Source organism: Bradyrhizobium sp. USDA3516 (genome assembly GCF_057651995.1).
In genome coordinates this window covers 338,453-393,967 of record NZ_JBYGYN010000008.1, presented here as the reverse complement: position 1 = coordinate 393,967, position 55,515 = coordinate 338,453, and the positions used below count along the sequence as shown (strand labels likewise).

The window sequence follows — 55,515 nt, the reverse complement described above, 5'->3', positions numbered from 1 at the left end:
GGCCGTGACAGCCTGATGACCTATCACGGCACCTGCCAGATCGATGGAGATCGCTTCACCGCCATCGTATTGACGAAGCGTCACACCGACGGTCGCGCCACCGTGTTCGGCAACGATGATGAGCTGACGTTGACGATCGAAGGAAGCTGTCCTGGCAAGATCGCGACCTACACCGCGACGGCACCTCAGGCGCCGGGCATGATCCTGCACGGAACGCTCATCCTGACGGAAAAGCAGCCGCCGCCGCGCGAGCGGACCGAACAGATGGCGGCGTTCAATCCGGACAAGCTGCCGAAATTGCCGAGGCGCTCGCGCTGAACGCACCGCGACATGTCCCAGAGACCAAGCTAGCCCAGCAATCCGTCGAGATCGGAATAGATGACGTCGGCCGTACGCTGATAGTGCTGCTGAAGCAGATGCACGGCCCGTTCACTGTCCCTGCCGAGAACCGCCTGAAGGATATCGCTGTGCTCGGCACCGACCTTGCGTGCTGGATAGGCCTTCGCAATCGACATCATGCGATACCGATAGAGCCGGTCGGCGAGTTGCTCGCAGAAACCGAGCAGCGGCCGTGAGCCGCAAAGACCGATTAGCGTCGTGTGGAAGGCACGGTGCACCTTCTCCCAATCCGGATTGTCCTCGAATGTATCGTGCTTGAGCGAGCGCGGCGTACGATCAAGCCTGTGATGCGCAACCAGCAGAGCCTCTTCCCAGGTCTGGGTTGCATTCTGCATGGACTCGCGGAGCGCCAGGCCTTCCACCCAGCATCGGGTCTTGGTCAGCTCCTGCAACTCCTCCTTGCTGACCTCCTTCACATAGAAGCCGCGTTGCTCCATGCCGACGACGAACTCTTCGCTGGTCAGGCGGTTGAGCGCTTCGCGCAGCGGGGTCTGCCCCACATTGTACTGCTCCATCAGGAAGCGCGACTGGAGCTTGCGACCGGGCTCAAGCCGCGTCGTCAGGATGTCAGCCTTGAGGCGCGCGTAGATCGTGGTGGCCAGGGTGGCCGGTTGATCGTCAGTGCTCATGGGCATCCCATCCGAATCTCCAGCGCTTGTATACATTAGCACGCCTCAAGCCAGTTATTTATAAATTTGTGCTTTACGGCTTACTTTATACATATTATGAGGGAGGGCGCTCGCGTTCTCTTCTAAGGAAGCCCAAATGCCCGACTTTCCGGTAACGGCCCTGCGCAGTGTCGAGCTCACGACGCCGCGGCTTGCCGGCTCGGTCGAGTTCTACAGCAAGGTCTGGGGCCTCGACGTCGCCGCGGAAGCGGGCGGCACGGTGTACCTTGCCGCGACGGGCAGCGACTTCCACGTCCTCGAGCTCACGCCGGGCGAGGCGACATCGCTCCGCAAGATCAGCTTCCGCACTCGCTCGCACGACGATCTGCACCACCTGTTCGGGCGTGCGCGGCAGGCCGGCTGTGAGGTGATCAGCTCGCCCGCGCCGTCGCTTGCGCCGTCAGGCGGGACGAGTTTCCTGGTCCGCGAGGCGCAGGGATGCGCGATCGAGTTCGTGCATGGCGATCGCACCAAACAGGCGCGCGTAATCGCCGACCGGCCCGAGCGGCTGGCGCACGTCAACATCAACAGCGCCAACATCGAAAAGCTCTCCGCCTTCTACCAGGAGACCTTGGGATTCCGGCTGTCGGATCGATCCAAGCTGATGGCGTTCCTGTGCTGCAACAGCGATCACCACGCGATCGTGCTTGCGGAGGCTCCTCGCAACGGCCTCAATCATGTGGCTTTCCTCATGCCCGATCTCGAGTCCGTCATGCGTGGCTCCGGCCGCATGATTGATCATGGCTATCCGATCGGCTGGGGCGTGGGCCGCCACGGTCCGGGCGACAACGTGTTCGCCTATTTCGTCGATCCGACAGGTGCCGTGGTCGAATACACAGCCGAAGTCTTGCAGATCGACGACAGCTACGTCGCGAAGGGCCCGAGCGATTGGGTCTGGCCTCCGGGACGGAGCGATCAATGGGGCATAGCCCCGCCGAAATCGGAAGCCTGTAAAGCGGCCCAGCTCGCCGTTCCCTTCGCAATGGCTCGCGCATGACGGATACGGCCGGCGGCCTCGATTGCGACGTGCTCGTCGTCGGCTTCGGGCCGACCGGCGCCGTTGCTGCAGGCCTGCTCGGCCGCCTCGGTCATCGCATCCTCGTCATCGACAGGCTGACCGACGTGTACGACAAGCCGCGCGCGATCGCGCTCGATCACGAGATCTTCCGTCACTTCGACAATATGGGCCTTGCAGGTGCAATCTCGCCCTATATCGAGCCCTTCACCGCATCGGAGCATTTCGGCGTCGACGGCCAGTTGATCCGCCGCATCGACATGGTCGCAAAGCCCTATCCGCTTGGCTACACGCCGAGCATGGTGTTCAGCCAGCCCGCGGTCGAGGCCGAACTGCGCCGCCACGCGACCGGTTTTTCCAATGTGCGTGCCGAGCTTGGCGTCGAGCTCCTGGGTCTCGTGCAAACGCCCGATCGCGTCGAGGCGCGTCTGAAGGAAAGCGATGGTCGGCACCGTTCCGTGACCGCGCGCTACGTGCTCGGCTGCGACGGCGCATCGAGCACCGTGCGTCAGATCGCAGGTCTCGCGCTCGAGGACCTCATCTTCGATGAACCCTGGCTGGTGGTCGACGTCCGCGTGAACGAAGACGCGCTTGCGCGCCTGCCGCAATGCTCCGCGCAATTCTGCAATCCGGCGCGCCCCGTAAGCTTCCTGATCTGTCCTGGGAATCATCGCCGCTGGGAGATCATGCTCCTGCCGGGAGAAGACGCGCGGCTGATGGAGCGGCCCGAGAACGTCTGGAAGCTGCTCGCGCCCTGGCTCACGCCACAGGACGGGGAATTGTGGCGGGCCGCCTCCTATCGCTTCCATGCCCTCGTCGCCGCCGAGTGGCGCAGCGGCAGGATGCTGATCGCCGGCGATGCCGCGCACCAGCAGCCTCCCTTCATCGGCCAGGGCATGTGCCAGGGCCTGCGCGACGCCACGAACCTGGTCTGGAAGTTGGATCATGTGCTCAAGGGCGTCTCCTCCGACAGCCTGCTCGACAGCTACACGGTCGAACGCAGGCAGCACGTCATCGAGCTGACCGGCAAGATCAAGGCGATCGGTCAGTCCATCTGCGAACGCGATCCGGCAGCGGCCCGGCGGCGCGATGCGCAAATCCTGGCTGAGGGCGGCGGCAAGCCGCTGCTGCTGACGCGGCAGGAAATCATTCCGCCGCTCCGCGCAGGATGCCTGTCACAGCACGAGATGCCCGCACGTGGCACGCTGTTTCCGCAGCCGCGCATCGCGAGCGGCCGTACTGATCGCTTGCTGGACGATGTGACCGGGACCGGCTGGCGCGTGGTGATCGACGGCCGCAGCGATGATGCCGCTTCCATGCTCTCGCTCTGTGCCGCGCGCCTCGACGTATCGGCGGCGGCAGTCGCGCCTGCCGGCGCGGGTCTGCCAAATGCGCTTGAGGAGACCGATGGCGTGCTCGCGAGCTGGTTCGACCGCCACGGTGTCGTCGCTGCGATCGTGCGACCAGACCATTACGTTTTCGGAACCGTGCGCAACGCCTCCGAGCTCGGCGATCTCTTGGCCGAGGCCGAGCTGCGTCGTCGCGACGTCCGAGCAACACAAGATCCCCGATCTGACATGGAGAGAATACCGTGAAGCTTGCCACCGTGGCGATCGACGGCCGCACCACCTGGGGCATTGTCGAAGACGAAACCTTTTTCGATCTCGGCACCGCACTCAAAGCGCGCTATGCCGATCTCAAGGCCGCCATCGGCGCCGGCTTCGCCGGCGTTGCGGATGCAAAGACCTCCGTCGCCGGTGTTCCGATCTCAACGGTCACCTGGCTCCCGGTCATCCCGAACCCGGACAAGATCCTGTGCGTGGGCCTGAACTACGAGACCCACCGCAAGGAGACCGGCCGCGCCGAGGTCGATCATCCCACCATTTTCTCGCGCTATGCCAACAGCCAGACCGGACATCTGCAGCCGATCGTGCGGCCGCGCGTCTCGACCCACCTCGACTTCGAAGGCGAGCTCGCGGTCGTCATCGGCAAGGCGGGACGTTACATCTCCCGCACGGATGCCATGGATCATGTCGCGGGATACGCCTGCTACAATGACGGCAGCATTCGCGATTTCCAGCGTCACACCCATCAATTCACACCGGGCAAGAATTTTCCGGATACCGGCGCGTTCGGACCCTGGATGATGACGCCGGACGAGCTCGGCCCGCTCGGCGAGCTCAAGCTCCAGACCCGCCTCAATGGACAGGTCGTGCAGGAAGCGCTGATCAAGCAGATGATCTTCGATATCCCGCGCCAGATCGAATACTGCTCCACGTTCACGCGGCTCGAGCCCGGGGACGTCATCGTCAGCGGAACGCCGGGAGGCGTCGGTGCGCGGCGCGAGCCGCCGCTCTGGATGAAGCCTGGCGATGTCGTCGAGGTCGAGGTCGAACGCCTCGGCGTGCTCACGAACGTCATCAAAGACGAAGCCTGATCTGGCGACTGCTGCCGGCGCCGGCAGCGGCGCGCGAACGACCAATAATGGCCCGCAAAGCGGGATCTCCAGGGAGGAACACCCATGTCCGGATTGTCCCGTCGTCTGCTCCTCGCCGGCGTCGCGCTATGCTGCTCTCTACCGGCCTTCGCGCAGTCCTGGCCGCAGCGGCCCGTGACCGTCGTGGTGCCTCAGCCGGCGGGCAACAGCCCCGACGTGATGTGTCGCCTCATCACCGAAAAACTCTCGCGAACCTTCGGGCAGCAGTTCGTCGTCGAGAACCGACCGGGCGCCGCAAACCTTGTCGGCACGCAGGCGGTCGCCCGTGCGGCTCCGGACGGCTACACATTGCTGTTCGCCACGTCGGCGGCGCTCGTCACCAATCCCTACACGTTCAAGAAGCTCCCCTACGATCCCGTGAAGGACTTCGTGCCGGTCGCGATGGTGGCCAAGAGCAACCACGTCCTTCTCGTCAATCCCGAGGTGAAGGCCAAGACTCTGCCGGAATTGATCAAGCTCGAAAAATCGGCGCCGGGTTCGTTGAGCCTCGCCGTTGACGGTGCGCGCAATCTCTCGGGCCTGATCGCCCAAGCGATCAACAAGAGCGCCGGAACCGGCTTCGTTCTCATCCCCTACAACACGACCACCAATGCGGTGCAGGACGCCATCTCAGGCCGCATCCAGGTGACGATCCAATCGGCCTCGATCGCCGAGGCCTTCATCAAGGTGGGTACGCTGCGACCGGTTGCGGTGGCAGGTTCCAAACGGATCGACTCCCTGCCGGACGTTCCCGCGATTGCGGAGATGCTGCAAAGCGTCGATCTCCAGGGCTGGTTCATGTTCATGGCCCCGGCCGGTACGCCTGCCGACATCGTCGAAAAACTGAGCGCCGAGATTGCACGCGCCCTGGAATCGTCCGATGTGCGCGAGCGCGCGCCAACCCTCGGCTTCGATGTGCGTGTCGGCGATGCCGTGACGACGGCCGGCGCCAAGCGCTTCCTCGATGACCAGCTCGCCTCGTCCGGCAGGATCATCCAGGGGCTCGGCATCGAGCCTGAATAGGCGCTTCCGGAGCTGGCGTCACGGTACGGCTACAACAACCATCGCGGGGGCCGCATCCCATGTCGGACAAGATCTCGCGTTAGCTCCGAACTCATCTGCAGCGCTTCGTCATTCTTCCTCCGGCCAGCCCCGGGCGAGTATCGCCGCCTGTTTCAAGGTGATGCTTCGGACCAGCGGATCCGCATGACGGTGCACGAGTTGCCAATCCGTGCCGTTCTTGCGGTAGACTTCGGTCACGCGCAGCGACCAGTCTTGAGCCGGCAACCCGCCCACTTCGGCGCGCTGGCGCTCGACCATGACGAGAGCGACGAGCGCGTCCGATGCATAAGTTTGCAACACCTCGAGTTCGGTTTCGCCTTCCCTGAAGTATCGCGATAGGGCAGCCAGACGCTGGGGGCTAGCGTCGAATCCCCGACTTGTAGGCCCGCCAAAGGGCTGCATCAGCGTGAAATCGGGCGCGATGCGGACAAGCTGGGACCAGCGATCCATATCGCCACGCATGAAGGCGGCATTCTTCTCGCGGGCGCGTTCGACGAGGCCTGCTATCGCGTCGCTCCCCGCGGCCGCGTCGGCCGAAAGCTGACCGGACAGGGTAATTGCTGCGGTAGCGCCCATCATCGAGCGCCGCGATATCTTTCCCTGCTCGCATGGCCACCTGTTCAGCCCGGACGGTTTCTTGGTCATTTGTAAGCTCCTGATCGAACGACGAGCCCAATGCATGAAGCCTTGATCTCAATGAATCCAGCGATATGATTTCAGCAACATGCTGAACCAAATTGATCTATCCAGGATTGATCTGAATCTCCTCGTGCTCTTCCGCGTGGTCCTGGAAGAGCGCCATGTCGCGCGTGCAGCCGCTCGGCTGAGCCTGACGCCGTCGGCTGTCAGCCATGCGCTTGGCCGGCTCCGTCTTCTGCTGAACGATCCGCTGTTTTTGCGAACCCCGAAGGGCGTCGTTCCGACGGCGCGCGCCCTGGAGCTTGGTGAGCCGGTGGCCGAGATCATCGCGCGCGTCGAACAGCTGATCGGCTCGGCTGCGCCGTTCGACCCGGAGCAAAGCGGCCGTCGGTTCACGATTGGGGCTCCCGATGCCGTACTGGTCTCCGAAATCGGTCCGCTCCTGCGATCGATCGCGACCGCAGCGCCTCACATCGACATCGGGCTCATCCACCTGATGCCTGCGCCGCGCGGTGGCGCGATCGGAGAGCCTTGGCAGCAAAGCCTCGACATGCTCGAACGACGCGAGCTCGATATCGCAATGTTGCCGCTGCCGGCGGTATCACCGCGTTTCGAGGCGCGCAGGCTTTACGAGGAGGAGTTCGTGCTGGCCATGCGCAAGGCACATCCCTTCGCAAAAGCGCTAACCCATGCTGCGTTCGCGCAATCACAGCACCTGCTGGTCTCTCTCAGTGGGGAACCGCGTGGTTTCGTCGATGAGATGTTGGCAAAACGCGGCCTCGAACGCCGCATCGCTTTGACTGTCCCGAATTTCATGATGGCGCTGGCCCAGCTGTCCGGGTCTGATCTGATCGCCGCATTGCCGCGCCGACTGGTGGAGCAGCACGCCGGCCGTTTCGGCCTGGTGTTTGTCGAACTGCCTTTCGCGCGCAAACCGGATACGATCCGGGCCATCGCGACCAAGGCGGCTATGAGAGACGCAGGCATCGCGTGGCTGATGCAGATTGTGGTCGGTTCAATCGGAGCAGGCCGACGCTAGAATGCACCCGCTTCTCAAATCGCCCGGAACTGTTCATTGTGCCGGCCCGAAACGAAAAGAAGTGGAGCAGCATCAATGACGGACGGGGTCTCGCGCCGCCGGTTTGCCAAGCTGGCGGGATTGTCCGCAGCCGGGATTGCGAGTCCCCTTGTCGTCGAAGCCAAGCCGGCTCGGCCGCCGCGCAATGCAGGCGGCTTTCCCGCGGGCTTTCTCTGGGGCACGGCGACCTCGTCGTATCAGGTCGAGGGCGCGGTGAACGAGGACGGGCGAGGGGCCTCGATCTGGGACAAGTTCGTCCGCATCCCCGGCAAGATCGAGGACGGCACCACCGGCGACCGCGCCAACGAGCACTATCACCGCTACAAGGAGGACATCGCCCTCATCAAGGAGCTCGGCTGCAAGGCCTATCGCTTCTCGGTGGCCTGGCCGCGGCTGTTTCCGGACGGCGACGGCAAGCCCAATCCGAAGGGGCTCGACTTCTACAATCGTCTGGTCGACGAGCTCTTGCGGAACGGCATCGAGCCGTGGTTGACCCTCTATCATTGGGATCTGCCACAATCGCTCGAGGATCGCTTCGGCGGCTGGCGTTCGACCGAGACCTGCAAGATCTTCGGCGACTATGCGGCCTATGTCGCAAAGCACCTCACCGACCGCGTCAGGAACGTGTTCACGCTGAACGAGAGCGGGCGCTTCGTCCATTTCGGTTACGGCGTCGGCATCGACGCGCCGGGCTTGAAGCTGCCGCAAGCCGATGTCAACCAGATCAGGCACAACAGCGCGCTGGCGCACGGGCTCGCAGTGCAGGCGGTGCGCGCCCACGGTCGGCGCGGCACCAGGGTGGGGCCGGCGGAGAACATCGATGCCTGCGCGCCTGCGTTCGATACGCCGGAAAACGTGCGCGCCGCGGAGATCGCGCTGCGCGAGATGAATGCCGGCTATCTCAACGTCATCATGACGGGCCGCTATACCGACGCCTTCCTGAAATACGCCGGGCCCAACGCGCCGAAATACACCGATGCGGAGCTCAAGATCATCTCCTCGCCGGTCGATTTTCTCGGTCTCAACATCTACGCGCCGCAGAACTATGTAGTGCCGTCCGACCAGGGCGCGGGCTTCAAGCCGCTGCCGATCCCGAAATCCTTCCCGCACATGAACTCGGACTGGCTGCGCGTCGGACCCGAGACGATCTATTGGGTGCCGAAACTGGCGGCGAAGATCTGGAAGACGGATGCGATCTATATCAGCGAGAACGGCACCTCCGGCGACGATGTGGTGTCGCCCGACGGCAAGATCTACGACACCGACCGCATCATGTATCTGCGCAACTATCTCGCCCAGCTTCAGCGCGCCACCGACGAAGGCGTGCCGGTGCGCGGCTATTTCCTCTGGAGCCTGATGGACAATTTCGAGTGGGTGTATGGCCTCAACAAGCGTTTCGGGCTGTACCACGTCAATTTCGACACCCAGGTCCGCACCGCAAAGCTCAGCGCCAGCTTCTACCGCAACGTGATCGCGAAAAACGCGGCGGGGGCGTAGCGGCTTTCTTCATGTCGAGCCATCTGAGAGATCCTGACAGCTCGTCATGCCCGGGCTTGTCCCGGGCATCCACGTTCTTCCCGCCTGGAGCAAGGCGTGGATGGCCGGGACAAGCCCGGCCATGACGTCGCTGAGGCTTTCGTGTAGCGGAAAATCCGGGAGAGGGGCGGGAGAAACCGTGTAGCGCCGTGCATTGACTCTCTTCTCCCCCTTATTCAAAACCGTCCTCAACACTCATAAAAGAGGACGACGCCAATGCCTGACGCGCTGATCATTGATGCCTGCCGCACGCCGCGGGGTATCGGCAAGGCCGGCAAGGGAGCCCTGTCGGGCATTCATCCGCAGCAGCTCGGGGCGATCGTGCTGCGCGCACTCGCCGACCGCACCGGCATCGACACCGCCGACGTCGACGACATCGTCTGGGGCTGCAGCGCGCAAGTGGCGACGCAGAGCGGCGATCTCGGCCGCATGTCGGCGCTCGATGCCGGCTACGACGTGCGTGCCAGCGCGGTGACGCTGGATCGTTTTTGCGGTTCCGGCATCACCAGCGTCAACATGGCGGCATCTTCGATCATGGCCGGTGCCGAGGATCTCGTCATCGCCGGCGGCTGCGAGATGATGTCGATGGAGGGACGCCGCGGCGGCGGTCCGATGATGATGGACGGCGGCAATCTGCGCCTGCGGGCACGGCATCCGCAGTCGCATCAGGGCGTCTGCGCCGATGCGATCGCGACGCTGGAGGGCATCACCCGAAGCGACGTCGACGCGCTCGGGCTGGAGAGCCAGAAGCGCGCCGCGCACGCGATCGCGAACGGCCACTTCAAGAAGAGTCTCGTGCCTGTGCACCGCGAGGACGGCAGCCTGGCGCTGGATCACGAAGAATACCCGCGGCCGCAGACCACGATGGAAGGCCTCAGCAGCCTGAAGCCGGCGTTTCCGGCAATCGCGGACTACGCGCTGGACGACAAGGGCACGACCTATCGCGGCCTGATCCTGCAAAAATACCCTGATCTGAAGATCGACTTCGTGCATCACGCCGGCAACTCCTCCGGCGTCGTCGACGGCGCTGCCGCGATCCTTTTGGCCTCGCCCGCTTACGCCAAGGCCCATGGCCTCAAAGCCCGGGCGCGCGTCGTCGCGATGGCCAACATGGGGGACTCGCCGACCCTGATGCTGAACGCGCCGGTGCCGGCAACGCGCAAGGTGCTGGCCAGGGCGGGCCTCACCATCGACGACATCGACCTGTTCGAGATCAACGAGGCCTTCGCCGTGGTGGCAGAAAAATATATCCGCGACCTCAAGCTCGACCGGGCCAAGGTCAACGTCAACGGCGGCTCGATCGCGCTCGGCCATCCCATCGGCGCCACCGGCTCGATCCTGATCGGCACGGTGCTGGACGAGCTCGAACGGCGCGACCTCAAGCGCGGTCTCGTCACAATGTGCGCCGCCGGCGGCATGGCGCCCGCCATCATCATCGAGCGCGTCTGACCACTCGCCCACTCACTTTCTCCCCATTTTTACGGGGAGGGAGACCGCCGACTTGCGATCCGACCCTTATTTTTCAGGGTGAAACACGACCGGTCCTTCACAAAGAGGCCGGTCGTCGCTTGTCGAAAGCGGCGAATCAGTTCTAGCAAGATGTCGTGCGGGCCTTTGAAACAAGGCAAAAACCGCTGCCCAAGGCTTCCTCCGCGCCGGAAGTAGCTAAAAAGCAGGGTTTTTTGTCACAGCAGGCCAGAAAAGCCCGTAATTCCGCGACAAAACTGTGCAGAAGGCTATAGGCCTTCAACGGTTGGTCTAATATGCAACCGGCAACGAATCAGAGGAGACACGATGCCAACCCAGATGTCCAAATCGCAATTGATCGAAAAGATTGCGACCGCCACCGAGCTTTCCAAGCGTGACGTCAAGAACGTCATGGAGACGCTGACCGACGTCGGCCACAAGGAGCTCAAGAAGAACGGCCTGTTCCTGGTGCCGGGCTTCGCCAAGTTCGTGGTCATCAAGAAGCCCGCGACCAAGGCGCGCAAGGGCACCAACCCGTTCACGGGTGAAGAGATGATGTTCAAGGCCAAGCCGGCCCGCAAGATCGTCCGCGCCCGCCCGGTCAAGGCCGCCAAGGACGCCGTGGGCTAACAACGCAAAGGCCCCCTCGAACGAGGGGGCCTTTTGTCTGGGGCAGCCGCGAGGGCCTGAGACGGAGGGCTCAACCCTTGCGGCGCTTCACCCGGACCGGGACTGGCTGAAGCCGCGGCTCGGGTCCTGCGAGCGTATCGCGAATCCGGTCGATCGCCCGATCCAGCAACTGGCGCAGCCGCTGCGTCTTCCGCGATCGCTTCGCTCTTTCCAGCAGTTTCTTCATCGCTTACTCCGCCGCTTGCTTGGCTTCGGCCGGCTCGAGCGCCGCGGCGATGGCTTCGTCGACGCGCTCCAGCCAGATGAATTCGAGGTTGTCCCGCGCGCTCTTCGGGATGTCGTCGTAATCCCGTTTGTTGCGCGCCGGCAGCATCACCCGCTTCAGGCCGGCCGCAGCCGCAGCCACCACCTTCTCCTTGATGCCGCCGACCGGGAGCACCAGGCCGCGCAGCGAGATCTCGCCGGTCATCGCGGTGTCGCTGCGCACCGTGCGGTTAGTGAGCAGTGACGTCAGCGCCGTGAACATCGCAACGCCCGCGCTCGGCCCGTCCTTCGGGGTTGCGCCCGCGGGGACGTGAACGTGGATGTCGCTCTTCTCGAACGCTTGCGGATCGATGCCGAGCTGAGCGGCTTTGCTCTTCACCAGCGTCAGCGCAGCCTGCACGCTCTCGCGCATGACGTCGCCGAGCTGGCCGGTCAGGATCAGCCCGCCCTTGCCGGGCACGCGCGTGGCTTCGATGAACAGGATGTCACCGCCGACCGGCGTCCAGGCGAGGCCGGTGGCCACGCCCGGAACGCTGGTGCGCAGTGCGATCTCGCCCTCGAAGCGCGGCTGGCCGAGCACGGTGGCGATGTCCTTCGCCGTCACCACCACCTTCGCGGCCGTGCCTTCGGCGACCTGCACCGCAGCATGGCGGAACACCTTGCCGATCTCACGCTCGAGGTTACGCACCCCGGCCTCGCGGGTGTAGCCCTTGACGATCAGCTTCAAGGCCTCCGGCTCGATCTCGGACTGCTCGGCCGAGAGGCCGTTGGCCTCCAGCTGCCGCCGCACCAGATAGCGCCGCGCGATCTCCAGCTTCTCGTCCTCGGTGTAGCCGGCGAGGCTGATCAGCTCCATGCGGTCCAGCAGCGGACCCGGGATCTGGTCCAGCATGTTGGCGGTCGCGATGAACACGACGCGCGACAGGTCGAAGGGCACGCCCAGGTAATTGTCCCGGAACGTTCCGTTCTGCTCGGGGTCGAGCACCTCCAGCATGGCGGCGGAGGGATCGCCCTGCACGCCGCGGCCCATCTTGTCGATCTCGTCCAGCATCATGACGCAGTTCCGCGCGCCCGCCTTCTTGATGCCCTGGATGATGTTGCCGGGCAGCGCGCCGATATAGGTGCGGCGGTGACCGCGGATCTCGGCCTCGTCATGCACGCCCCCTAAGCTGACGCGCACGAAGGGGCGATCCATCGCGCGTGCGATGGACTGGCCGAGCGAGGTCTTGCCGACGCCGGGCGGGCCGACGAAGCACAGGATCGGGGCCTTGCCCTGCGGGGCGAGCTTGCGGACCGCCAGATATTCGATGATCCGGCTCTTGATCTTCTCCAGGCCGAAATGGTCGGCATCCAGGATGGCTCGCGCTTCCTTGATGTCGATCGGCTTCTCCTCGGGCAGCGCCCAGGGCAGCTCGATCAGCCAGTCCAGATAGGTGCGGACCATGCCGGCCTCGCCGGCAGCTTCCGGCATGCGCTCGTAGCGGCGCAGCTCCTTCTTGGCATGCGCCTCCGCCTCCGGCGGCATGTTGGCCCTGGCGATCGCTGCCGTCAGCTCGGTGACCTCGGCCTGCTTGCCGTCGCCTTCGCCGAGCTGGCGCTGGATGGTCGCCATCTGCTCGCGCAGGATCGCCTCGCGCTGCCGCTCGTCGAAGGAGGCTTTGGTCTGCTGGCCGATCTCCTTGGAGATGCGCAGGACCTCCAGCCGCTCAGCCAGGTGCTTCGACACCTTCTCCACGCGAAGAGCGAGGTCGATGGTCTCCAGAACCTCCTGCTTGTCCTGCGGCTTGATGTCCATGAACGAGGTCGCCAGATCCGCCAGCGCGCCGGGAGCGCTGGTGCCCTGGAACATCGCGGCGAGCTCGGGCGGCGCCTGCGGCAGCAGCTCGATCGCCTCGATGGCCTGGCGCTGCAGGTTCAGCGCCCGGGCCTCGATCTCGGGCGAGGTCGTGGCCGGCTCGGGAATCTGCTGGAAGCGCGCGGCCGGGAACGGCGTTCCCGGCAGGAAGTCGAGGATGCGCGCGCGCTGCACGCCCTGGCAGACGATGTGATGGGTGCCGTCGGGCGCGGTGATGTAGCGCACGATGTTGGCGATGGTTGCGACCCGATAGAGATCGTCCGGCCCGGGGTCATTGGTCTCGGGGCTGCGCTGCAGGACGATGCCGATCGGCCGCTGCTCGCGCAGTGCCTGCTGCGCGGCGGCAATCGACTTCGCCCGGCCGATCGTGATCGGCGCGATGGCGCCGGGAAACAGCACCATCTCGCGCACGGGGACGATGATCAGCGCGTCGTCGGGGATCTTCACGTCGTTGTTGGCTTGTTCGTTGTTCATCGGTTCGGTGGCCATGATCGACCTCAGGATTTCGCGAGGCGCAGAGCGACGCAGCCGTCCATCACGAAACGGCTGATGGCGTAGCGGCCCAGGGGAAGCGCAATGCGCCGCTCGAAGCGGCCTTGCGGCAGCTCGAGCCGATGGATGCGGGCGTTGCGCAGCTCCGGCGGCAGGGTGCGCTGACCCGAGATGACGAGCACGCCGTCGTGGATGACGGTCTCGACATTGTCCGGATTGACGCCGGGAAGCGCGACGAGGATGAGGAGCTCACGCTCGGTCTCGAGCACGTCGATCGGCGGCTCCCAGCAGGCTTCCTGGCGGCCGAACTGCTGGCGCAGCCGATCGGCGCGGGTCAGCGAGTCCAGGGCTTCGGACAGCATCCAGTCGAGGGGATTTTTGGGTTGCATGATGCAGGCTCGGGGCTGGCAAAGCCTGCATATGGGGCTGGTTCCAAGGAATTCCAGTGCGATGGCGCTGATGTGCCATGCGCCGTCGTGTGATCAAGCCAAGCGAACGCCGCGGCATGTCGCCGCGACGTTCCGTTCATTGGCGCGGGTCAGGCCGCCGCGCGGTACTCTTCTTCCGCTTCGAGGTTGATCACGGAGGTGGCGAGCTGGGTCAGCGTCTGATCGGTCGCCTCTTCCTCGTCCAGCGTCTCCTGGAGCAGCCTTGCTGCGTCCTGCATGCCGAGCTCCTCGGCCCAGGTCCGCAACGTGCCGTAGCGGGATATCTCGTAATGCTCGACCGCCTGCGCTGCCGCGAGCAGTCCGGCATCGAGCGCCGGCGCGCCCTTGAACTCCTTCATGATCTCGGCGCCCTCGTCGGTGATGCCGTTGATGGCCTCGCAGGGCTTGCCGCGGGCCGGCTTGCCCAGCATCCTGAAGATCTGGTCGAGCCGTTTGACCTGGCCCTGGGTCTCGCGCAAATGCTTGTTGAAGGCGGCCGCAAGCTCCTTGGAATTCGCGGCCTTGGCCATCTTGGGCAGGGTCTTGATGATCTTGTTCTCGGCGAAATAGATGTCCTTCAGCGTCTCCAGAAACAGGTCGCTGAGCATCTTCGGCGCCTGACGCGGCCGGCGCGCCGCGGTCTTCTTCGTCGTGCGTTTCTTCGCTCTCTTAGCCATACGTCCTCCTCATGAGGCGACACGGGAAGGCCTCGCCTTCCTCAATCCTCGGGCGATCAAAGCCGTCGGAGAACGAAAGTTCCAAACTGCAACCTCGCTCAGGTCGACCGCTTGTAAGGGTCCTCCTGGCGCTGCCGTGCCTCGGTGTTGCGATCGAGCTGCGCCCGCTCGCTGCGGCGCAGGTTGCCGGCCTTCATCACCCCGTAAACCAGGGCTCCGCCGAGCACGAACGCGCCGATGAACCAGAGCCAAAGCATCTGGGCCGAGGCGTGGCCCAGGAGCATGCTAATTCCGCTGTCGCTCATGATTGGTCTCCACAATTGTCCATTGCTGCCACGCTGAGCTAAGTCGGCGACCGAAACCTCGTTCCATGCGGCCGCAGCCTGTGGCGCCGGTCCCGGGTAGCCGCACCGGAACGGCGAGCAGGTCCAGGTCGAGGTGCCCGAGCCCGGTTTGCGCGTCGAGATGGGACCCGGCGTGATCATCATCGCCGTCGTCCGCGTCCTCGGCGCTGCTCGCCGCCTATTCCGTGCTGTTGTCATCAACGAGGGCGCGGCGGTTCGGACCAGCTTGTCTTGGCGCTGCGACAATCTGTTAACCTGTCGCTATCCCGTTCGGCCGGAGTGTCACGGGATCCGGGACGCTTTCGCTTGCACTGTCATGTTGCTTTGACGTAACTCGTCCAACAAGCCCTCGACAGGAAAGCGAGATGTCGATGACAGCGGACGAGCTCGCCAAGAGACAGGCCATCATCGACGCCTGCCGGCGCATGAACGCGCTCGGCATCAACCAGGGCACATCGGGCAATATCAGCGTCCGGCATGTGGACGGGCTCCTGGTCACGCCGACCAGCGTGCCCTATGAGGCCATGAGTCCGGACCAGATCGTCTTCATGGCCATGGACGGTTCGCACCCGCCGGGCCAGAAGCCGTCGAGCGAATGGCGCTTTCATCGCGACATCCTGAAGTCGCGGCCCGACGTCAACGCCGTCGTGCACGCCCACCCGACCCATTGCACCATCCTGGCGATCATGGGCATGGAGATCCCGCCCGTGCATTACATGATCGCGGCTGCCGGCGGCGACAGCATCCGCTGCGCGCCCTACGCGACGTTCGGAACGGCGGAGCTGTCCGAGCATGCGGTGCGGGCGCTGGAGGGCCGGCTCGCCTGCCTGCTCGACCATCACGGCATGATCGCGATCGGCAAGACCTTGGACAAGGCGATGTGGCTGGCGGTCGAGGTCGAGACGCTGGCGCGGCAATATCACGGCTGCCTTCAGATCGGACAACCGCCGCTGCTTCCCAGCGAGGAGATCGAACGGGTCCGTCAGCGCATGGCCGGCTACGGCCTGTCGGAAGAATAGGGCGGGCCAGACGGTGTTGGTGCGGATCAGACATCTCGTCGATCGCAAGAAGACGAACCGCACCATGGTTCGGCTGCGCGCGCTGTTGCGCAGCAACGAGTTCTACCTGATCCCGCTCGCGCTCGTGATCGGCACGCTCGCTGGCGCGGTCGTCACGCTGATGGCCCACATCGCCCAGATCGCACATGTGGTGATCTACGGCATTCCCGTTGATGTCCACCTGTCGGCTCACGCGAGCGTCAGTCCGTGGGCGGCATTGATCGCCCCTGCACTCGGTGGGCTGTCGCTCGGCATCATGGAATGGTCGCGGCGGCGCATGAAGATCTCGAACGCGGTCGACCCCATCGAGGCCAACGCGCTGCGCGGCGGCAATCTGTCGATGCGCGACAGCGTGGTGGTGTCGAGCCAGACCCTGATCTCGAACGGCTGCGGCGCCTCGGTCGGCCTCGAGGCCGGCTACACCCAGATCGGCTCGGGCATCGCCTCGCAGCTCGGCAAGTTCTTCAATCTCCGCCGCAACGATCTGCGCCTGATGGTCGGCTGCGGCGCTGCTGCCGCGATCGCGGCGGCGTTCGGTGCGCCGATCACCGGCGCCTTCTATGCGTGCGAGCTGATCGTCGGCGTCTATGCCGTGGCCAGCGCCGCGCCGATCCTCGCCGCCTCCCTCGCTGGCGCCTTGACCGCGCAGTGGCTGGGCGGCGCGCCATACTCGCTGGAGATACCCAAGGTCAGCGCCGTCGGCGTCGAGCAATATCTGGCACTGATCGGGCTCGCCCTTATCACCAGCGGCGTCGGCATCGCCGTGATGCGCTCCTCGCCGATGTTCGAACGCCTGTTCGCCTGGATGCCGGTCTGGCTCCGTCCCGTGATCGGCGGCCTCATCGTCGGCGGGTTCGCCATCATCACGCCGCAGGTTCTCGCGGCCGGTCATGGCGCCATGGTGCTCGATCTCTTCCACGACATGACGATCGGCCTGATCGCGCTGATCATCGCCTTGAAGGTGACGGCCTGTTTGATCTCGCTCGCCTCGGGCTTCCGCGGCGGCCTGTTCTTCGCCTCGCTGTTCGTCGGCAGCCTGATCGGAAAGTTCTTTGCCGCGGTGCTGCTGCTCATCAGCCCGAACTTCGCGATCGATCCGCTGGTGGCGATGTTGACCGGCATGGCGACGCTCGGCGTCGCCATCGTCGGTGGCCCGCTCACGATGTCGTTCCTCGTGCTGGAGATGACGCGCAACGTCGACGTCACCGCCGTGGTGCTGGCCGGCTGCATCGTGACCTCGATCTGCGTCCGCTTCATGTTCGGCCATTCCTTCTCGACCTGGCGCCTGCATCTGCGCGGCGAGACCATCCGCAGCGCCAACGACGTCGGCTGGCTGCGCAACCTCACGGTCGAACGCCTGATGCGCTCGGACGTCGGCAAGGTGCCCTCGACCACGACAATCGCGGCCGCGCGCCGCGAGTTCGCGCTCGGCTCGCGGCCGGGAATCGTCATCGTCAACAATGCGGACGAATATATCGGCCTCGTCCTGCTGCCCGATTTGTTCTCCAGCGATCTCGACACCATCGCCGACGACATCCAGGTGATCGAGCTCGCTCGCCTGATCGACATCGTGCTGATCCCGGAAATGAACGTGAAGTCGGCGATGGCGGTGTTCGACGAGGCCGAGGCGGAGATGCTGGCGGTGGTCGATTCCACCGACAGCCGCAAGGTGGTCGGCTTCCTCACCGAGAGCTTCGCCCGCCGCCGCTATGTCGAGGAGATCGACAAGGCGACGAGAGGCGTGCTGGGGGCGCTGTCGTAACGCGCGGCTACCTGGCGGGTGGCGCTGCGACGAGCCAGGCCACGATCCGGCGGACCAGCGGCAGCACCACGAGCAGCGTCGGGAAGGCGACGAGCCAGGACAGTCCCCAGGCGCCCGGCCAGGTCGCCAGGAACGCCGGCGTTGCCCCCAGGCTCCGCAGCGTCGAAATGACCGACACCACCGCCGTCATGAGGATGGACAGCACGAATGGCGTCACGATCGGCGCATAGCGCGCCGGCAGTTTGCGAACCACAATCATCTGGTTTCTCTAGGAAAAGGACGCGTCGATCACGTTGAACCCTGGAAAATGGCATCGATCCCGACGGCGTCGGTTGATGCGTTGGTTCACGTGAAACGCTTACGGCGACCGAAAACGGCGCGGCCGTTCATTAACCGCTCAGGTTGGCTGGTTCAAGCTGGATCTGATCGTTCGGTTTACAATCGTTCAAAGCGTGGCAGATCGCCGCGATCATGAAACCGTTTCAGTGATTTGCGGATTGTGGATCGTTTGCTTATGTTTCTTTGGGCGAGAACAGAGGGAATTCGAACATGAGTATTGGACCCGTGATTTCCGCAGCCGGCCGCAACACGATCGTGGTCTTGCTCGCAAGCTTCGCCCTGGTTGCGGCTTCCGCATCCCCGTCCGCCGCGGCGTCGGCGGGGACACCGGCCGCCAAGTCGGCTGACAAGGCGGCTGTTGCCGGCCAGGCTGCCTCCGACGCCACCGATTTCAGCGCGCACCGGCGTCGGTATTATCATCGACGCGGGCCGAATGCCGCGGGTCTCGCCTTCATGGGCGTGGCCGCAGGCCTGATCGGAGGTGCGATCGCAGAGAGCCGGCGCCGCGAATATTATGAAAACCGCTATTATTATGGCTATGGCCCGCGCTACTACGGCGGTCCTGGTTACTACGGCGGTCAGGGCTATTACGGCGGCGGCAGTCCTTTCTATTACGATCCGGGCTATCGTTACGCACCGTACTGAGGTGTTTCGCCCGGCTGTCAACCTGCTCGCGCGAAAATATTCTGCTTTACCGAAATTCGGAAATATCGTATGTGTCGCTCATCCCGGCTCAATCTCGAGGGGCGATCATGAGGTCGTCTTGATCGCGAGCCGGGCTTGCGGTGGACGCGGCAGCGTCGGGCGCGATGGTAGCGGGCAGGGAGGGTAGTCCCCGGTGAGCCTGCGGCCGCGCGCGGACGAACGGCGCTGCTAGGTCTCGTCTCGTCTTGCAAGTTTCCGGCGCTGTCGACGGGGCCAGGGAATACTGCGGGCGAAATGGCGGGCCGTGCGTACGGCAAAACCGTGTGGTCCTGGCCGTCGTTGCTACGGTCAAGCGCTCGCGGATGCGGCATTGGCGTCAACCGGCGCGGTGCTGGTGAATTCCGTGAGCGCGAGGGAGGCCAGAGGGAACTCGGCTCCCGGGAGAGCGCGGCATAAGCCGTCCGACCATCGCGCGGGGAAGGCCGTGTGTTGGGCTTCACCTGTATGCTGCTGTGCGGTTCTTCCTGCGTGTGCATTTCGCGCAGCGGACCGCGGGTGCCGCCGGCACCCGGCCTTCCCTGCGCCCTCTTGGCTACGAGGGCGACGAGACCAGGCAAAGCTCGGGCGAAATGCGCCGCGGGGCTGAATACGCACGTCTGCGTCCACACCTTCGGTGTCATTCCCCGCGAAGGCGGGCGATCCAGTACTCCGGAACGCCAATGATTGAATCGAGAGGCCGCGGCGTACTGGATTCCCCGCCTGCCGCCTACGCTAAAGCTTCGGCGCCCCTGGACCTCAACCCCGGCGAAGCCTTGGCGTAGCCGGGTCGCGGGGAATGACAACTCGGACGACGAGCGCCGCCCCCGTATGGACTTGCCCGCCGCGATCCGGTTCAATGGCAACGAGCTTTCAGGCGATCGGGCAGGCTAGGTGGCATGCACCAGGCCATGCGAGGGCATCCCGCGCCCCTTGCGCGAAGCCCGACGGAGTGCTTTTTGCTGAAAGTTCCCCGTGGGGCGCGCATCGCCCCCGATCCAGAGAGATGAGATGAGCAAACTCGTTATCCGCGCCGGCGATTTCACCTTCGATGCCCGTTTCGAGGAGCAAGCGGCGCCCAAGACCGTCGCCGCCTTCCGCAAGGCGCTACCGTTCGAAAGCCACATCATCCATGTGCGCTGGAGCGGCGAGGGCGTGTGGATGCCGCTCGGCGACCTCGACTTTGGCGTCGGCTACGAGAACCACACCAGCTATCCCGCGCCCGGCCAGATCATCCTCTATCCCGGCGGCATCAGCGAGACCGAGATCCTGCTGGCCTATGGCGGCGTGCATTTCGCGAGCAAGATGGGCCAGCTCGCCGGCAACCATTTCATCACGCTGACCTCGGGCCTGGAGAATCTGGCGACGCTGGGCAAAAGCGTGCTGTGGAAGGGCGCGCTGCCGATCCGCTTCGAGGAAGTCTGAGTGACCGAGCCCCGCTACCCGCGCGATCTCCGTGGCTACGGCCGCAACCCGCCGCATCCGCAATGGCCGGGTGACGCGCGGGTCGCGGTGCAGTTCGTCGTCAATTTCGAGGAAGGCGGCGAGAACAACATCCTGCACGGCGACCGCGCCTCGGAAGCCTTCCTGTCCGATGTGCTCGGCGCGCAGCCCTGGCCGGGCCAGCGCCACGCCAACATCGAATCCATGTTCGAATATGGCTCGCGCGCCGGCTTCTGGCGGCTGTGGCGGATGTTCAACGAGCGCAACTGGCCGACCACGGTGTTCGGCGTCGCCACCGCGCTCAAGCGCAATCCCGAGATTGTCGCGGCCATGAAGGAGGCGGGCTGGGATATCGCCAGCCACAGCCTGAAATGGATCGAGCACAAGGACATGACCGAGGCGCAGGAGCGCGCCGAGATCGCCGAGTCGATCCGCGTGCATACCGAGGCGACGGGCTCGCGGCCGCTCGGCTGGTACACCGGGCGCTCCTCGATCAACACCAATCGTCTGCTGATGGAGGAAGGCGGCTTCCTCTATCTCTGCGACTCCTATGCCGACGATCTGCCCTATTGGGTCAAGGGCACGGGCGGCAAGCAGCTCATCATTCCCTATACGCTCGATGCCAACGACATGCGCTTCATCAACCCGCAAGGGTTTGCCGAAGGCGAGCAGTTTTACACCTACTTGAAGGACGCCTTCGACGTGCTCTACGCGGAGGGTGAGAACGCGCCGAAGATGATGTCGGTCGGTCTGCATTGCCGCCTCGCCGGCCGGCCTGGCCGCGCAGCAGGCTTGATCCGCTTCCTCGACTATATCGGCAAGCACGAGCGCGTCTGGGTGCCGACGCGGCTGCAGATCGCGCAGCACTGGCACCAGAAGCACACCCATCTTGCCGCCGACGCATTCGAGATCGGGTGAGATGATGTCGAAAGTCTCGCTCGCCGATCTCAACGCTGCAAGCGCGGCCGACTTCATCGCGGCGCTCGCCAACGTCGTCGAATATTCGCCCTGGATCGCCGAGCAACTCGCGGCAAAGCGGCCGTTCGCCGGCATCAATGAGCTGCACGCCGCCCTGATGGCGGCGATCCAGAGCGCCGAGCCCGACGTGCAGCTGGCGCTGATCCGGGCGCATCCCGATCTCGCCAACAAGACGCAGCGCGCCGCCGGCCTCACGACGGAATCGACCGACGAGCAGAACAGCGCCGGCCTCGACCGGCTGTCGGATGCCGAATACGCTGCGTTCGAGCGGGCCAACAATGCCTACCGCGACAAGTTCGGCTTCCCCTACATCGTCTGCGTGCGCCGTCACACCAGGGATTCCGTGCTGCGCGACTTCGAGGCGCGGCTGCTCAACATCGCCAAGACCGAGATAAGGCGTGCGATCGAGGAGATCGGCCGCATCTCCGCGCTGCGGCTCGACCAGCTCGTCGCAGCCGACGACAGGCTGAAGGTGCACGGCCGGCTCTCCACCCATGTGCTGGACAACCAGATCGGCAAGCCCGCACCTGGCATCCCGATCGAGCTTGTGGAGCTCGCGAGCCTCGGCGAGAGCCGCGTCATCGCGCGCACGGTGACCAATGCCGACGGCCGCACCGACCAGCCGCTGATCGGCGGCCGTCCGCTGCCGATCGGCCGCTACGAGCTCCGCTTCAGCGTTGCCAAATATTACGCCGCGCGCAACGTGCCGCTGTCCGACCCGCCGTTCCTCGACGAGATCCCGCTGCGCTTTGCGATCAGCGAGCCGGAAAGCCATTACCACGTGCCGCTGCTGGTCACGCCCTGGAGCTACTCGACCTATCGCGGCAGCTAAACATGCTGGGCCGATGCGGCGGCTGACGCTGCGTCAGCTTCCGCGCTCGCGCCGCCGCTCAATCCGTTGAAGAAGGCATTGAGCAGCACCGACACGACCGCGCAGAGCAGAATGCCGGACTCCAGCAGCGGGTGCAGATTGTGCGGCAGATTGCGGAAAAAACCGGGAGCGACGAGCGGGATCAGTCCAAAGCCGATTGAGATCGCGACAATGAAGAGATTGTAGCGGTTGTTGCGGAAATCGACCGCGGCCAGGATGCGTGCGCCGGTGGCCGCCACCATGCCGAACATCACGAGGCCGGCGCCGCCGAGCACGACCAGCGGCACCGCCTCCACCAGCGCAGCGAGCTTCGGCAACAGCCCGAGCACGAGCAGGATGCAGCCCCCCGTCACCGTCACCCAGCGCGAGCGCACGGCCGTGACCGAGACGAGGCCAACATTCTGCGAAAACGAGGTATAGGGAAACGTGTTGAAGATGCCGCCGAGCAGCGTGCCGAGGCCGTCGGCGCGCAAGCCCCGGCTCAGGGCTTCGCGGTCGACGGTCTTGCCGGTGATCTCGCCGAGCGCCAGGAACATGCCGAGCGATTCGATCATCACCACGATCATGACGATGCACATGGTGATGACAGGCACGAGGTGGAATTGCGGCATGCCGAAGCGGAAGGGAATCACGAGTGCGCCCCAGGAGGCGGCGGCGACCTTGTCGAAATGCATCACGCCCAGAATGCTCGCGAGCACCGCGCCGGCGATGATGCCGAGCAGCACGGCGACGTTGGCGAGAAAGCCGCTGCCCCATTTGATCAGGGCGAGGATGACGAGCAGCACGAACAGCGAGATGCCGAGCCCCTGCAATTGCGCATAGGCCGGATTGGGAAAGCTGCCGGGAACGCCGTCGACCACCTTCGTCAATGTCGGCAGGCCGCCGCCGGCCCAATTGATGCCGACGCGCATCAGGGAGATGCCGATGATGAGAATGATGGTACCGGTGACGACGGGAGGAAACAGCGGCAGCAGCCGGCTGACGAACGGCGCAACGACGATGCCGAACAGGCCAGCGGCGATCACGGAGCCGTAGATGCCGAGCAGGCCGATGTCCGGAGAAGCCGCCATCGACAGCATCGGGCCGACCGAAGCAAAGGTCACGCCCATCATCACGGGCAGGCGGATGCCGACGCCGGGGAAGCCGAGGCACTGGACCAGCGTCACAAGTCCGCAGGCGAACAGGTCGGCGCTGATCAGGAAGGCGACGTCCTCCGGCGGCAGCTTCAGCGCGCGGCCGACGATGAGAGGGACCGCGACCGCGCCGGCATACATCACCAGCACGTGCTGGAGCCCGAGCGCGAGCAGGCGCGGGACCGGCAGGACCTCGTCGACGGGATGGACGTCGTTGCTCATGGATGTATTCCCCGAAACATGCATCTAGCCAAATTTGTCATGGAGCGCCGGAAACAGCCGGTCCGGCTTGAAGGGCGGCGCGGAGAAGCGAATGCCGGTGGCATCCGCGATCGCGTTGCCGAGCGCGGCGGCGACCGGATTGTACGGGCTCTCGCTCATCGACTTCGCGCCGAGCGGGCCGATCGTGTCGGACGTCTCGGCGAAGAACACCTCCGTGCGCGGCACGTCGGCGAAAGAGGGCAGGTGGTAGTCGCGGAATTTCGGATTGGTGACGCGCCCGCTCGCGTCGATCACCATCTCCTCGTAGAGCGCAGCGCCGAGCGCCTGTGCCACGCCGCCTTCGACCTGACCGCGGCACTGCATGGGATTGGCGACGACGCCGGCGTCCGCGGCGTGCACGCTCCTGAGAATCCGGAGCTCGCCGGTCGCCTTGTTCACCGCGACGCGAAAGCCCTGCACGTTGAAGCCGACCGATCGGGGCGTGCCGCCGGACGTGCCGCTGCCTGCGAACGGCCGGCCGCGCTCGCGGGCGAGCTTCGCCAGCTCCGTGAAAGGCATGCGGCGGACGCCGCTGACGACGGAGTCCGCATCGAGCGCGCAAGTCTCCACATCGCACAGCCAGGCCGCGGCGGCTGCCGCCTTCAGCTCGTTCGCAAGCTGCATGGCTGCCGCATGCGTCGCCTTGCCCGCGACGAAGGTGCCGGCGCTGCCATACGCGCCGGTGTCGTGGCCGCCATGGGCGGTGTCGGACTGGCGCAGATGGATTCTCGCGACGGTCGTCGCCAGCGTGGTCGCCGCGATCTGGCGATGCACGGTGCTAGTGCCGTTGCCGAACTCGGCCGTGCCGACGGTGAGGTCGAAGCCGCCGTCGTCGTTGAGCGCGATCGTCGCGTCCGCGAAGTGGCCGGCCGGCGGCACGGTGTCGATCATGGTCAGCGCGATGCCGTCGCCGATCAGCCAATCCGGCGACAGCTCCGGCTGCGGCGTGTCGGCCTGCATCGCGCGCTCGACCAGATCGAGGCACTGGTCGAGCCCGTAGGAGCCGTAGAGCACGTCGTGATATTCGGACGGCGGCGGCGACAGCATGGGATCGCCAGGCCTCACGATATTGCGCCGGCGCATCTCGTAGGGGCTGAGGCCGAGCTGCCCCGCCAGTTCGTCGATCGCCGCCTCCACCGCGATCAGCGCCTGCGGCAGGCCATAGCCGCGAAACGCGCCCGCCGGCACGGTGTTGGTGTAGACGGCGTGGCCGTCGACCCGCTTGTTCGGGCAATTGTAGACGGCGATGGACTCCGCCAGCGCGTGGAACATCACGGGGCCGGCATGATTGCCGTAGGCGCCGGTGTTGGAGAGCACGTCGAGCTGGAGCGCGGTGAGCTTGCCGTCGCCGTCGGCTCCGGCTTTGACATGGATCCGCATCGGATGCCGCGTCGAGGTCGCGACGAACTGCTCCTCGCGTGTCAGCTCCAGCTTCACCGGCCGCCCGGTCCTGAGCGCGGCAAGCGCCAGGATGTCCTCGACGAACATCTCCTGCTTGCCGCCGAACCCGCCGCCGACGCGCTCGCAGAACACGCGGACCTTGTCCACGGGGAGCTGGAAGATGTCCGACAGCGCACGCCGGGTCAGGAACGGCACCTGCGTCGAGGTGCGGACGTTGAGCACGCCGGAATCATCGAGCCAGGCAAGGCCGCCATGGGTCTCGAGCGCGGCGTGCTGCACGCGGTGACTGTGAAAGGTGGCCTCATAGGTGGCGGCAGACGTGGCGAGGGCCGATGCGACATCGCCGAATTCGCCATGCGTCTCCGCGACCAGGTTGCGCTGGGCATCGGCAACGCGGTTCGCGCTGGTGCGGTCGGGATGGATGAGCGGCGCACCCGGGGCCATCGCCAGCTCTGGATCGATCAGCGCCGGCAGGATCTCGTAATTGACTCTCAGCGCGCGGCACGCTGCCTCCGCGGCGGCCTCGGTCTCGGCGACGACGGCGGCAACCTTCTGGCCGATGAAGCGGACGACGTCATCCAGGACGCGGGTATCCTCGGGGTCCATCCAGTCCTTCTCGTGCCGCGCCGTCGACATCAGGACGGACGGCGCATCCTCGTGCGTCAGCACGGCGTGCACACCGGGGATGCTCATCGCGTCCGACTTGTCGATCGCGACGATCCTGGCATGCGCATGCGGCGAGCGCAGCAGCTTGATGTGCAGCAGGCCGTCGATGGCGGTGTCGAAGGTGTAGCGTGCCGTGCCGCGGACCACGTCCGGGCCTGCAGGGGCCGGCAGGCTGCGGCCGAAGGCGGCGCCGGCCTCGACGTTCGCCTCGACATTGGACTTGCCGAGGATCGCGTCCTCGATCGATCGATAGCCAGTGCAGCGGCAGATATTGCCCTTCAGCGCCGTGCCGAGATCGGTGCGCTGCGCCTGGTTCAGCGAGGCGCAGGTCAGGATCATGCCGGCGGTGCAGAAGCCGCATTGAAAGCCCTGCGCATCGAGGAAGGCCTGCTGCATCGGATGCGTGCCGTGATCGCCGCCAAGGCCTTCGATCGTGGTCACGCTGCGTCCCTCGGTCCGGAACGCGGGGATCAGGCAGCTGTGCACCGGCTCGCCGTCCAGCAGCACGGTGCAGGCGCCGCAGTCGCCGGCATCACAGCCCTTCTTCACGCCGAAATGGCCGAGCTCGCGCAGGAACGTGCGCAGGCACTGGCCGGCGCGCGGCTCCTGGGAGAACGCCTTGCCATTGACCTCCAGGCTCATGCGGCTGTCGCTCCCGAGAGCTCGCCGCGAATCTCCTCGGCCAGGCGCAGCGTCATGTGCTTGCGCCAGAATGGCGAGCCATGGATATCGGTGTGGTACAGGTCGTCGGTAATCTCCTGCATGAGCGCGGCGCGCAGCGCGCTTGCGTCCGGGGCTTTGCGGAAGCGCAGCTGGATCGGCCGCACCGTCGACGCGGTGACCGTGAGTGTCAGCGTATCGTTGGCTTCGAGACTGCCGATCAGCAGCGCCGCCGAGCGGCCAACCGGCGCCAGCGAGATCTGGCGGAAGGCCGTGCGGCGCTTCAGTGCGGGAAGCGGGATGTCGATCTGCCGAAGCAGGTCGCCTGGCATCAGGCGATTGCGCTGGTTGCCGGTGACGAATTCGGTGACCGGAAGCCTCTGTTCACCGCCGCCGGCCTTCCAGATGGTGCAGACGCCGTCGAGCGCCGACGTCAGCGAGATCATCGGTCCCGCCGGCAGCGACATGCAGAGATTGCCGCCGACGGTCGCGGTCTTCCAGATCTTGAACGAGGCAAGGAAGGCCCGGCAGCACTGGTTGATCAGCGGCGCTGCGAGCCAATCGGAGGGGCAGGCGAGTCCATCGAGCTCTGCGATGGTGCAAGTGGCGCCGATCGAGAGGTGGCTCGCGGTGATCCTCAGTGCCGGCCATTTCAGATCGGTGAGATCGATCAGTCGCGTCAGATGCGTTTGCGGCTCCGAGAACAGCCAGGTGCCGCCCGCGAGCCAAGCATCACCTGCCGTCCAAACGGGCAGCTGTGCGCGCGTTTGCGGATGGGCGACAGCTGTGATGGTATTCAAGTCCATGGCTGCGCCAACGCTTCCGACGGTTGAATGGTCCGAGCGAAGTGTTGCAAGACGGGAGCCAAGTGGCAACAACAAGTCGAAGCAAGGACGCAATCGTCCTCGGCCTCGCAGGTCCGCCGTCAGCGTAGGTGAGGAGAAGCAGGATCATGACTGAGGCAAGTTCGACCTGGATCAGGGATCCCCTGGCCATCCTCGCCGACGGGGCCGAGCGCGGCATTGTCGTGAAGGGCGGCCGGATTGTCGAGCTCGTGCCGGCGGGCGGTGTGCCTGCAAGTAGGGATGTTGCAGTGTTCGATGCGGGCGAACACGTCGTGCTGCCGGGCCTGATCAATACCCATCATCATTTCTACCAGACTCTGACGCGGGCGCTACCGGCCGCGATGGACCGCGAGCTGTTTCCCTGGCTCCAGGCGCTCTATCCAGTGTGGGCGAGGCTGACGCCGGAAGCGCTCGAGCTCGGCGTCACCGTGGCGATGTCCGAGCTGTTGCTCTCCGGCTGCACCACCACGACGGATCATCACTATGTCTTCCCGGCCGGACTCGAAGACGCCATCGATATCGAGGTGGCGGTGGCGAAGCGCCTCGGCATGCGCGTGCTGCTGACGCGCGGCTCGATGAACCTGTCGCAGCGCGACGGCGGCCTGCCGCCAGACAGCGTCGTGCAGGACGAGGACACCATTCTCGCCGACAGCGCCCGCGTGGTCGCCAGGCATCACCAGCGCGGCGCGGATGCGATGGTGCAGATTGCGCTGGCGCCATGCTCGCCGTTCTCGGTGACGACGTCGCTGATGAGCGCCACGGCCGATCTCGCCGACAAGCTCGATTTGCGCCTGCACACCCATCTCGCCGAGACCGAGGACGAGAACAGATTCTGCCAGCAGATGTATGGCTGCCGTCCGCTCGACTATCTCGAGCAATGCGGCTGGCTCAATGCCCGCACCTGGCTCGCCCATGGAATCTTCTTCAATCCGGACGAGATGAGGCGGCTCGGCAAGGCCGGCACGACGATTAGCCATTGTGCGTGCAGCAACCAGCTGCTCGCGTCGGGCTGTTGCCCGGTGTGCGACATGGAGGAAGCAGGCGTCGGGATCGGCATTGGTGTCGATGGCTCGGCCTCCAACGACGGATCCAACCTGATGCAGGAGGTCCGGGCCGCGTTCCTGCTGCAGCGTGCGCGGTACGGCGTCACCAAGGTCAGCCACAAGGATGCGCTGCGCTGGGCCACCAAGGGCTCGGCGGCGTGTGTCGGCCGGCCGGAACTCGGCGACATTGCCGTCGGCAAGGCCGCCGATCTCGCGCTGTTCAGGCTCGACGAGCTGCGTTTCTCCGGTCACGGCGATCCGCTGGCTGCGCTCGTGCTCTGCGGGGCGCATCGCGCCGACCGGGTGATGGTGGCTGGAAAATGGGCGGTGATCGACGGTGCGATCCCGGGTCTCGATGTGGCAGACCTCATCCGCCGCCACAGTTCCGCGGCGCGGGCCATGCAGGCCGGATAGTCGGGCGAAATAGAAAGAGGGGGCAGCCACAAGTGCCGGGTGCTTCTGGCCACCCCCTCCGAACCTCCTCCGGGAGGAGCAGGTGATTTAGTCAATGCAAGAAGCGTGCTACTTGCCCGGCAGCTTGTCGTCGATGCCTTTGACGTAGAAATTCATACCGAGAATCTGACCGTCATCGAGGTGAGCGCCGCCCTTGCACTCGACCGGCTTGCCGTCCTGCCCAACGATCGGGCATTTGAACGGATGCAGCTTGCCCGCGGTGATCGCGGCCTGGGCATCCTCGGCCATTTTTTTCACATCGCCGGGCATGTTGGTGTAGGGCGCCATCGTGAACATGCGGCTGTCGAGGCCACCCCAGGTGTCCTCGGACTTCCAGGTGCCGGCGAGCTCGGCCTTGACGCGCTCGATATAATAGGGCCCCCAATTGTTGATGATCGAGGTCAGCTGGGCCTTTGGCCCGAACTGGATCATTTCGGAATCCTGGCCGAAGGCCAGCTTGCCGCGTTCGCTGGCGATTTGCATCGCCGCCGGCGAATCCGTGTGCTGCATGATGACGTCGGCGCCCTGGTCGATCAGCGCCTTGGCCGCGTCGGCTTCCTTGCCGGGGTCGAACCAGGTGTTTGCCCAGATGATCTTGACCTTGATGTTCGGGTTGATGGTCTGCGCCGCCAGGATCGTCGCATTGATGCCGGAGACGACCTCCGGAATCGGGAACGAGCCGATATAGCCGAGCACGCCCGACTTCGACATCTTGGCCGCGATCAGGCCTTGAATGTAGCGGCCCTGATACCATTTCGCCGAATAGGTCGACATGTTCGGGTTGCGCTTGTAGCCGGTGGCGTGCTCGAAATGCACGTTCGGATATTTCTTGGCGACTTTCAGCGTCGGATCCATGTAGCCGAACGATGTGGTGAAGATCAGCTTGTTGCCGGCGCGGACGAGCTGCTCGATCGCTCGCTCGGAGTCCGGGCCTTCGGGCACGTTCTCGAGATAAGTGGTCTCGATCTTGTCGCCCAGTTCCTTCACCAGCGCCTGGCGACCGAGGTCGTGCTGATAGGTCCAGCCGAGGTCTCCGATCGGACCGAGATAGACGAAGCCGACTTTCAGCTTGTCGGCGGCGGAGGCCGCACTGACGCTCCCGGCGAGCAAGAGCCCGGCAGCCAATGCAAGAAGTGATTTCCTCATCATCGATCTCCAAACTTCGGGGCAAGCCACGATCCGCAGCATGCGCGCCCCATCGTGCACACGGCGGAAACGAAATCTAGCGGTCGGGCACGAACACCGTGCCGAGCGCGGCCGGCGCGGTCGAGCCGCCGGTGCGCGCGCGGGAGATAAGGACCAGCACGATGACGGTCGCGAGATAAGGCAGCGCCGACATGAATTGCGAGGGAATGCCGACGCCCCATCCCTGCGCGTGCAGTTGTAGGATCGTCACCGCGCCGAACAGATAGGCGCCGACGACGAGCCGGCCCGGCCGCCAGGACGAGAACACCACCAGCGCCAGCGCGATCCAACCACGGCCGGCGGTCATGCCCGGAATGAAGAACGGCGTATAGGCGAGCGGCAGATAGGCGCCCGCAAGACCCGCGCAGGCGCCGCCGAACATCACGGCGAAGGTGCGGATGCGCAGGACGGGATAGCCGAGCGCATGCGCGGAAACGTGATTGTCGCCGCAGGCGCGCAGGATCAATCCCGCCCGGGTGCGGTACAGGAACCACCACACCGCGACGATCAGCGCGATCGAGAAATAGACGAAGCCATTCTCGCCGAACAGCACGCGGCCGATCAGGGGGACATCAGTAAGACCGGGAATGGCGAGGTGCACGGCCGGCGTGATGCGCTCGCCGACGAAGCGGGCGCCGATCAGGCCCGAGAGCCCGACGCCGAGGATGGTCAGCGCGAGGCCGGTTGCGACCTGGTTGACGGCGAGCCCGAGCGCCATCAGCGCGAAGACCAGCGACATCAGCGTGCCGGCGGCGATGCCGAACAGCGCCCCGGTAAAGATCGATCCGGTCAGCCAGGCCCCGGCAAAGCCACAGGCCGCGCCGACGATCATCATGCCCTCGACCCCGAGGTTGAGCACGCCGGAACGCTCGGCCACGAGCTCGCCGGTCGCCGCAATCAACAGCGGCGTCGACGCAGCAAGCACCGCCAGGATGATGGCCTCAACCAGCTCCACGGGCCACCTTTCGGTTCGGGAACACCAGCTTGAAGCGGTACAGAATGAGGGAGTCGCAGGCGAGCACGTAGAACAGCAGAATGCCCTGAAAGACCTTGGTGACGTCCAAGGGAATCTTCATCGCGATCTGCGCCTGCTCGCCGCCGATAAAGGTCAACGCGAGGAAGAGGCCTGCAACTAGTATTCCAAGCGGGTTCAGCCGGCCGAGGAAAGCGACGATGATCGCGGTAAAGCCGTAGCCTGGCGAGATGCCGGGCTGGAGATGCCCGACCGGACCCGCCACCTCGATGATGCCGGCAAGCCCGGCCAGCGCCCCGGAGACGGCGAAGGTCAGGATGATCAGCTGGTTGGCGTTGAAGCCGCCGAACCGAGCTGCACGCGGCGCGGCGCCGACCACGCGGATCTCGAAACCCTTGATGGTGCGCCCGAGCAGGATCGCGGCTGCCGCGACGACGAGCAGGGCGATGATCGAGCCGATATGCAGCCTGCCGCCTTCGATCAGCAACGGCACGGTCGCGACCGGATCGAACTCGGCGGTGGTCGGGAAATTGAAGCCGTGCGGATCGCGCCAGGGGCCGCGCACGAGATAATCGAGGAAGAGGTCGGCGACATAAACCAGCATCAGGCTGGTGAGGATCTCGCTGGCGCCGAACTTCACCTTGCAGATCGCCGGGATCAGCGCATAGAGCGCGCCCGCGGCGGCGGCGAGGACGAGCATAGCCGGCAGCACCCAGGCGCCGGCATCAGTGCCTTGCGTCTTCACCGCGATCCAGCTTCCCGCAACTGCGCCGATCAGGAATTGCCCTTCGGCCCCGATGTTCCAGGCGTTGGCGAGATAGCACAGCGACAGGCCAATCGCGATCATCACCAGCGGCGTCGCCTTCACCGCGATCTCCTGGAGCGAATAGCCGTCGGTGAGGGGCGCAATGAAATAGGCGTGCAGGGCTAGCAGCGGATTCTTGCCGAGGATCGCGAACAGGATGACCATGGTCACGATGGTGAGGCCAATCGCGATCAGGGGCGAGACCAGCGCGATCGTGCCGGAGCGCTCGGCGCGCTTCTCAAGCACCAGCTGCATGTGCGATCTCCTTCGGCTCCAGGCTGCTGCCGCCCATCAGAAGGCCCAGCTTCTCGCGGCTTGCTTCGCGTGCCGAGAGCGGAGCCGACAGCTTGCCGTGGTACATCACGGCGATGCGGTCGGCGATCTCGGCGAGCTCGACGAGATCCTGGCTGGTCACGAGCACCGCGGCGCCTGCTGTGGCGAGATCAAGCAGGGCCTGACGGATGACGGCGGCGGCGCCGGCGTCGACGCCCCAGGTCGGCTGGCTCAACACCAGCACCGCGGGGTTGCGCAGGATCTCGCGTCCCACGATGAACTTCTGCAGGTTGCCGCCGGACAGGCTCGCGGCCTCGGGATCGCGCTTGGCCTTGCGGACGTCGAAGGTTTCGGTCGCGCGGTCGACCGTTCTCAGCGTGGCCGCCGTATCGATGAAGCCGCGATGGACCATGCCGCTCGCGGCATGACCGGTGAGCAGCGCGTTCTCCGACAGTCTCATCCGCGGCGCGGTGCCGTGGCCGAGCCGCTCCTCGGGCACGAAAGCCGCGCCCAGCTTGCGCCGCTGTGTGATCGAAAGGTGGCCGGCGGCGATGCCCTCGATCACCACCGTCCCGGGGTCCTTCGCGAGGCGCTCGCCGGACAGCGCTGCGAACAATTCGTCCTGGCCGTTCCCGGCGACGCCGGCAATGCCGAGGATCTCGCCGCCCTTCAGCTCGAATGAGATGTGCTCCAGCCGCACGCCGTGCGGCTCGGCGGGGGCGAGCGAGAGATCGTTGACGACGAGCCGCGGCACCGTGGTCTTGCGGCCGGATGCAGCCTTCACCTCCTTGATCTCGCCACCGACCATCATCCGCGCAAGCGAGGCGGCGGTTTCGAGTCGGGGGTTGCAGGTGGCGACCTTCCGGCCGCCGCGCAGGATCGTCGCGGTGTCACAGAGCCGCTTCACCTCCTCCAGCTTGTGGCTGATATAGAGGATGGCGCGGCCTTCGGACTTGAGACGCTCCAGTACGATGAAGAGCTGGTCGGCCTCCTGCGGCGTCAGCACCGCGGTGGGCTCGTCCAGGATCAGGAACTTCGGATCCTGCATGAGGGCGCGGACGATCTCGATGCGCTGACGCTCGCCGACGGAGAGTTGCCACACCTCGCGCCTGGGATCGAGCGGCAGACCGTATGTCTTCGACACCTGTTCCAGCCGGGCCGACATGTCCTTGAAGGATTCCTTGCCGTCGAGGCCGAGCGCGACGTTCTCGGCAACCGTGAGATTGTCGAACAGCGAGAAGTGCTGGAACACCATGCCGATGCCGCGGCTCCGCGCTTCGGAAGGACCGGACAGCACGATCCGCTCGCCCCGCCAGTGAATCTCGCCGGCGCTGGGCTGGATCAGTCCATAGATCGCCTTGACCAGCGTCGACTTGCCGGCGCCGTTCTCGCCCAATAGGGCGTGGATTTGCCTCGGCCGGATCTCGATATCGATGCGATCGTTGGCGAGGAAATCGCCATAACACTTGGTGAGGGCGACGGTCCTCAGGAGCGGGACCTCGTCGGACTGCTGGCCGTTGGGCGTCGGATCTAACATTCGCTGCTGCGTTGCATGGGTCAGGTGCCTCAATATTGGGCCAGTTTGGACCGCGGCGTAAGATGCGAAAAGCCGCATTTCCTGCTCAATCCCGCGGCAGCAAGTACCGAACAGGAAGAGGGCAGCCTCGCTATTTGATCCACACGCCTTCATGCAGCGCTTCGGCATCGTCCTCCAGCAGCGGGCCCACCACCTCCGTCGGCCGCTGGCCACAGGCAAAGACCTCGCGGCATGGCAGGTTGAGGGTTGCATTGTCCGGATGGTTGCCGGTGATGCCGCGCAGGCGGTGCTCGCTGAGGCCATAGACGACGCGGCCGATGCCGGCCCAGTAAATCGCGCCCGCACACATCGCGCAGGGTTCGGCTGAGGAATACAGCGTGGCTTTCGCCAGCACATCGCGACCGAGTGTACGGCAGGCCTGGGTGGCTGCGAGACGCTCAGCATGCGCGGTGCCGTCGTGATCCGGCATGTAGCCGTTCTCGGTCTCGATCAGCACCTTGCCGTTGGCATCGACGACGACGCAGCCGAAGGGGTGGTTGCCATGGGTGAGGGAACGGCGGGCAACCGCGAAGGAGAGGCGCAGGAAGTGCTCGTCGCGCCCCGATGCGTCGTCCATCTATCCTCCGTTCAGTGCCCTGCCATGTGGCGGCCGACCACCGTGAGATCGGCTTCGCTGGTCCGCGCTTCATACACGAATTCGCCGTGGAACATCACCACGAGCCTATCGGACAGTTCGAGCAGTTCGTCGAGATCCTCGCTGACGAGCAGGACGGCTGCGCCGCGGTTGCGCGCGGCCATGATCTCGGCGTGGATCTGCGCCACCGCCGCGAAATCGAGGCCGAAACAGGGGTTGGCGGCGATCAGCACTTCGACGTCGTCGCCGAGCTCGCGGGCCAGCACGGCCCGCTGCACGTTGCCGCCCGACAATGCCGAGATCGGCGTGTCCGGCGTTCGGGTCTTGATCTTGTACCGCGAGATCTTCGTCATGGCGTCGTCGCGAAAGGCGCGAGGGTTGAGCCACCAGCCGCCACGGGCGAAGGGCGCGCGGTCGAATTCACGGAAGGCGATGTTGTCGGCGACGCTCATGCCGCCGACGCAGGCATTCTTCAATGGCTCCTCGGGCAAGAGAGACATCTTGTGGCGCCGCATCTCGTCACGGCTGGCGCGGTAGGGACCGCCGGCGACACGGATCTCGCCGCTTTCGGCTTCGCGCTGGCCGGCCAGCACCTCGACCAGCTGGCGCTGGCCGTTGCCGGAGACACCGGCGATGCCGACGATCTCGCCAGCGCGAACGGTGAGCGAGACATCGTGCACGGCGACCGCGCCAGCATCGTCCAGGGCGCGGAGCTTTTGCAGCTCGAGCCTGGCCTGGCCGGCTTTGCCGGTGCGCGGCGGCTGCACCGTCAGCTCCTCGGCGCCGATCATGGTGCGGGCCATCGCGTCCGGCGTCAGCTCGGAAACCTTGCCGGCACCCGCGAGCTTGCCGCGGCGCAGGATGGTGACGTCATCGGCAAATGCCATGACCTCGCGGAACTTGTGCGTGATCATCAGGATGGTCAGTTCGCCCCTGACGACCATCTCGCGGAGCATGCCGAGCACTTCGTCGGCTTCCGCCGGGGTCAGCACCGAGGTCGGCTCGTCCAGGATCAGAAAGCGACGTTTCAGGTAGAGCTGCTTGAGGATCTCGCACTTCTGCCGTTCGCCGGCAGAGATGTCCGAAACTTTCGCGCCGAGCGGCACCCTGAAAGGCATGCGGCCCAAGAACGCCTCGAGTTCCTTCATCTCCTTCGGCCAGTTCACCACGGCCGGCACATCGTCGCGCGCCAGCACGAGGTTTTCGGCAACCGTCATGGCCGGCACCAACGTAAAATGCTGGTAGACCATGCCGAGGCCGAGCGCGTGGGCATCCTTCGGGTTGGCGATCGCCTGCTCGCGGCCGCCGACGAGGATGTCGCCTTCGGTCGCGTGGTAATAGCCCATGATGCATTTGACGAGGGTGGATTTGCCGGCGCCATTCTCGCCAAGCAGGGCGTGGAACGAGCCCGGCCGCACCTTCAGCTCGACCTTGTCCAGCGCCAGGAAATCGCCGAAGCGCATGGTCATGGCGAGGGCATCGACGCCGAAGGCGCCCGAGGGCGGTGGTGTTTCGCCGATGATCACGAAATCGCTCCGATGAAGGCGTCCGAGGTCGAGACTGCGCCGAACACGCCGCCCTGCATCTTGATCATCTTCAGCGCATGGTCGTGGTTGCTCTTGTCGGTCGCGCCGCAGCAATCCTGCAGCAGGACGCATTCGAAGCCGCGGTCGTTGGCCTCGCGCATCGTGGTGTGGACGCAGACGTCGGTCGTGATCCCGGTCAGCACGATGTTCTCGATGCCGCGCACGCGCAGGATCAGCTCCAGATCGGTGGCGCAGAACGAGCCCTTGCCGGGCTTGTCGATGATCGGCTCGCCCGGCAGCGGCGCCAATTCGGGAATGATGTCCCAGCCGGCCTCTCCGCGCACCAGGATGCGGCCGCAGGGACCGGGATCGCCGATGCCGGCGCCGATCTGGCGGGAGCGCCAGCGCTTGTTGGCGGGCAGGTCGGAGAGGTCTGGGCGGTGGCCCTCGCGGGTATGGATGATATGAAAGCCTTGGCTTCGCATCGCTGCGAGCAGCCGCTTGATTGGCTCGATCGGCGCCCGTGTCAGCGAGAGATCATAGCCCATCTTGTCGACATAGCCGCCGACGCCGCAGAAATCGGTCTGCATGTCGATGATGATCAGCGCGGTGTTCTCGGGGCGGAGATCGCCATTGTAAGGCCAGGCATAGGGCTCGGACTTGATGTAGCGCTCGGGCATGGACGACCTCGTGCGTGTTACCGTGTGATCGAGAGTTCGGCGGGCGCGCCGGTCAGCGTCCGCTTCGGCGAGCAGGTGATGATCATGATCGCCAGCGTCAGGATGTAGGGCGCGGCGTTGAAGAGGTGATAGCCGGAGGTGACGCCGACCGATTGCAGCGCCGGACCCAGCGCCGCCGCGCCGCCGAAGGCGAGCGAGGCCCACAGGCAGAGCAGGGGATCCCAGCGCGCGAAGATCACGAGCGCCACGGCGGTGATGCCCTGGCCCGAAGAAAGGCCCTCGTTCCAGCTTCCGGGGTAGAACAGGGACAGAAACGAGCCGCCGATGCCCGCGAGGAAACCACCGGCCATGGTGGCGCGCAGGCGGATCAGCAGCACGGAATGACCCATCGCGCGTGCGGCATCCGCGCTCTCGCCGGCGGTGCGGACGAGCAAGCCCCAGCGGGTGGTGCGGAAGGACCAATAGAGGATTGGCGCCAGCGCCACGCCGATCAGGAACAGCAAGTTGATGCGCAGCGCTGCCTGGACTTGCGGGATGTCGCTCCACCAGCCGAAGTCGATGGCGGGCAGCCGCGGCGCTGTCGGCTCGATCAGCGGCTTGCCGAGATAGAACGCAAGGCCGGTGCCGAACAGCATCAAGGCAATGCCGACGGCAACGTCATTGACGCGCGGCAGCGAGCAGATGCCGGCATGCAGCGCACCCAGCAGCGCGCCGGTGATGCCGGCGGCAAGCACGCCGAGCCACGGAGAGCCGGTGAGATAGGAGATGCCATAGGCGCTCATCGCGCCCATCACCAGCGTGCCTTCGAGGCCGAGATTGATGCGGCCGGCGCGCTCGGTGATGCATTCGCCCAGGCTCACGAACAGGAATGGAGTGGAGACGCGAATGGCGCCGCCGAGGACGGCGAGCGGGACGGTCCAGAGGCCGATCGATCCGTCTGCCATCTCAGGATTTTCCCTTCAGGAATCCGATGCGGCCGTAGAGCGCATCGCTGGCGAGCACGAAGACGAAGATGATGCCCTGCAGCACCAGCACGGACGCATCGGGTAGCCCCAGGCGGCGTTGCAGCAGGCCGCCGCTGGCGCTGATGCCGCCGAGCAGGATCGCGACGGGGATGATGGCGAGCGGATTTTGTCGCGCCAGAAAGGCGACGAGAATGCCGGTGAAGCCGTAGCCGGCGGCGAGGTTGGCGTTGGTGCGTCCTTGCACCGCGGCGACCTCGACCATGCCGGCGAGGCCAGCCGCGCCGCCGGCAAGGAAGCAGACGGTCAGGATCAGCTTGTCGACGCCAAGGCCGACGATCTTCGCAGCGCGGATGTTGCCGCCGGCCACCCGTGCGGCGAAGCCGAACACGGTGTGATAGATCAGGATGTAAGAGGCGATCGCGGCGATCAGGCCGAACACGAGGCCCCAATGCACATCGGTGCCGGGAATGGAGCCGATCATGTTGGCGGCGCCGATCTCGCGGGTGGACGGCTTGTTAAGGCTGGCGGGATCGCGCATCAGCCCCTCGACGAGATGGTTGAGGATCGCGAGCGCGATGTAGACGAGCAGCAGGCTCGAGATGGTCTCGTTGACGCCGCGATACTGCCGCAAGCCGCCTGAGAGCATGATCCACAACCCGCCGCCGATCACGCCGGCGCAGACCATGGCGACCTGGACGACGAGCGGCGGCATGCCCTGAAGCGCGAGCGCGGCGCTGGTTGCCGACAATGCGCCGATCAGCAACGCGCCTTCGCCGCCGATGATGACCATGCCGAGCTGCGCCGGCAGCGCGGTACAGAGTGCGGTGAGGATCAGGGGCGCTGCGCGCGTCAGCGTGTTCTGCCAGGAGAACCAGGTGCCGAACGCGCCGTAATACATGTAGAAATAGAGATCGAGCGGGTTCTTGCCGAACATCGCGACGAAGATGCCGAACACCGCGAGCGCGCCGACCAGCGCCGCGGCCGGGATCAGGACATATTCGATCGTGCCGCCGTGACGCTGGAGGAAACCGGGATCGGCGGCCGGGGCGACTGTCCCGACCGCGTCCGTGGAATCCGCCGCTTCCGTCGTCACGAAGTGGCTCCGAGCACGCCCTCGACGAGGTAGTCCATCTTCTCCAGTTCGGGATCCTTCTGGCCGCGATCGGTACCGGCAGGGATCACGGTCTTGCCCTTGTTGTCGACCAGCCCGCCCTTGAAGATGGCGAAGCCTTCTGCCGACAGGAACTTTGCCTTGGCCTCGTCGGCCGCCTTGCGTGCTTCGGCAGAGACCGCTTCGCCATAGGGCGAGGTCTTGACGATCTCTTCCTTCAGGCCGCCGCGGTAGAAATTCGGGATGCCTTCGCCGGAGGCGATCATCTTGACGAACTTCGGATAGAGCGCCTCCCAGTTCCACTCCGCGCCGGTGAGATAGGCCTTGGGTGCCAACGCCGACTGGTTGGTGTGATAGCCGCAGACGAAGGCGCCGCGCCGCGCCGCGTTCTCGACCATGGTCTTGGGCCCGTCGACGTGGCAGGTGAGCACGTCCACGCCCTGATCGATCAGGCTGTTGGTGGCTTCGGCCTCCTTGACCGGCATCGACCAGTCGCCGGTGAAGATCACCTGCGTGGTGGCCTTTGGATTGACGGACTTGGCGCCAAGCGTGAAGGCGTTGATGTTGCGCAGCACTTGAGGGATCGGCTTGGCCGCGACAAAGCCGAGCTTGCTGCTCTTCGACGTCAGGCCGGCGACGATGCCGGAGATGTACTGAGCCTCGTCGATATAGCCGAAATAGCTGCCGGCGTTCTTGGGGTCCTTCTCGCTCCAGAGGCCGCCGCAGTGCTCGAAGCGCAGCTTCGGGTACTTGTTGGCCATCTTGATCATGTGCGGATTGTAGTACCCGAACGAGGTCGGGAAGAGCAGGGTGGCGCCGTCGAGATTGATCATGGACTCGATCGTCTTCTCGACCGCGTCGGTCTCCGGCACCTTCTCCTCCTCGACCACCTTGAGGCCGGGAATCTTCTTCAGCGCCGCGGCGCCCTGCGCGTGCGCCTGGTTGTAGCCGTAGTCGTCGCGCGAGCCGACATAGATGAAGCCGATGGTGGTCTCGGCCGCGAAGGCCGGGCGCAGGCCCGCTGCCGCGCCGAAGGTGAGGGCCGCGCCGCCCTGCAATAAATGACGTCGTGAAATCCTGCCAGAATCCATTGCTCGCTCCCCTTGGCGGATGCCCCGCCTTGATCTCACGGCTGCGCCGGCTTGGCGGAGCCGGGATCAGATGTCGCAATCTTCGTGCCAGAGACTATGAAGCGTGCAGTTCTTTGTAAGTATTTGAAGTAAATATAGAATAATGTGCATTCTGAATTTGGCGAGGAAAGCGGCAGGCTAATTTATGGGCAATATGAAAGTATTGTATGCAGAGGAGTTGAGCAGCCGGAACATGCTCGCGCATGTGCATGAGCCGCGTCGGACGGTCGGCCGGCAAGGCGCATTCATGCTAACCACGCGCTGACTGGGACGGCGCCGGAGGATGTCCGCTGGCACCGAACTTGTATCGATTGTCGTCAGGACTGCTGTGTCCGCAGAAGATGGAAAGCTCGCCGAGATGGGCGCTGGTACCGTTCACGATGCATCGCTCGGCAATCAGATCGTTCGCCGGATCAACGAGCTCGGCGCCATCTCGGAAGAGCCCGAAAAACTCACCCGCATTTTCCTCAGCAAGGAGCTGCGCAAGGCCGCGGACCTCATCATGGGGTGGATGCGCGATGCCGGCATGAGCGCGCATCTCGATGCGATCGGAAATGTCTGCGGCCGGTACGAAGGCGAGCGGCCGGGCATGCCCTGCCTGATGCTCGGCTCGCATTACGACACCGTGCGCGATGCCGGCAAATGGGATGGACCGCTGGGTGTGATCACCGCGATCTCTTGCGTCGCCGATCTCAACCGCCGCGGCAAGCGCCTGCCGTTTGCGATCGAGGTGATCGGTTTTGCCGACGAGGAGGGGGTGCGGTTCGCCTCGACCTTGCTCGGCAGCCGTGCGGTAGCCGGCACCTTCGATGAGAGCGTGCTGAGTGCGTGCGATAGCAACGGCGTGTCGATGCGCGAGGCGCTCGTGCAGTTCGGCCTCGATCCCGACCATATTGGCGCGGCCGCGCGCGCGCGGCGCGAGCTGCTCGCCTATCTCGAATTGCACATCGAGCAGGGGCCGGTGCTGGAAGCGCAGAACCTGCCCGTGGGCGTCGTCACCGCCATTGCCGGGGCCACGCGCCTTGCGGCCCGGCTCTCCGGCATGGCCGGTCACGCCGGCACCGTACCGATGGCGCTGCGCCGTGACGCGCTCGCCGGCGCGGCCGAATGCATCGGCGCGATCGAGCAATTTTGCCGCACCGACGAGGGCGGCCTCGTCGGCACCGTCGGCTACATCCAGGCGAGGCCCGGCGCAACCAACGTCATTCCGGGTGAGGTATCCTTCACCATCGACATGCGCGCGCCGACCGACCTGCACCGCAAGCGCGCGGTGGCCGATGTCGTCCGCCAGATCGAGGCGATCGCAAAGCGGAGGCAATTGGCACTCCAGCTCGATGTTACCCACGAGAACCGCACCGCGCCCTGCGCGCCCTGGCTCAAGCAGCAGATCGCGCAGGCGATCGCCGCCGAAGGCTTCTCCGTGTTCGAGCTGCCGAGCGGGGCAGGTCATGACGGCATGGCCATGATCGACATCGCCGATGTCGGCATGATCTTCGTCCGCTGCCGCGGCGGCATCAGCCATCACCCGGACGAGCATGTCGAGCTTGCCGATGCCGACGCCGGCGCGCGCGTGCTGCTCAGGGTGATCGAGAATTTCAGGCCGTGTACGGCTCAGGCGAGCGTCACGAACGCGCAAGTCACCGGGTAGAGATACGAATCAGTCATGTTTAAGATGGTGGCCGTCATCGCGAGGGCCGCGAGACAATCAGCCGACTGACGGACATGGACAGCGACATCTCTTTTCCATCACATCGTGAAAACCGGTTCTATCAGGGGATGGCTGCGGCCTTCGTCGCCAACGCGCTTCAGGCGGTCAATTTTCTCGGGGATCGATTCCTGAGACAATCGCATCAGTCGTTCTCGGCCATTGAGGATCTCTATCGGCACTCGATGGACAGCGCCTTTGCCGTGACGGAGGCCTTCCTCGTCACGGGCGCGCCGCACGCCTCCGCCTATTACCCCCGCGACTTCGCCTGGTTCTACCCTGACGTGCTCGATCCCGAGACGATCATGGACTCGCAAGACGCGGTGCGGCGGGTCCGCCTGCTCGAGAGGAGTGTGCGCCTGCTGTTGGAAGCAGTTCGCGCCGACGTGGTCACCACGACCATCGTCCCGGCAGGACGGGGGCGGTATCTCGGCGTGAACTATTTCTCGCGGCCCTCGGATACGCTGCTCGGCATTCTCGCCGGCCTCCATCAGATGATCTCCGCCGAGGAGAGGGCATCGTCCCATTTGGCGATGTCGCAATGCGCGCACGCCGGCCGTTTGTTGCTGGCCGAATATGGCGCGGATCTGAAGCGCGCGATCCTGGAGCTTGCGAGTGAGCTGGAGTCCTTCGACGCTGATGGCACCAGATATTTGCTGTGCGATGCCAGCGGCCCGCGCTCCGCGGCGACGGATACCCGCGCCGAGCACCGGCGTTTCGTCACCAATGCCTGCGTCTACACGACTTTCGTGTGGAGCGTGCAGCTCGGGATCGTCGGCGAGAACGAGCTGAAACGGCTGCTCGGGCGCGACCTCGCGCAGTATAAGAGGGACCTGCTCCGCCTGTTCGGCAAAGACGGCTATATCAGGCATTCCCTGGACGGCCGGGCGGGGACGCCCGCATCCTCGGTCGCGCTCGATTTCGTCGGCGTGCATCGCGGATTTTGGGACCTGGGCGAGGCGAGCGAAAGAGCCCTGTTTGCCGCGACGACGGATCTGATCATCGCCGAGCCACGGTTTCGCGTTCCGAGCACGTTTCACTTCCTGGTCTCGGCGGAGAACCCGCGGACCAAGATGATCCACAAGCTTGCAGCTCCCGCCTATCAGGGACGCTCCTGCTGGCCGACGTTCAACGTCGAATTTGCCGACCGCATGCTGGATTACGACGAGTTCTCTGGGAGCGATACCTATCGGGCCTGCGCGCAAGGAATCCTGAAGGACATTCGCGCCGCGACCGAACTCCACGGCGGCTATCAGGAACTGATCTCGGAGCAAGGTCTAAAGTATCGCACCTGGGCCTATCAGGGTGCCGTCGCCCACTCGTGGTTTCCGCGCTTCCTGTCGGTCTGGAGGAGGGCTTACGGCACACCGCTCGTTCAGTGGAACGATTGATCCGCGACCGCTATCCAGCGGGCACGTCCACTACCTCGCCGCCCTCCAGCACCTTCGCCGCCTTGGCGCGGTCGAGATTGCCTTCCCAGGCCGCGATCACGACGGTTGCGACGCAATTGCCGACGAGGTTGCCGAGCGCGCGGGCTATGCCGATGAGAAACCAGGTTATTCCGCCGCCTTCGCCGTCTTGCCGAACATCCGCGTCGGGGCCGGGAAGCCGCACGAGGTGCCGTCGGTGACCTTGACCTGATTTTCCCACGGCAGTCGGAAGGTGCCGGCGACCATGTCCTGCATGAAAGTGTAGGGGCAGTCCATCGCGCCGCCCTTCACCGCGACATAGCCGCGGTGCCAGAGCTGGTAGATGTTGTTTTCGACGCCCCAGTTGATGCGGGCTTCGCGCACGAGATCCGGCCGGACCTCTGCGGTGATGATCTCGTCGGCACGGCCGGTCGTACCATGCGCCAGGACGGTGCCGTCGAAATTGACGATCATGCCTTCGCCCATGGAATCGAACGAGCCGTCCGAGCCGCACATGCAGACATTTGCGGTGATCATCAGATTCTGAAACGAATTGGCTTGGTTGGTGAAGCGCCAGGCTTCGCGGATCGGCGCGGTGTAGCCGGCGGTGCGGATCATGATCTCCGCGCCTTTGTAGGCGCATTCCCGTGCCATCTCCGGGAACATGCCGTCATGGCAGATGATCAGCGCGATCTTCGCGCCCTTCGGACCCTCGATCACGGGAATGCCGATGTCGCCGGGCTCCCACGGCTCGACCGGAATCCAGGGATGAAGTTTGCGGTAGTAGAGCTTGATCTCGCCGTGATCGTCGATGATCAGACCCGAGTTGTAGGGATTGCCATGCGGGTTGAGCTCCATGATGGAGAAGCAGCCCCAGATCTTGTTGTCGACACAGGCCTGCTTGAAGGCCGCAACCTCCGGTCCGTCGAGCCGACACATGATCTCCGGATTGGTGTCCATCGAGAGGCCGTGCAGCGAATATTCCGGGAAGACCACCAGATCCATGGTGGAGAGATTGCGGTGGGCCTTGCCGACCATCCAGACGATGCGCTCGGTCTGCCTGGCCAGATCGGTGCGGGTGACGACGCTCGGCAGCTGCAGCTGCACAAGTCCGATAACCACACCGTGGGGGGATTTGTTCAGCCCGCCAAGCCCGTTCATGATCAGCTCCCTTGCCTGTCTGGCGCAGCGTCGTTGCACGCCGGATCTTGTCGCAACAAGCAAATCCGATTTCGATGGAGAGCTAAAGGCTATTTTTCAGGCGATGGCGCATTTGCGCGGCAGAAGGCGATCTCGTCACGCCACGAGATCGAGCAGCCGGCATGAGCCGCGCACCAGCACCTTGCGTCCTGTGGATGTTATCGCAGGCACGCCGTCATTCACGACAACGAGGCCGAGCTTGGCGAGGCTTTCGACGAGATAAGCCTTCGCGAGGCGACCGTTCGACACCGGGTTGCGAAGCGCTTTCAGCGCTTCCCACTGGTCGGTTGAAAGATCGAAGTCGAAATCGTTGCTCATATTGCCTCAGCCGATCGTCCGGTTCGCGTGCCCCTGTTAGCGGCGCTGCATGAAGACCATGCGACGACAATGAGTCGGGAATTCGGTCAGCTGTTTAGAACGTCTCTTCACAAATTGCGGCACTCCGTTGCGCCACAAGAGTTAACATCGTTTGTGCACGAATATCGTCACGATCTCCGATCACTAATTGATGATCCGCACTTGATGTTGCGATGCGAACTACTGCAGTGCACGGCAAGTATCGCTGTCCCATTCTGCGTCGCGATATGCACAGAAATGATGAGACGGGAGGTCGAGGACTCTGTTACCTTGGTCTCCGGGGAATGGCTTCACACGGCAGGAGTGGAGTGCATGAACAGGCTGGTGGAAATTCGCAGTCAGGAATTCCTTTGCCGAGAGCGTGCGGCGCTCGATTCGAAGCGCCGGCTGTTCTGGCTGGCGCAGGCGGAAGAATGGGAGCAGCGCGCGCTCGACGAAATCGCGCATCACTTTCGGCAGTGCAATCAGGCCGAGCTGAACGCCGCCTGACCGAGGCGGCTGTCATTGCTTATTGATAAGTCGCCACGATGTCGGAGACAGCGCGTTCGAGCTGTTGCGCGGTGGCGCATTGGCGCACGACGCTGCAAAAAGTTGCGTAGCGCGGCATCTCGGAATCGCCAAAGCCCCAGGCGAGCCGTCCCTCGGGATTGAGCCAGACCAGCCGCTTCGAGCGCTCGGAGATCCGGCGCAAAATGTCGGCGCGTGGGTCGAGATTGTTGCTGCGGGCATCGCCGAGCACAATCACCGTGGTCTGCGGGGTCAGCGCGCTCATGAACTCCTTCTCGAAATCGACCAGCGAGGAGCCGTAATCCGACGAGCCGAAACCGACCTTGGACATGATCTCGGACATCGCTTCCTCCGGCGACTTCGTCTCCAGGATCTCGCTGACCTCGATCAGGTGCGAAGAGAAGGCGAAGGAGCGGACGTCGTCGACCACCTCGTGCAGAGAGTGGATCAGCAGCAGGAAGAAATCGGAGACTTGCGCAACGGAGCCCGAGACGTCGCACAACGCGACGATCTTCGGCCGGTCGCGATGCTTGCGCTTCCATGCCGTGAGGAAGGGCACGCCGCCCCAGGCTGCGTTGCGGCGGAGCGTGCGGCGAACGTCGAGATGGCCGCGGCGCTGGCGCTTGCGCGGCTTGGAATAGCGTTCGCGCAGCCGGCGTGCGATCTGGCGGATGAGGGCACGCATCTCGGCGACCTGGCGCCGCTCGATGCGGGCAAGGGGCGCGTTGCGCAGGATCTCGTTGCGGAGGTTTTCGGCCTCCTCGCGGGCATAGAGTGCGAGCCCTTGCGAGACCGTGTCGCGCACGGCTTCGCGCAAGGCATCGAGCGCCGCGCGCAGACGCTCGGCCAGGGACGGGTTGGTCGCGGTCAGCTGGTCGAGATCGTCGCGCAGGCGCTGGAGGCCCATGACGTCGAGGATGCGGCTGGAGAATATGCCGCGCTGGGTGGAGTAGCGGATGTCGGACAGGGAGGCCGCGCCGGAGGCGCTGGCAATCGCGGCAGCGATCGAGTTGCGATCCTGCGACAATAGCATTTGCGCCAGGGGACCCAGGCCCTGGGGAGGCTGACCTTCACCCGCCTCGCCCGCAGAGCCGGAGGAGGGCGGCTGATCCTCACCTTGCGCAGCTTGATCTTCGCTAGCTGCTTCGGGCTGATCCTGTGGCGGCTCCGGCTGGCTGAAGAACAGATCAAAGCAGTCGCCGAGCGCGAGCTTCTCGTCTTGCGACTTGGCGAGCGTCAGCAGCAGCGCATCGCGCAGCACGGCGCGGTCGGAGATGCCGACCTGCGCGACGGCGCGCATCGCATCGATGCTTTCGGCCGGCGAAACGTGAACGCCGGCGCCGCGCGCCGCTCGGAAGAAGCGATGGAGGTTCTCGCGCATCGGCGTCAACCGAAGACGTTGGACCGGGCCGCCTTGGCAATGAAGGTCGTCACCTGCGGCGTCGCGGCCTCGATGTCGGCTTCGTATTTCAGGAGCACGTTGAGCGTGTCCTTGACGATCTCGGTATCGAGTTCGGAAGCCTGGAGCAGCACGAGCACGCGCGCCCAGTCGATGGTCTCGCTGACCGAGGGCAGCTTCTTCAGATCCAGCGAGCGGATCTCGTGGATGAAGCCGACCATCTGCCGGCGCAGCGTCTGCGAGATGCCGGGCACGCGGCTTTCGACGATGCGCTCCTCGAGCCGCTGCTCGGGAAAGCCGATATGCAGATGCAGACAGCGTCGCTTCAGGGCATCGCCGAGGTCGCGTTCGCTATTGGAGGTGAGGATCACCGTCGGCGGCGCGATCGCCGAGACGGTTCCGAGCTCGGGGATCGTGACCTGGAAATCGGAGAGGATCTCCAGCAGCAGCGATTCGAATTCGGCGTCCGACTTGTCGATCTCGTCGATCAAGAGCACGCAGCCACCCGGCTGCTCAAGAGCCTGGAGCAGCGGCCGCGGCTCGACGAATTCCTTGGAGAAGAACACGTCGCCGAAATCGTGAAGCTGGTCAAGCGCGGCATGCAGCGTCTGGGCGCCGCCGAGAACCTCGCCGAGCTTGTCCTTGAGGATCTGGGTGTAGAGAAGCTGCTTGGCGTATTTCCACTCGTAGAGCGCCTTGGCCTCGTCGAGGCCCTCATAGCATTGCAGGCGGATCATCTTCAGGCCGCGCCACGCCGCGATCGCCTTGGCGAGCTCGGTCTTGCCGACGCCCGCGGGGCCCTCGACCAGGATCGGCTTCTCGATCTGCTGCGACAAATAGACGGCAGTCGCGATCTGCCGGCTCGCGATGTAGCCCTGCGCGGCGAGGCCGCTCTCCACTGCCTCGATCGAGGTCGAGGCCTTCTGATCAGCCACGAAAGGCGCTCCCAAAGGTCTTGCTTAGGGCTTGTTCTGCCTGCGTTCCCCGCAAAGAACAAGCCACGTTTGGGAGACAGCTGACCCGCGCGAACGGCGTTTTTTCCGCCAAACGCAAATAGTTGAGCGCTTCGCTGTTGGCGCGATCAGTGCCGCAGCAGCTCCGGCTTGCGGATCGTCTGCTTCAGCTCGGCGCCGCAATCGGCGCATTCATAGACGAAGTCGATCTTGGCAAGGCTCCAATGCGGCTCGACCTCGCGCACGTACATCGGCAGAAACCCCATACAGGTGGGGCAATTCACTGGCGCGATTTCGACGTCCTGATGATGCTGAACGTAAGCTGGCATCTCGGCTCTCCTTCGCAGGCGACCATCAAACCCCGCGCAAGGCTACTGCCGGTTGCCGCCGGGCCCTCATCAACTCTTTCGAACGGAGGTGGAACGGCGGCTGTTTGTCGTTCGCTGTGACATTCTTGTTACGTCTCTGTACTGTAACGGGCGGACCAAATGCCTATTTCACAGGCCGATCCGGTATTCGAACTTTCATTTCAACGACAAAGGAGCACGCCCATGACGCATGCCATTCGCTTTCACAAAACCGGCGGTCCGGAAGTCCTGGTCTGGGAGGAGGTCAGCGTCGGCAAACCTGGGCCCGGCGAGGCGCGCATTCGCCACACCGCCGTCGGCCTCAATTTCGTCGACATCTATAACCGTTCCGGTCTTTATCCGGCGCAACTGCCGAGCGGGCTCGGCAGCGAAGCGGCCGGCGTCGTCGAGGAGGTCGGGCCCGGCGTCACCGATCTGAAGCCGGGCGATCGCGTCGCTTATGGTGCCTCGCCACTCGGGGCCTATGCGGAGGCGCGGCTGATCCCCGCCGACCGGCTGTTGAAATTGCCCGACGGCGTCGACGATAAGACGGCGGCGGCGATGATGCTCAAGGGGCTCACGACGCAATATCTGATCCGTCAGACCTATCGGGTGAAGGCCGGCGAGACCATCCTGCTGCATGCGGCGGCCGGCGGTGTCGGCCTGATCTTGAGCCAGTGGGCCAAGCATCTCGGTGCGACCGTGATCGGCACCGTCAGCAACGACGAGAAGGCGAAGCTCGCCAAGGCGCATGGCTGCGACCACGTGATCATCTATACAAGGGAAGATTTCGTGAAGCGCGTCGACGAGATCACCGGCGGCAAGAAAGTGCCAGTGGTTTACGACTCCGTCGGCAAGGACACGTTCCTGAAATCGCTGGATTGCCTCGCGCCGCTCGGCGTCGCCGCGCTGTTCGGCCAGTCCTCCGGCGCGGTGGAGCCGCTCAATCTCGGCCTGCTCGCGCAGAAAGGCTCACTCTACGTCACGCGTCCGACGCTGTTCACCTATGCCGCCAAACGCGAAAATCTGGTGGCGATGGCGGGCGAGTTGTTCGACGTCGTCAAGTCCGGCGCGGTCAAGATCGAGGTGCACCAGACCTACCCGCTGAAGGACGCCGCCGAGGCGCATGCCGATCTTGCGGCACGCAAGACCACGGGATCGACCGTTCTCCTGGTGTAATGTCGGTTGAGTGGAGACGCAGGCTTCAAGCCTGCGTCACGTGCGTTCGTGCTTGCGTAGATCCCGGGCGTGATCAAGCCGGATGGCCTGGAGGTCGGCTTCTTCCGGCGGGATTTCGGGCAGTGCGGCCTCCGTCAGGATGGCGTCGGTCACGTCCTCGACCGCATTCTCCACTATTTCGTGGATGAACGAGATGTTCCGGTATTCGCCCGACGCGATGCGCGAGATGACCTCGCGCCTGGTGATTTCGGGGTCGACGACCGCCTCGCGGCCTCGCCGGCCGTAATCGATCATCACGACGTAATATTGCATGAAACGATCCTGCCGCGCCCTCGTGGTCGGGGACGCGGCAGGAGTATTTCAGAAAATCGTAATTCTGTCAATTTAGATTTCTATAAATCGGAAATCCGGCTGCGCCGCTACTTGCCCTTCTTGCGCGGACGCGCCGATTTGGCACGAAGTCGCTCGAGTTGCCCCTTGGGCATGGACAGGCAGATCTCACCGACCCAGTCGAGCTTGACGCCGACGATCGGCTTGGCATTGAAGCTCGTGAGGTTGACCACCGAGGGAGATTTGCCTCGCTCGATGGTCTTCAGATAGCGCTCTCCGGTCTTGAGGCGGACCACCGCCTCTTCGCCGTAGAAGCTCGACAGCGGGTGGCGCTGGTCCTTGTAGACGACGATCACGTCGCCGCTCTCGTATTTCGGCAGCATCGAATCGCCCACGATCTCGAATGCGATGGTCTCTTCCATGATCGGGAAGGGCAACGCGATGTCGCCGAGGCCTTCCGGGGGGACCTGTTCGTAGTCCGGTTCGATCACCGCGCCGGCTCCGACGCGGCCCATGATCGGCGCGAGATTGAGCTCGAGATATTCCATGATCGGAATGATCTCCGAGGCCTTCACCAGGCGCTCGCCGCCGAGAATCTCCGAGACCGCGCCGGGTCGCACGCCCATGGCTGCAGCCAGGCCGCCCTTGCTCTTGCCCGTCTTCTCCAGGCCCCGCTCGATCATTGCTACGTCCAACATGGTGATTCCCTCGATTGCGCACCGTTTGCCTCTTGTAATCCGAAATTCGGAATTGATGCAATTATGAATATCAGAAATGTGGCTTGACTCTGCATTCGGAATAACGGAATGTGCGTCTCGCCTTCCGGGTGGGAGGCGCATCACAGGACAGCAGCATGGAACCGGGCCATTGGCCGTCGGAGCACTCCGACGCGCTTCGCGACTATTTTCACAAAGGCATGTCTTATGCGGAGATCGGAAGACAGATAAACGCAAGGTTTGGAACAGCTTATACGCGCAGCGCGGTGGTCGGCCGCGCCAAGCGGCTCGGGCTCATCGTGCCGCAATGGATGACAAGCCCGGCGCTCGCGCCGCCCTTGCCGGGTGAACCCGGCCTGCTTTCGCCGCGCCGGGTGGCATGGCCCAGCCTCAATCTGCCGCCGAAGTCCGCCATGAAGCCTGCGGCGCGCGTGAAGTTGCGCTGTGTCGGCATCCAGCCGCGCCAGCTCCAACTGGTCGAGCTCGAGCCGGCCGACTGCCGCTATCCCTATGGCGGTGACAAGGACGGCGAGGAGATCGCCTTCTGTGGCCATGCGCGCCAGCCGGGCTCCAGCTATTGCGCGCCGCATGCTCGCCTGACGCGTCGTTCCGAGGCTGCCTCGGTCGCCCGTGTCGCAGGACCCGTCGTGCTGAAGCTGGTGTCGGCCGTCTGACGGTGCCGCCCTCCGTTCAACCCCAAGTCTTGCAAGGAAAATCCGAGTGGCTCGTGCGCGACGCAACAAGTCCTACAAATTGGCGCAGATCTACGACCGGCGGTCGCGGGAGGTGCCGTTCAACGCCGAGATCGCGGAGGTGGAGGTCGACAATCCGCTCGCGCTCGATTCCGGCGAGAAGATCCTGGCGATCCGGTCGGTCCGCGGGGATCCGCTGGGCCGGCTGCACGCGCACCACCAGATCGACGAAGCGCAATACCGCGGCGGGCGCGCCTTCCAGAACGATTGGGAGCGGGCGGAGCGGGGGCCGCAGGCGGTGGATACGACGCGCGAATATGTCGATGGGACCGGTACACGCGAGCCCGTCACCGAGGGCCAGCGCCAGGCGGTGCTGCGGCTGAACCGGGTCGAACGAGAGCTCGGCACCGACGGTGCGGCGCTGGTGCACGACGTGCTGGTGCTCGGTCTGACCATGGATCAGGTTGGGCAGCGTCGAGCCGTCCGCACGCAACGCTGGAACGATTACTTCGCGCGGCGTTTTCGCGAATGCCTGGACCGGCTGGCGCTGATCTACGGCTTCGCGACGGAGACGGGAACGGCGCGCCGGGACCGGCGTGAATGATTGCGGAGTGCCGGCGGTCGCGGCCGCCGGCGTCCCCCATTTGCTTACGGATGAGGAATGATCTGGTAGGGCGTGGTGTAGGGCTCGACGCGCAGCGAGGCATTGGCCAGCAGTCCGATCTTGGCTGTCGGTGCCTGCTGCAATTCGCCGTTGGGGCCACGATGCACGTTGTATTGCCAGACGGTGAGATCGCCCTTCTGTGCCAACGCGTGTGCAACGGCGCTCGCATCGTTGCCGCCGAGCGCCTGAAGCTCTTCCGCCGACAGTCCGACGACGATCTCGTCCTTGACGGTGACGATCTTGAACAGCTTCATTTTGGTCTCCTGCGCCCATGCGCCTTGTGTCGAGAGGGTGAGAAGCGCGATTGCGGCGCCCTTGATGAGATCGCAGCGAGAAAGCATGCCGTCGTCCTTTTGGTGCTCACGTGCGCCCAAATCGAAGAGTTTTCAGCCATGGCGCCCGTATCTGCGTGGCCGTACCGCATCGGCTTGGTCGTTTGCTTGTGGACGGCGGTTCACGGCGGACTCGGTTTCAGTCCGACGGATCCCGCTGCGACCGGCCGTGCCAGGGGCGGGCCCGCCCACGAGACTGGCTTCGAGCCGGGCCATGCAACCGCCGGGACCCGACTCAACAATTACGTGTATAAGGATCGCCAATTTCTGGCGCCTAGCGTACATTCTCATCGGAAACACGGCGAAACGTCGTGGCGACGAGCGCCTTGTACTCGATTGATGCCGCTTCTTGACGCAGGTGGGTGACGGCGATCGATATTCCTGTTATCCGGAATCGCCGTGGCGCGATGCAGATCAAACATCGCTATACCCACGGTTGGGCTTGCCGGGAGGGTTGTTGCTTGGCATAGTTGCAACCGAGCGGTTGAGGCCGTCGTTGGATGTGGTTCAGCGTGCAGCCCGGCGGGTCCCTTCGGCCGAAAGTTCGTCGTCATGGTCCTGCTGCGGCGTTCGGTTTCTCAAGCGGATCACGACCGATGCTTGTCATAGGTGCGAGATGAAAAACCTCAATTTCGCGGCTGAGCTGCATCTCAAGCTCGGAGCGCCTGCAGGCAGCACTGTGGAAAGTCTGCGCCTGCTCCGCGCCTTCCTGAAGCTCGCGCCGCGACAGCGTTTCGAGGTGGTCAAGCTGGTCGAAGATCTCGCGACCGAAGAAGCTCTTCCCGAGCGCCCTTTATCCTGAGTGCGGCCGCGCGCCGCCCGATGCCGTCTCCCGATCCTTTCCTGCCGAAGCAGGGCTCCGCGGCGTCGTTCCCCGCAGGGCTGCCGCTGGATGACGGCCGGGCAAGTGTGGTATTCAGATGGGAAAAAGGGAGGAGTGCGATCATGATCGAACCGAAGCTCGAAGTTCCGGCCGAACTGCGCGACTTGGCCGAGAAGACGATCGACCAGGCGGAAAAGGCTTTCGGCATGTTCTTTGAAGCGGCGACCAAATCGATGTCATCCGTTCCGGGGGCGGGGACAGAGGTGTCGAAGCAGGCGCTGGCTTTCACGGAGCAGAACATGAAGTCGGCCTTCGAGCACGCGCGCAAGCTGGTGCATGCCACCGATCTCCAGGAGGCGATGCGAATCCAATCCGATTTCCTGCGCAGTCAATTCACCAGTGCCGGAGATCACATGCGCCAGATGACAGGCAGTCTCATGCAACCCGGCAAGGGCAAGTCCTGACTTACGGCGTGTGTACAGCGTGCCCACAAATTGATCTTGTATGACGTGAAGATCCGCGCTTCGATGCGGGTGCAGGTCCATGACGGGCCACCGAATGATCACATTCGCCGTCCGTCATCCTTTCTGCTGATCCCTGCCGGTCCACCGGCAGGGATTTGCATTTGCAGCCTTCGTGCATCCGGGAGTGACCGTCCGCGATGAATCTCAGGCTATTGCCGAAACATGATCTTCGGAAAAGCGCCACAGGGTTTGCGCGAGCGCGGCCTTCGGCGGCCGATCAGGCATTTAACGCAGCGATGCAATGTAGGCCGCGATATCGCCAGCTTCGGTTCGGCTCAGGGGAAAATTCGGCATCTTCGGGTGCGGATCGAGCAGGAAGAAGGCGAGCTTTTCCGCACTGAAATCCGGCCTTCGCGCGACAGACGTAAAGGAAGGGACGTCGGCGCTCGCCTGGGCCTGTCCGTTCGCCACGACATGGCAGCTCGCGCACCAGCGCCTGGCGAGGTCGGCGCCGTGACCGGCATCGGCGCCGAGAGCGGCCGATGAGCCGACGCCAGAGAGCAGGCCGAGCAGCAGGCAAATCCGTCTCACATGCCGGAGCATCAGGCAATCTTTCTGCATTGGCTTGCGGCCGCCGCGCTCATCCGCAGCAGGACCCTGGAAACTGCGAGAGATCGATGCGGGCGACGATCGAGCGCATCAGCCTGCGGGTCGAACGATAGAGATGCCGCAGGAATGCCGGTACTCTCGCCGCGGGCAGGCCCTTCGGAACAAGGCTTTTGGTATCAAGACTTCCGGTATAGTGCGACACGTGTCTCTCCGACGCCATGTGGTTTCTACCGTACCGCGTGGGAGCGGCCTTGATCTGCCGCAAAGCGTCCGGCTAGTAGTCGTCCGGGTTCATGATCAATGGACTCTTCGTATCCGCCGGCTCAAGCGCGCTGCTGGCGCTGTCACGCAGGAAGCGGTCGAGCGTCTCGTCGCGACAAGGCTAATCAGCGTCAGCGCCCGTAGAAGCTGCGACCGCGCACTCCACCCTCATTCTGAGGAGCCGGCCCAAAGCATGCGTCTCGAAGGATGGCCATAGTGAAAAGCTGTCAGATGCGATATCCCTGCCCGAAGGACCGGGGCGGCTAGAGACAGCTCGCCCGTCCGCGTTCAGGGCAGAGCCGGAACGCGCTCGACAGCGTGAAAAGGAAGCGTGGGCTGCGACGCTCGTTGTCCGGCGCCCTGTAGCTTAAGGGGACGGCGACGCCGAAATCGGCCTGGAGGTCGTCCGGCAGGAAGAAGCGCACACCGGCTCCGGCCGACGTCAGCGACAGCCCGTCGCTCAGGCGGAAACCGTGGTTCCAGACGGCGCCAGCGTCGCCAAAGGCATAGAGCTGATAGCCGGTCCAGTAGCGGAAATTGAGCTTCTGGTCGAAGCGCAGCTCGAGCGAGCCGGCGAGGCCGTTGTCGCCGCTGATCTCGGCTGCGCCATAGCCACGGCCGAAGGCCGCGCCGCCGAGATAGAATTGTTGCGAAGTGAACAGCGGGCGCGAAGCCGTCTGGCTCGCGGCAGCGAGCTTGAGCGACCAGACATCGTTGAGTGTCTGGTAGCGCGTGAACCAAAGGTTCAGCACCGAGAAGTTCGAGGAGGCGCCGTCGCGCGACAACAGATCGTCCTCGAAATGCGAGGCGCCAAAAATGTCCAGGCCCTGACGGTAAGTCAGAGTCGCAAAATTGGTACCGCCAAAAGGATCCTGCAGCCGGTAGTCGGCAATCAGGCTCGCCGTCCTGATGTGGTCGTTATACCAGGGCCCGTAAAGGTCATGCTCAGACACATTGCTGAAGGTCGTCGCGGCGGTCAGCGTGAGCGTGGAGGATTGCGACTGCAACGGGACGATGCTGGCACGCAGCTCGAACGCCTCGGTCTTGGTGATGTCGCTGTCGAGCCGGCGCATATCGCCCGGCCGCACCGCGCTGTACAGCACGGAAGCGCCGAGGCGGACACCGTCGACGCCGACCGGCGCATCGTACGACAGGCGTGCGAAGCCGAGCTGGCGGGGGTCGTTGGCGATGGTCGAGAGGTTGACCGCCAATGTATCGCCGGGCGTGAGGTAGGAGTTGAACGCGCCGGCGGCGTAGGTTTGCCAAGGACCGACCGACGAGGATCCGAGATTGTCGAGGCCGAACGAGGATAACACGTGCCATGTTTTCAAGTAGACGGTCAGGCGGAAGCGGCCCGTCGTACCGCCGATCTCCTCCAGCGCAGTGTCGGTGATCCGGACGCCCGGCCTGCCATTGATCAGGAAGAGTTGGCGTTCGAGCGTTGCCAGTCGCGAAGGCTGTTCGGCCAGAACCGGCGCCAGCATCGGCCTTATGCCGAACTGCTCGGCTCCGTCGCCCTTCAACTCGGCCTGCACGATGGTGCCCTCGAGAACCTGAATCCGGACCCGGCCGTCGGCGATGTCCTGCGGTGGCACGATGGCGCGGCTCAGATGAAAGCCGGCTTCGCGGTAGAGGTCGCTGATGGCGCCTGCGATCGCGGCCAAATCCGCCTGCGAGACCTTCCGGCCGAGATAAGTCTGGTAGACCGCGGCGATGCGATCGGGGGAAACGGCATGGGCGCCGCTGACGCTGACGCCGCGCAGCACGAATTGCGGCCTGGTATCGCCGCCCGTCGTAGGCTGTCCGACGCTCGGCAACCGGACCGGTGGCCGGCCGAGCGACTCCTGCTCGGTCTGGTTATCGAAATATTTCTCGGGCTGGCGCGGATCGAATCCCGGCTGGTTCGCCTGCTGCGCGATCGCCGTCGGAATTGCCGCGAAAATTGCTGCCAGCGATACCAATGAGGCAAGGAGATGCCGTTTCTCACCGCGCGCAGCGACTCTGTCTCCGTAGTTCAACGGAGAACCTGTCCCCGGGCGGTAAAGGGTCGTTAGCCACATGATTTTTCTTAGTTTTTTATGGTCAACGATTGGTTAATCCGGCCGCGCCGCTGGCTGCTTTCCGA

General features: G+C 64.6%; 55 protein-coding genes and 1 pseudogene (1 of these 56 running past the window's edge). 24 read left to right on the top strand and 32 right to left on the bottom strand.

The genetic code is table 11. The features are described from left to right. Window positions 1-318: the 3' portion of a hypothetical protein gene (locus AC24YW_RS25625; protein WP_487485323.1), read on the top strand. The gene continues 90 nt to the left of window position 1, outside the view; 318 of the gene's 408 nt are visible here — the last part of the coding sequence; its start codon lies beyond the left edge, outside the window; the stop codon is at window positions 316-318. Between the two features lie 29 nt (window positions 319-347). On the opposite strand, the gene AC24YW_RS25620 is transcribed toward AC24YW_RS25625, so the two are convergent. Next, complete coding sequence (locus AC24YW_RS25620) at window positions 348-1,028, bottom strand: GntR family transcriptional regulator (protein ID WP_487485322.1); 681 nt, start codon at window positions 1,026-1,028, stop codon at window positions 348-350. Between the two features lie 136 nt (window positions 1,029-1,164). On the opposite strand from AC24YW_RS25620, the gene AC24YW_RS25615 reads away from it, so the two are divergent. From AC24YW_RS25615 to AC24YW_RS25600, 4 genes are all read left to right on the top strand, one after another. Further along, a complete protein-coding gene (locus AC24YW_RS25615; RefSeq protein ID WP_487485321.1) occupies window positions 1,165-2,064 on the top strand; it encodes a VOC family protein in 900 nt (299 codons plus the stop codon). Next, the gene (locus tag AC24YW_RS25610) at window positions 2,061-3,677 is read left to right on the top strand and encodes a bifunctional 3-(3-hydroxy-phenyl)propionate/3-hydroxycinnamic acid hydroxylase (protein WP_487485320.1); all 1,617 of its coding nucleotides are present in this window, start codon (window positions 2,061-2,063) and stop codon (window positions 3,675-3,677) included. The genes AC24YW_RS25615 and AC24YW_RS25610 overlap by 4 nt, the downstream gene beginning before the upstream one ends. Then, entirely contained in the window at window positions 3,674-4,519 is an 846-nt protein-coding gene (locus tag AC24YW_RS25605) for a fumarylacetoacetate hydrolase family protein (RefSeq protein WP_487485319.1), read from the top strand. Before AC24YW_RS25610 ends, AC24YW_RS25605 begins: the two co-directional genes overlap by 4 nt. A gap of 84 nt (window positions 4,520-4,603) precedes the next feature. Then, a complete protein-coding gene (locus tag AC24YW_RS25600; RefSeq protein WP_487485318.1) occupies window positions 4,604-5,581 on the top strand; it encodes a Bug family tripartite tricarboxylate transporter substrate binding protein in 978 nt (325 codons plus the stop codon). A gap of 108 nt (window positions 5,582-5,689) precedes the next feature. On the opposite strand, the gene AC24YW_RS25595 is transcribed toward AC24YW_RS25600, so the two are convergent. After that, entirely contained in the window at window positions 5,690-6,265 is a 576-nt protein-coding gene (locus tag AC24YW_RS25595) for a YybH family protein (protein WP_487485317.1), read from the bottom strand. A gap of 79 nt (window positions 6,266-6,344) precedes the next feature. Here AC24YW_RS25595 and AC24YW_RS25590 point away from each other — a divergent pair, with 79 nt between their 5' ends. The 4 genes from AC24YW_RS25590 (at window position 6,345) to AC24YW_RS25575 (ending at window position 10,970) form a co-directional block, all read left to right on the top strand. Further along, entirely contained in the window at window positions 6,345-7,298 is a 954-nt protein-coding gene (locus AC24YW_RS25590; protein ID WP_487485316.1) for a LysR family transcriptional regulator, read from the top strand. 75 nt (window positions 7,299-7,373) lie between these two features. Then, window positions 7,374-8,834: a GH1 family beta-glucosidase gene (locus tag AC24YW_RS25585; RefSeq protein WP_487485315.1), complete on the top strand. Its 1,461-nt coding sequence runs from the start codon at window positions 7,374-7,376 to the stop codon at window positions 8,832-8,834. A gap of 255 nt (window positions 8,835-9,089) precedes the next feature. Next, window positions 9,090-10,322 carry an acetyl-CoA C-acetyltransferase gene (locus AC24YW_RS25580; RefSeq protein WP_487485314.1) on the top strand — a complete coding sequence of 411 codons (1,233 nt, stop codon included), beginning with the start codon at window positions 9,090-9,092 and terminating at the stop codon, window positions 10,320-10,322. A 345-nt stretch (window positions 10,323-10,667) separates the two neighbouring features. Then, the gene (locus AC24YW_RS25575; protein ID WP_018320691.1) at window positions 10,668-10,970 is read left to right on the top strand and encodes an HU family DNA-binding protein; all 303 of its coding nucleotides are present in this window, start codon (window positions 10,668-10,670) and stop codon (window positions 10,968-10,970) included. Between the two features lie 70 nt (window positions 10,971-11,040). Here the strand turns inward: AC24YW_RS25575 and AC24YW_RS25570 are convergent, their stop codons facing one another. The 5 genes from AC24YW_RS25570 to AC24YW_RS25550 all read right to left on the bottom strand — a co-directional run bounded on the left by AC24YW_RS25570 (window position 11,041) and on the right by AC24YW_RS25550 (window position 14,991). Beyond that, the gene (locus tag AC24YW_RS25570; RefSeq protein ID WP_487485313.1) at window positions 11,041-11,196 is read right to left on the bottom strand and encodes a hypothetical protein; all 156 of its coding nucleotides are present in this window, start codon (window positions 11,194-11,196) and stop codon (window positions 11,041-11,043) included. A gap of 3 nt (window positions 11,197-11,199) precedes the next feature. Beyond that, a complete protein-coding gene (lon, locus tag AC24YW_RS25565; RefSeq protein WP_487485312.1) occupies window positions 11,200-13,578 on the bottom strand; it encodes an endopeptidase La in 2,379 nt (792 codons plus the stop codon). Between the two features lie 8 nt (window positions 13,579-13,586). Next, complete coding sequence (locus AC24YW_RS25560; RefSeq protein WP_024342525.1) at window positions 13,587-13,970, bottom strand: Hsp20/alpha crystallin family protein; 384 nt, start codon at window positions 13,968-13,970, stop codon at window positions 13,587-13,589. A gap of 149 nt (window positions 13,971-14,119) precedes the next feature. Then, the gene (locus AC24YW_RS25555; RefSeq protein ID WP_487485311.1) at window positions 14,120-14,686 is read right to left on the bottom strand and encodes a YciE/YciF ferroxidase family protein; all 567 of its coding nucleotides are present in this window, start codon (window positions 14,684-14,686) and stop codon (window positions 14,120-14,122) included. Between the two features lie 98 nt (window positions 14,687-14,784). Beyond that, entirely contained in the window at window positions 14,785-14,991 is a 207-nt protein-coding gene (locus AC24YW_RS25550; protein WP_487485310.1) for a hypothetical protein, read from the bottom strand. 404 nt (window positions 14,992-15,395) lie between these two features. On the opposite strand from AC24YW_RS25550, the gene AC24YW_RS25545 reads away from it, so the two are divergent. Together AC24YW_RS25545 and AC24YW_RS25540 are read left to right on the top strand one after the other, a co-directional pair. Beyond that, window positions 15,396-16,049: an L-fuculose-phosphate aldolase gene (locus AC24YW_RS25545; RefSeq protein ID WP_487485309.1), complete on the top strand. Its 654-nt coding sequence runs from the start codon at window positions 15,396-15,398 to the stop codon at window positions 16,047-16,049. 13 nt (window positions 16,050-16,062) lie between these two features. Further along, window positions 16,063-17,850: a chloride channel protein gene (locus AC24YW_RS25540; protein ID WP_487485308.1), complete on the top strand. Its 1,788-nt coding sequence runs from the start codon at window positions 16,063-16,065 to the stop codon at window positions 17,848-17,850. A gap of 7 nt (window positions 17,851-17,857) precedes the next feature. Here the strand turns inward: AC24YW_RS25540 and AC24YW_RS25535 are convergent, their stop codons facing one another. Then, the gene (locus AC24YW_RS25535; RefSeq protein ID WP_487485307.1) at window positions 17,858-18,109 is read right to left on the bottom strand and encodes a DUF2798 domain-containing protein; all 252 of its coding nucleotides are present in this window, start codon (window positions 18,107-18,109) and stop codon (window positions 17,858-17,860) included. Between the two features lie 290 nt (window positions 18,110-18,399). On the opposite strand from AC24YW_RS25535, the gene AC24YW_RS25530 reads away from it, so the two are divergent. The 4 genes from AC24YW_RS25530 to uraD all read left to right on the top strand — a co-directional run bounded on the left by AC24YW_RS25530 (window position 18,400) and on the right by uraD (window position 22,123). After that, window positions 18,400-18,834, top strand: coding sequence for a hypothetical protein (locus tag AC24YW_RS25530; protein ID WP_487485306.1), 435 nt, complete (start codon window positions 18,400-18,402; stop codon window positions 18,832-18,834). 1,047 nt (window positions 18,835-19,881) lie between these two features. Further along, window positions 19,882-20,295: a DUF3830 family protein gene (locus AC24YW_RS25525; RefSeq protein WP_036045261.1), complete on the top strand. Its 414-nt coding sequence runs from the start codon at window positions 19,882-19,884 to the stop codon at window positions 20,293-20,295. Next, window positions 20,296-21,231 carry an allantoinase PuuE gene (puuE, locus tag AC24YW_RS25520; protein WP_487485305.1) on the top strand — a complete coding sequence of 312 codons (936 nt, stop codon included), beginning with the start codon at window positions 20,296-20,298 and terminating at the stop codon, window positions 21,229-21,231. A gap of 4 nt (window positions 21,232-21,235) precedes the next feature. Continuing rightward, window positions 21,236-22,123, top strand: coding sequence for a 2-oxo-4-hydroxy-4-carboxy-5-ureidoimidazoline decarboxylase (gene uraD / locus AC24YW_RS25515; protein ID WP_487485349.1), 888 nt, complete (start codon window positions 21,236-21,238; stop codon window positions 22,121-22,123). On the opposite strand, the gene AC24YW_RS25510 is transcribed toward uraD, so the two are convergent. Genes AC24YW_RS25510 through AC24YW_RS25500 form a run of 3 tightly spaced genes read right to left on the bottom strand, consistent with a single transcriptional unit; the run spans window position 22,120 to window position 27,089 of the window. After that, complete coding sequence (locus AC24YW_RS25510; protein ID WP_487485304.1) at window positions 22,120-23,517, bottom strand: nucleobase:cation symporter-2 family protein; 1,398 nt, start codon at window positions 23,515-23,517, stop codon at window positions 22,120-22,122. The genes uraD and AC24YW_RS25510 overlap by 4 nt on opposite strands. Before the next feature lie 24 nt (window positions 23,518-23,541). Beyond that, the gene (locus AC24YW_RS25505) at window positions 23,542-26,265 is read right to left on the bottom strand and encodes a molybdopterin-dependent oxidoreductase (protein ID WP_487485303.1); all 2,724 of its coding nucleotides are present in this window, start codon (window positions 26,263-26,265) and stop codon (window positions 23,542-23,544) included. After that, window positions 26,262-27,089, bottom strand: coding sequence for an FAD binding domain-containing protein (locus tag AC24YW_RS25500; RefSeq protein WP_487485302.1), 828 nt, complete (start codon window positions 27,087-27,089; stop codon window positions 26,262-26,264). Before AC24YW_RS25500 ends, AC24YW_RS25505 begins: the two co-directional genes overlap by 4 nt. 146 nt (window positions 27,090-27,235) lie before the next feature. Between AC24YW_RS25500 and AC24YW_RS25495 the strand changes: the two genes are divergently transcribed. Further along, window positions 27,236-28,585, top strand: coding sequence for an 8-oxoguanine deaminase (locus tag AC24YW_RS25495; RefSeq protein ID WP_487485301.1), 1,350 nt, complete (start codon window positions 27,236-27,238; stop codon window positions 28,583-28,585). Between the two features lie 108 nt (window positions 28,586-28,693). Here AC24YW_RS25495 and AC24YW_RS25490 read toward each other — a convergent pair whose 3' ends face one another. From AC24YW_RS25490 to AC24YW_RS25445, 10 genes are all read right to left on the bottom strand, one after another. Then, the gene (locus AC24YW_RS25490; protein WP_487485300.1) at window positions 28,694-29,770 is read right to left on the bottom strand and encodes a BMP family ABC transporter substrate-binding protein; all 1,077 of its coding nucleotides are present in this window, start codon (window positions 29,768-29,770) and stop codon (window positions 28,694-28,696) included. A 76-nt stretch (window positions 29,771-29,846) separates the two neighbouring features. Further along, window positions 29,847-30,764: an ABC transporter permease gene (locus AC24YW_RS25485; protein ID WP_487485299.1), complete on the bottom strand. Its 918-nt coding sequence runs from the start codon at window positions 30,762-30,764 to the stop codon at window positions 29,847-29,849. Continuing rightward, on the bottom strand, window positions 30,751-31,842 hold the full coding sequence (locus AC24YW_RS25480; RefSeq protein ID WP_487485298.1) for an ABC transporter permease: 1,092 nt from the start codon (window positions 31,840-31,842) through the stop codon (window positions 30,751-30,753). Before AC24YW_RS25480 ends, AC24YW_RS25485 begins: the two co-directional genes overlap by 14 nt. Further along, window positions 31,826-33,397 carry an ABC transporter ATP-binding protein gene (locus AC24YW_RS25475; RefSeq protein WP_487485297.1) on the bottom strand — a complete coding sequence of 524 codons (1,572 nt, stop codon included), beginning with the start codon at window positions 33,395-33,397 and terminating at the stop codon, window positions 31,826-31,828. The genes AC24YW_RS25480 and AC24YW_RS25475 overlap by 17 nt, the downstream gene beginning before the upstream one ends. A gap of 130 nt (window positions 33,398-33,527) precedes the next feature. Next, window positions 33,528-34,013, bottom strand: coding sequence for a nucleoside deaminase (locus tag AC24YW_RS25470; RefSeq protein WP_487485296.1), 486 nt, complete (start codon window positions 34,011-34,013; stop codon window positions 33,528-33,530). 11 nt (window positions 34,014-34,024) lie between these two features. Beyond that, on the bottom strand, window positions 34,025-35,557 hold the full coding sequence (locus AC24YW_RS25465) for an ABC transporter ATP-binding protein (RefSeq protein WP_487485295.1): 1,533 nt from the start codon (window positions 35,555-35,557) through the stop codon (window positions 34,025-34,027). Further along, window positions 35,554-36,237, bottom strand: a complete 684-nt coding sequence (gene biuH, locus AC24YW_RS25460) for a biuret amidohydrolase (RefSeq protein WP_487485294.1) — start codon at window positions 36,235-36,237, stop codon at window positions 35,554-35,556. The genes AC24YW_RS25465 and biuH overlap by 4 nt, the downstream gene beginning before the upstream one ends. Window positions 36,238-36,254: 17 nt before the next feature. Then, window positions 36,255-37,181 carry an ABC transporter permease gene (locus AC24YW_RS25455; RefSeq protein WP_487485293.1) on the bottom strand — a complete coding sequence of 309 codons (927 nt, stop codon included), beginning with the start codon at window positions 37,179-37,181 and terminating at the stop codon, window positions 36,255-36,257. A 1-nt stretch (window position 37,182) separates the two neighbouring features. Beyond that, the gene (locus AC24YW_RS25450; RefSeq protein ID WP_487485292.1) at window positions 37,183-38,295 is read right to left on the bottom strand and encodes an ABC transporter permease; all 1,113 of its coding nucleotides are present in this window, start codon (window positions 38,293-38,295) and stop codon (window positions 37,183-37,185) included. Beyond that, on the bottom strand, window positions 38,292-39,404 hold the full coding sequence (locus AC24YW_RS25445) for a BMP family ABC transporter substrate-binding protein (RefSeq protein WP_487485291.1): 1,113 nt from the start codon (window positions 39,402-39,404) through the stop codon (window positions 38,292-38,294). The genes AC24YW_RS25450 and AC24YW_RS25445 overlap by 4 nt, the downstream gene beginning before the upstream one ends. Before the next feature lie 397 nt (window positions 39,405-39,801). On the opposite strand from AC24YW_RS25445, the gene AC24YW_RS25440 reads away from it, so the two are divergent. Together AC24YW_RS25440 and AC24YW_RS25435 are read left to right on the top strand one after the other, a co-directional pair. Next, window positions 39,802-41,091 (top strand): allantoate amidohydrolase, encoded by a 1,290-nt coding sequence (locus AC24YW_RS25440; protein ID WP_487485348.1) that lies wholly within the window; start codon window positions 39,802-39,804, stop codon window positions 41,089-41,091. A 74-nt stretch (window positions 41,092-41,165) separates the two neighbouring features. Beyond that, the gene (locus AC24YW_RS25435; protein ID WP_487485290.1) at window positions 41,166-42,539 is read left to right on the top strand and encodes a hypothetical protein; all 1,374 of its coding nucleotides are present in this window, start codon (window positions 41,166-41,168) and stop codon (window positions 42,537-42,539) included. Window positions 42,540-42,549: 10 nt separating this feature from the next. On the opposite strand, the pseudogene AC24YW_RS25430 reads toward AC24YW_RS25435, so the two are convergent. The 3 genes and pseudogenes from AC24YW_RS25430 to AC24YW_RS25420 form a co-directional block, all read right to left on the bottom strand. Beyond that, window positions 42,550-42,708, bottom strand: a pseudogene (locus tag AC24YW_RS25430) (C4-dicarboxylate transporter DctA); the annotation flags it as partial. Then, on the bottom strand, window positions 42,705-43,718 hold the full coding sequence (locus AC24YW_RS25425) for a formamidase (RefSeq protein WP_487485289.1): 1,014 nt from the start codon (window positions 43,716-43,718) through the stop codon (window positions 42,705-42,707). The pseudogene AC24YW_RS25430 and the gene AC24YW_RS25425, both read right to left, overlap by 4 nt. A 135-nt stretch (window positions 43,719-43,853) precedes the next feature. Further along, entirely contained in the window at window positions 43,854-44,075 is a 222-nt protein-coding gene (locus tag AC24YW_RS25420) for a hypothetical protein (RefSeq protein WP_487485288.1), read from the bottom strand. 351 nt (window positions 44,076-44,426) lie between these two features. Between AC24YW_RS25420 and AC24YW_RS25415 the strand changes: the two genes are divergently transcribed. Next, window positions 44,427-44,603, top strand: coding sequence for a hypothetical protein (locus AC24YW_RS25415; protein WP_487485287.1), 177 nt, complete (start codon window positions 44,427-44,429; stop codon window positions 44,601-44,603). Window positions 44,604-44,622: 19 nt separating this feature from the next. Here AC24YW_RS25415 and AC24YW_RS25410 read toward each other — a convergent pair whose 3' ends face one another. From AC24YW_RS25410 to AC24YW_RS25400, 3 genes are all read right to left on the bottom strand, one after another. Continuing rightward, window positions 44,623-46,002, bottom strand: coding sequence for a vWA domain-containing protein (locus AC24YW_RS25410; protein ID WP_487485286.1), 1,380 nt, complete (start codon window positions 46,000-46,002; stop codon window positions 44,623-44,625). Window positions 46,003-46,007: 5 nt separating this feature from the next. Next, window positions 46,008-46,955 (bottom strand): AAA family ATPase, encoded by a 948-nt coding sequence (locus AC24YW_RS25405; protein ID WP_487485285.1) that lies wholly within the window; start codon window positions 46,953-46,955, stop codon window positions 46,008-46,010. Between the two features lie 146 nt (window positions 46,956-47,101). Further along, on the bottom strand, window positions 47,102-47,302 hold the full coding sequence (locus AC24YW_RS25400) for a hypothetical protein (RefSeq protein ID WP_487485284.1): 201 nt from the start codon (window positions 47,300-47,302) through the stop codon (window positions 47,102-47,104). Between the two features lie 222 nt (window positions 47,303-47,524). Here AC24YW_RS25400 and AC24YW_RS25395 point away from each other — a divergent pair, with 222 nt between their 5' ends. Next, window positions 47,525-48,499 (top strand): quinone oxidoreductase family protein, encoded by a 975-nt coding sequence (locus tag AC24YW_RS25395; RefSeq protein WP_487485283.1) that lies wholly within the window; start codon window positions 47,525-47,527, stop codon window positions 48,497-48,499. Window positions 48,500-48,535: 36 nt separating this feature from the next. Here the strand turns inward: AC24YW_RS25395 and AC24YW_RS25390 are convergent, their stop codons facing one another. Next, window positions 48,536-48,811, bottom strand: a complete 276-nt coding sequence (locus AC24YW_RS25390; protein ID WP_487485282.1) for a hypothetical protein — start codon at window positions 48,809-48,811, stop codon at window positions 48,536-48,538. A 107-nt stretch (window positions 48,812-48,918) separates the two neighbouring features. Next, on the bottom strand, window positions 48,919-49,527 hold the full coding sequence (locus tag AC24YW_RS25385) for a S24 family peptidase (RefSeq protein WP_027545883.1): 609 nt from the start codon (window positions 49,525-49,527) through the stop codon (window positions 48,919-48,921). 155 nt (window positions 49,528-49,682) lie between these two features. Here AC24YW_RS25385 and AC24YW_RS25380 point away from each other — a divergent pair, with 155 nt between their 5' ends. Both AC24YW_RS25380 and AC24YW_RS25375 read left to right on the top strand, forming a co-directional pair. Then, the gene (locus tag AC24YW_RS25380; protein WP_487485281.1) at window positions 49,683-50,219 is read left to right on the top strand and encodes a GcrA family cell cycle regulator; all 537 of its coding nucleotides are present in this window, start codon (window positions 49,683-49,685) and stop codon (window positions 50,217-50,219) included. Between the two features lie 46 nt (window positions 50,220-50,265). Next, window positions 50,266-50,841, top strand: a complete 576-nt coding sequence (locus AC24YW_RS25375; protein WP_487485280.1) for a hypothetical protein — start codon at window positions 50,266-50,268, stop codon at window positions 50,839-50,841. Between the two features lie 44 nt (window positions 50,842-50,885). Here the strand turns inward: AC24YW_RS25375 and AC24YW_RS25370 are convergent, their stop codons facing one another. Then, the gene (locus tag AC24YW_RS25370; RefSeq protein WP_487485279.1) at window positions 50,886-51,242 is read right to left on the bottom strand and encodes a hypothetical protein; all 357 of its coding nucleotides are present in this window, start codon (window positions 51,240-51,242) and stop codon (window positions 50,886-50,888) included. 607 nt (window positions 51,243-51,849) lie between these two features. Here AC24YW_RS25370 and AC24YW_RS25365 point away from each other — a divergent pair. Then, window positions 51,850-52,035, top strand: coding sequence for a hypothetical protein (locus tag AC24YW_RS25365; RefSeq protein ID WP_487485278.1), 186 nt, complete (start codon window positions 51,850-51,852; stop codon window positions 52,033-52,035). A 143-nt stretch (window positions 52,036-52,178) separates the two neighbouring features. Further along, the gene (locus AC24YW_RS25360; RefSeq protein ID WP_128926959.1) at window positions 52,179-52,520 is read left to right on the top strand and encodes a phasin; all 342 of its coding nucleotides are present in this window, start codon (window positions 52,179-52,181) and stop codon (window positions 52,518-52,520) included. A 285-nt stretch (window positions 52,521-52,805) separates the two neighbouring features. On the opposite strand, the gene AC24YW_RS25355 is transcribed toward AC24YW_RS25360, so the two are convergent. Continuing rightward, window positions 52,806-53,123 carry a c-type cytochrome gene (locus AC24YW_RS25355; protein ID WP_487485277.1) on the bottom strand — a complete coding sequence of 106 codons (318 nt, stop codon included), beginning with the start codon at window positions 53,121-53,123 and terminating at the stop codon, window positions 52,806-52,808. A 530-nt stretch (window positions 53,124-53,653) separates the two neighbouring features. After that, window positions 53,654-55,450: a ShlB/FhaC/HecB family hemolysin secretion/activation protein gene (locus tag AC24YW_RS25350; RefSeq protein ID WP_487485276.1), complete on the bottom strand. Its 1,797-nt coding sequence runs from the start codon at window positions 55,448-55,450 to the stop codon at window positions 53,654-53,656. Window positions 55,451-55,515 lie beyond the last annotated feature (65 nt).

Coding starts and splice junctions, on each gene's coding strand:
- AC24YW_RS25620 (WP_487485322.1), bottom strand. CDS start 1,028: ATGAGCACTGACGATCAACCGGCCACCCTGGCCACCACGATCTACGCG.
- AC24YW_RS25615 (WP_487485321.1), top strand. CDS start 1,165: ATGCCCGACTTTCCGGTAACGGCCCTGCGCAGTGTCGAGCTCACGACG.
- AC24YW_RS25610 (WP_487485320.1), top strand. CDS start 2,061: ATGACGGATACGGCCGGCGGCCTCGATTGCGACGTGCTCGTCGTCGGC.
- AC24YW_RS25600 (WP_487485318.1), top strand. CDS start 4,604: ATGTCCGGATTGTCCCGTCGTCTGCTCCTCGCCGGCGTCGCGCTATGC.
- AC24YW_RS25595 (WP_487485317.1), bottom strand. CDS start 6,265: ATGACCAAGAAACCGTCCGGGCTGAACAGGTGGCCATGCGAGCAGGGA.
- AC24YW_RS25590 (WP_487485316.1), top strand. CDS start 6,345: ATGCTGAACCAAATTGATCTATCCAGGATTGATCTGAATCTCCTCGTG.
- AC24YW_RS25585 (WP_487485315.1), top strand. CDS start 7,374: ATGACGGACGGGGTCTCGCGCCGCCGGTTTGCCAAGCTGGCGGGATTG.
- AC24YW_RS25580 (WP_487485314.1), top strand. CDS start 9,090: ATGCCTGACGCGCTGATCATTGATGCCTGCCGCACGCCGCGGGGTATC.
- AC24YW_RS25575 (WP_018320691.1), top strand. CDS start 10,668: ATGCCAACCCAGATGTCCAAATCGCAATTGATCGAAAAGATTGCGACC.
- AC24YW_RS25570 (WP_487485313.1), bottom strand. CDS start 11,196: ATGAAGAAACTGCTGGAAAGAGCGAAGCGATCGCGGAAGACGCAGCGG.
- lon (WP_487485312.1), bottom strand. CDS start 13,578: ATGGCCACCGAACCGATGAACAACGAACAAGCCAACAACGACGTGAAG.
- AC24YW_RS25560 (WP_024342525.1), bottom strand. CDS start 13,970: ATGCAACCCAAAAATCCCCTCGACTGGATGCTGTCCGAAGCCCTGGAC.
- AC24YW_RS25555 (WP_487485311.1), bottom strand. CDS start 14,686: ATGGCTAAGAGAGCGAAGAAACGCACGACGAAGAAGACCGCGGCGCGC.
- AC24YW_RS25550 (WP_487485310.1), bottom strand. CDS start 14,991: ATGAGCGACAGCGGAATTAGCATGCTCCTGGGCCACGCCTCGGCCCAG.
- AC24YW_RS25545 (WP_487485309.1), top strand. CDS start 15,396: ATGTCGATGACAGCGGACGAGCTCGCCAAGAGACAGGCCATCATCGAC.
- AC24YW_RS25535 (WP_487485307.1), bottom strand. CDS start 18,109: ATGATTGTGGTTCGCAAACTGCCGGCGCGCTATGCGCCGATCGTGACG.
- AC24YW_RS25530 (WP_487485306.1), top strand. CDS start 18,400: ATGAGTATTGGACCCGTGATTTCCGCAGCCGGCCGCAACACGATCGTG.
- AC24YW_RS25525 (WP_036045261.1), top strand. CDS start 19,882: ATGAGCAAACTCGTTATCCGCGCCGGCGATTTCACCTTCGATGCCCGT.
- uraD (WP_487485349.1), top strand. CDS start 21,236: ATGTCGAAAGTCTCGCTCGCCGATCTCAACGCTGCAAGCGCGGCCGAC.
- AC24YW_RS25510 (WP_487485304.1), bottom strand. CDS start 23,517: ATGAGCAACGACGTCCATCCCGTCGACGAGGTCCTGCCGGTCCCGCGC.
- AC24YW_RS25505 (WP_487485303.1), bottom strand. CDS start 26,265: ATGAGCCTGGAGGTCAATGGCAAGGCGTTCTCCCAGGAGCCGCGCGCC.
- AC24YW_RS25500 (WP_487485302.1), bottom strand. CDS start 27,089: ATGGACTTGAATACCATCACAGCTGTCGCCCATCCGCAAACGCGCGCA.
- AC24YW_RS25495 (WP_487485301.1), top strand. CDS start 27,236: ATGACTGAGGCAAGTTCGACCTGGATCAGGGATCCCCTGGCCATCCTC.
- AC24YW_RS25490 (WP_487485300.1), bottom strand. CDS start 29,770: ATGAGGAAATCACTTCTTGCATTGGCTGCCGGGCTCTTGCTCGCCGGG.
- AC24YW_RS25480 (WP_487485298.1), bottom strand. CDS start 31,842: ATGCAGCTGGTGCTTGAGAAGCGCGCCGAGCGCTCCGGCACGATCGCG.
- AC24YW_RS25475 (WP_487485297.1), bottom strand. CDS start 33,397: ATGTTAGATCCGACGCCCAACGGCCAGCAGTCCGACGAGGTCCCGCTC.
- AC24YW_RS25470 (WP_487485296.1), bottom strand. CDS start 34,013: ATGGACGACGCATCGGGGCGCGACGAGCACTTCCTGCGCCTCTCCTTC.
- biuH (WP_487485294.1), bottom strand. CDS start 36,237: ATGCCCGAGCGCTACATCAAGTCCGAGCCCTATGCCTGGCCTTACAAT.
- AC24YW_RS25455 (WP_487485293.1), bottom strand. CDS start 37,181: ATGGCAGACGGATCGATCGGCCTCTGGACCGTCCCGCTCGCCGTCCTC.
- AC24YW_RS25445 (WP_487485291.1), bottom strand. CDS start 39,404: ATGGATTCTGGCAGGATTTCACGACGTCATTTATTGCAGGGCGGCGCG.
- AC24YW_RS25440 (WP_487485348.1), top strand. CDS start 39,802: ATGGGCGCTGGTACCGTTCACGATGCATCGCTCGGCAATCAGATCGTT.
- AC24YW_RS25435 (WP_487485290.1), top strand. CDS start 41,166: ATGGACAGCGACATCTCTTTTCCATCACATCGTGAAAACCGGTTCTAT.
- AC24YW_RS25425 (WP_487485289.1), bottom strand. CDS start 43,718: ATGAACGGGCTTGGCGGGCTGAACAAATCCCCCCACGGTGTGGTTATC.
- AC24YW_RS25420 (WP_487485288.1), bottom strand. CDS start 44,075: ATGAGCAACGATTTCGACTTCGATCTTTCAACCGACCAGTGGGAAGCG.
- AC24YW_RS25415 (WP_487485287.1), top strand. CDS start 44,427: ATGAACAGGCTGGTGGAAATTCGCAGTCAGGAATTCCTTTGCCGAGAG.
- AC24YW_RS25410 (WP_487485286.1), bottom strand. CDS start 46,002: ATGCGCGAGAACCTCCATCGCTTCTTCCGAGCGGCGCGCGGCGCCGGC.
- AC24YW_RS25400 (WP_487485284.1), bottom strand. CDS start 47,302: ATGCCAGCTTACGTTCAGCATCATCAGGACGTCGAAATCGCGCCAGTG.
- AC24YW_RS25395 (WP_487485283.1), top strand. CDS start 47,525: ATGACGCATGCCATTCGCTTTCACAAAACCGGCGGTCCGGAAGTCCTG.
- AC24YW_RS25390 (WP_487485282.1), bottom strand. CDS start 48,811: ATGCAATATTACGTCGTGATGATCGATTACGGCCGGCGAGGCCGCGAG.
- AC24YW_RS25385 (WP_027545883.1), bottom strand. CDS start 49,527: ATGTTGGACGTAGCAATGATCGAGCGGGGCCTGGAGAAGACGGGCAAG.
- AC24YW_RS25380 (WP_487485281.1), top strand. CDS start 49,683: ATGGAACCGGGCCATTGGCCGTCGGAGCACTCCGACGCGCTTCGCGAC.
- AC24YW_RS25370 (WP_487485279.1), bottom strand. CDS start 51,242: ATGCTTTCTCGCTGCGATCTCATCAAGGGCGCCGCAATCGCGCTTCTC.
- AC24YW_RS25365 (WP_487485278.1), top strand. CDS start 51,850: ATGAAAAACCTCAATTTCGCGGCTGAGCTGCATCTCAAGCTCGGAGCG.
- AC24YW_RS25360 (WP_128926959.1), top strand. CDS start 52,179: ATGATCGAACCGAAGCTCGAAGTTCCGGCCGAACTGCGCGACTTGGCC.
- AC24YW_RS25355 (WP_487485277.1), bottom strand. CDS start 53,123: ATGCTCCGGCATGTGAGACGGATTTGCCTGCTGCTCGGCCTGCTCTCT.
- AC24YW_RS25350 (WP_487485276.1), bottom strand. CDS start 55,450: ATGTGGCTAACGACCCTTTACCGCCCGGGGACAGGTTCTCCGTTGAAC.